Raw genomic sequence first — 57,671 nt, 5'->3', positions numbered from 1 at the left:
CGTGATGGCGGCGATGATCTCTTCGTGGGAGGTGCCCTCGACGTCGAAGACACCGTTGTTGCGGCCCAGCCGCAGCACCGCGACCCGGTCCGCGACGGCCTGCACATCGGCCATGTTGTGGCTGATGAGGATGACGCCCAGCCCGCGCTCGCGCAGCCGCTCGACCAGGTCGAGGACCTGCGCGGTCTGCTCGACGCCGAGCGCGGCGGTGGGCTCGTCGAGGATGACGATCTTCGGGTCGCCGATCAGCGCACGGGCGATGGCGACGACCTGCCGCTGGCCGCCGGAGAGCGCGGCGACCGGGATGCGGACGCTGGGGATGCGGATGGAGAGGGTGTCGAGCAGTTCCTTGGCGCGCTTCTCCATGGCGATCTCGTCGAGGACGCCGGCGGTGCGGCTCTCGTTGCCGAGGAAGAGGTTGGCGACGACGTCGAGGTTGTCGCAGAGCGCGAGGTCCTGGTAGACGGTCGCGACGCCGAGCTCCTGGGCGTCGTGCGGCTTGTTGATGCGGACCGCCTCGCCCTCCCACTCGATGGTGCCGTCGTCGACCGGGTGGACGCCCGAGATGGTCTTGACCAGGGTGGACTTGCCGGCGCCGTTGTCGCCCACGAGGGCGACCACCTCACCGGGGTGGATCTCCAGCGTGACGTCCGTGAGTGCCTGGACGGCGCCGAACCGCTTGGAGATTCCGCGCAACGCCAGCACAGGCGTAGCGGACACGTGAATCATCTCCTTCGCCGCCGTCACAACGGCGGGGGGCATGGTGGTGCGAAGAGGGGTGCGTGATGAGCGGGGAGAGAAGGGGGGCTCTGCGAGCGGTCAGAGGGGTGCTCCGCGAGCCGAGGGTGCTGCGGGGGGACGGCCCCGCCCGCGCCCGGAACGGGTCGGCGCGGGCCGGGGCCTTGAGGCCGGGGGCCTTGCGCGGCACCGAGTACGTGGTGCCGCGTGTGGTGCCCCGTGGGTGAGGTGAGGTAGGTGCTGCCGTCGGCTACTTGATGCCGGCCGCCGCGCAGGCCTTCTTGAGGTCGCCGGTGCAGATCTGGCTCGCCTTGTAGACCTTGTCCTTGATGATCGTGGAGGCGATGTTGTCCTTGGTCACGATCTGCGCGTCGTAGAGCTTGGCGGGGATGCCCTTGACCGCGCCGCTGAGGCTGTCGACCTTGGTGGACGTCAGGGAGTCGATCTTCTCGCCCTTGAGCAGCTTGACCGCGATCTCGGCCGTGGAGTCGGCCTGCGGCTTGATCTGCTTGTAGATGGTGAACGCCTGGTCGCCCTTGAGGATCCGCTGCAGACCCGCGAGCTCGGCGTCCTGGCCGCCGACCGGGACCTTGACGCCCTTCTGCTTCAGCGCGGTGATGATGCCGCCGGCCATGCCGTCGTTGCCGGAGTAGACGCCCTGGATCCCGTCCTTGCCGAGCGAGTCGAGGGCGGCGTTCATCTTCTTGTTGGCCTCGTCCGACGACCAGTCCGGGATGTCCTGCTCGTACGCGACCTTCTTGACCTGCTTGTCGAGGACGCTGTGCGCGCCCTTCTTGAAGAACGGCATGTTCGGGTCGGTCGGCGAGCCGTTGATCATGACGACATTGCTGTCCTTGGCCTTGTCGCCGAGCGCCTTGACCAGCGCCTGCCCCTGGAGGCGGCCGATCTTCTCGTTGTCGTAGGAGACATAGGCCGAAATTTTGCCCTCGGCCAGACGGTCGTAGGCGATGACCTTGACGCCCTTCTTGGCGGCCTGGTTCACCCACGACTGGGTCGCCTTGTAGTCGACCGGGTCCAGGATGATCACCTTCACGCCCTGGGTGATCAGCGCGTCGAACTGCTTCTTCTGGGTCTCGGTCTCCTGCGCCGCGTTGTTGTACTTCACCGTGCAGTCGCTGCACAGCTGCTTGATCTTCGCCTCCATCATCGGACGGTCGAAGGTCTCGTAACGCGTGGTCTTGTTCTCCGGCAGGAGCAGGCCGATGGTCTTGTTGTCGCCACCGCCGCCCTTGGCGCCGTCTCCGGCCTTGCCGCAGGCGGCCACGGAGAGGGCCATCGAGACGGCGGCGGTGCCTATGACGACGCGACGCGTCCAAACGTTCATTGGGGTTGCCTCCCTGACGAGGCCGCGTCGTTGCGGCCGAGGTGGGGGAAGTCAACTCGGCCGCTAGCCGACCGTCAAGGAGTAAATCCTTAACGAGATGACAACGGTGCCATGCGTTAGCTGTGTGAACGCAGAGCGCTCATGCCAGGGCAGGCGCATCCACGTTCTGCGCCCCGTCGAGCAGGGTCGAATCGCCCATCTCGCTCAGCACCAGCGCCAGCGCGCCCAGCACCTCGGCACGACCGCCGAGCGTGCCGGTGACGATGCCCAACTGCCGTGCGGCGCTGGGAATTGCGTAGCGCGAGACGGACTCGCGGATCGGTGCGAGCACCAGCTCACCGGCATCGGCGAGATCGCCGCCGAGCACCACTCGGCTGGGATTGAGCAGATTGCAGAGGTTCGCCACACCACTACCGATATGACGGCCTACGTCCGCGATGACCCGCCGGCAGCCCGGGTCGCCCTCGCGGGCCAGCTGGACCACCCGCGCCATGGTCAGATCGGGTCCGTGGCTCGGCTGCAGCAGCGGCAGGACGTACCGGGCGGCGGTGAAGGTCTCCAGGCAGCCGCGGTTGCCGCACCGGCACACCGGCCCGGACTCGTCCAGCGTGATGTGCCCGATCTCGCCCGCGGTGCCGCCCGGCCCGCGGTAGATCTGCCCGCTGATCACCAGCCCGGCACCGACACCGCTGGCGACCTTGATGTATGCGAGGTCGGCGGCCCCGCGGCCACCGCCCCAGACCAGCTCGCCCAGCGCGCCGAGGTTGGCGTCGTTGTCGACGTACACGGGGACGCCGAGCCGCCCGGACAGCTCCTGGCGGGGGTTCGTACCGGTCCAGCCCGGCAGGATCGCGGTCGAGCCCAGCGTCCCGGATTCCACGTCGATCGGTCCGGGCACGCCCAGGCCGACGCCGATGACCTTGTCCGCGCCGATCCCGGTCGCCGCGATCAGCCGGTTGACCAGGTGTTCCGCGCGGTCGAAGCCCTCCGCGGCGGAGGCATCCACATCGATCGGCTCGGCCTCCTCGGCGAGCACCTGGTGCGCCAGGTTGCCGACCGCCACGCGCAGGTGGGAGTGGCCGAAGTCGACGCCCACGACGATGCCGGCGTCACCCGAGAGCGAGACGCTGCGCGCCCGCCGGCCGCCCGCCGAGGTGGGGGTGACCTCGACGGTGCCGCCGTCCTTCAGTTCCCGGACGATGTTGGAGACGGTGGCCGCGGACAGCCCCGTGCTCCGGGCGATCTCCGCCTGCGTGAGCGAGCCCGCCATGCGTACGGCGCGTACCACCCGCTCCAGATTGGCCCGGTGCAGCGAGGACTGCGACCCCGGAGTCTCCATCGACTCATCCACTCCCGCCTGGGACGGACGGCGCGACGACCGCCCGCCGGGCCGGGCCACAACAGCGGGGCCCGGCTTGTCTCCAACATGTGAATCTAAGCTGAGCTGCCCGGGCCACCTCCCGTCAAGTCCTTCATCGACCCCGAAACCAGCACAGCGCACGTGCCTCCCGCCGGCAATCCGGCGGGAGGCACGGTCTGATCAGGCACTACTTGAGCGCGCCGGCGGTCAGCCCGGCCACCACCTGGCGCTGGAAGATGATGTAGGCGGCGAGCACCGGGAGCATCGCGATCGTCAGACCCGCGAACAGTCCCGACCAGTCGCCCTTGTATCCCTGGCTCACCGCCAGGGCCACCAGCCCCTGGGTGAGCATCTTCTTGTCCGGGTCGCCGACGTTGAGCACCGTCGGCAGCAGGTACTGGTTCCACTGCCCGAGGAAGTTGAAGATCCCGACGCTGATCAGGCCGGGCTTGGCCATCGGCAGCATGACCTGGAAGAAGGTGCGGGTGTGCGAGGCGCCGTCGATCAGCGCGGCCTCGGCCACCGAGGTGGGCAGCGTCCGGAAGAAGCCGCTCAGGAAGAAGACCGTGAACGGCAGCGAGTAGGCGATGTAGACCAGGATCAGGCCGTGGTAGCTGTCCAGCAGCGCCATGTTCTTCATGACGAAGAACAGCGGCACCAGCGCCAGGATGACCGGGAAGCCCATGCCGCCGACGAACAGGAAGTAGAGGAAGCGGTTGCCGGGGAAGTCGAAGCGGGCCAGCACATAGGCCGCCATCGACCCGAGCAGCATCGTGCCGATGAGCGAACCGCCCACCACGATCAGCGAGTTGAGGAAGTACTGGCCCATGTTCGCCTTGTCCCAGGCGCGGGCCCAGTTGTCGAAGTGCAGGACCGAGGGCAGGCTCCAGGGCGAACCGAAGATCTCGGTGTCGTCCTTGAAGGAGCTGACCACCGCCCAGAGCAGCGGCATGGTCACCAACAGGCCCCAGATGACCAGCACTCCGTGCGAGAAGACGTTGAGGACCCGGCCCTCGCCACCGCCGTTCCGGCCGGCCGCACCGTCCGTGCCGCCGCGTCCGGCGCGCGGCCCGGGCACCCGCGAGGCGGCCCCGCCGGGCGGCCCCTGCTCCTTGGTGACGCCCGGGAGGTCCGCGGGGTCGGTCTGCGCGCTCATCAGAACTCCAGTCGCTCGCGGCGTCCCAGCCGCATGACGATGCCCGAGAAGATCAGGGTCACGATCAGCAGGGAAACGCCGATGGCGGTCGCATAGCCGGCCTGACCGTCGCGGAACGTCTTCTGGTACACGTACAGCGGAAGGACCTCGGTCGAATAGTCGGGACCGCCCGGGCCGACGCTCATGATCTGCACGAACGCGAAGGCCGAAACGTCCAGGGCGAGAATGCCCATGTAGATCCAGCCGGTCTGCACGGTGTCCCACAGCAGCGGCAGGGTGATCCGGAAGAAGGTGTTGAAGCGGTTCGCGCCGTCCAGCAGCGCGGCCTCGTAGAAGTCCTTCGGAATGGAACTCATACCGGCCGAGAACAGCACGACGTAGAAACCGACATTGGCCCACACCATGGCGGCCATCACGCACCACAGCGCGAGCTGCGGATCCCCCAGCCAGTCGGGCTGCACACTGTCGAGCCCGATCGCCTGGAAGAACGCGTTCAGGGCGCCGCTCTCCGGGTTGTAGGCGAACTGGAACAGCAGCGCCACGATCGGGACCGACAGCACCTGCGGGAAGAAGTAGAGGATTTTGTAGGCGCCCGAGCCGCGCACCCCGCCGATGACCGCCTTCTTCCGGCGGCGGCCACCGACGTTGAGCATGAACGCGAAGAACAACCCGAGCGAGAGCGTCACCACCGGCAGCAGCAGCAACAGCGTGACGCTGTTGCCCACCGCCGCCCAGAACACCTCGTCCTTGAAGAGGCGGGCGTAATTGTCGAACCCGACCACCTGCAGGTCCGGACTCAGGCCGGTCCAGTCCGTGAAGGAGTAGTAGATGGCCTGGAGGAATGGCGAGATCACGAAGATCGCATAAATCGCCAGCGGGAGCACCAAGAACCCCGCGATGAAACGGTACTTACCGTGTTTCATGACTACCGATCCCGCTCTCTGCCTGCGTTCCCACCGCCGGTGACGCGTCGGACGACGTATCGGTCAGCGCTTGTACTTCTTCACGCTGGAATCGTCGCGGGTTTCGTCCGCGTACTTCTGGATCTTCGTGATGGCCTCGTCGGGCGTCATCCGGCCGGCCATCATCTCGCCCAGCGCACCGACCCCGATGCGTTCCTTCTGCAGCGCCACGTACCAGTCCTGCAGCCGCGGATTGACGATGTTCTGGCCCGCCTTCTGCAGCGCGGCCTGCGCCGATGCCAGGCCCGGCGGCAGCTTCAGTCCTTCCGTGCCGCCGTTGAGCGAGGTCAGCGAGGACACCTGCTTGATGAAGTTCTGCGCGGACTGCTTGCTGAGCATGATGCGCAGCAATTCCATTCCGCCCTCGGCGTTCCGTGCCTTCCTCGGGACGATGTACGGCTCGCCGCCGGACGCCCAGATCGTGCCGTACGGCATCTTGTCGGAGGAGGACAGGCTGGACGGGGCACCGACCGCGAGGTCGAAGTTCGGGTTCTTCGCGATCTGCTTGGCCGACTCGTTCTCCACCCAGGAGCCGTTGGGGATGAACAGCGCCTTGCCCTCGGCCCAGGCCTTCTGCGACTGGAGGTGGTCCAGGCCGGGCGAGCCCTTCAGCACATAGCCCTTGCGGTACAGCTCGTAATAGGCCTCGAAGGCCGCCTTGACCGCCGGGTCCTTCCAGGCGTTGGGCTCCAGATTGTCGATCTTCTTCAGGACCTCTTCGCCACCGATCTTCGCGATGAACGGGTAGAGGCTGAAGGGCAGGTAGTACGGGTACTTACCGGGGTACGTCCAGCCGGCGACGCCCTTCTTCTTGGCCTTCGCGCAGAGCGCGAGCATGTCGTCCCAGGTTTCGGGGTATTCCGCGTCGAGCTTCTGCAGATTGCTCCGGGAGTACCACACGCCGTACACCGTGTAGGCGTAGTACAGGATCCAGGTCTCCTTGCCGCCGAACTGCCCCATTTCGACGACACCGGGGCGCAGGGTGTCGCGCACCTTCTTGTTCGGGTCGTCGGCGGAGGGGGCGTCCAGGAGCGGGGTGAGGTCGGTCAGCTGGTCCTTGGCCACCAGCGTGCCGAAATCCATCTGCTCGGCGCCGGAGTTGTCGACCAGGTCCGGGGGGTTTCCGCCGTTGAAGCGCGGTTGCAGGGTCGACTGGATCTTCTGGGTCGAGGACAGCTTGACCTTGCCGTCGGCCTTCGGGAAGGACTTGACGTACAGGGCCTGGGCGTCCTTGGCGTATTTGTCGCCGAATCCGCCGTCGAAGATGACCACGTCGAGGCCGGCCGAATCGTTGACCGCCAGCGGATTCTTCGCCGACTTCTTGCCCTTTTCGACCTTGTCCTCGTCGCCGCCACCACCGCTGGCACAGGCGGACAGCACGCTCATGGCCGGTACCGCGACGATCCCCAGGGCGGCGGCTCGCTTGACCAGATCGCGACGATTGAATTCTGAGGTGGATCCCATGCTCAAGTCCTCGCCTTCTTCAGGACTCAGGCGGTGTACCGGAGCCACCCCGGCACCGCGGGTCAGATGAAGCTGAGTTGTACGGGATGTGCACCGGGCCTGCTAGGGAAATGCGGGTCAATCATCCGTTCCCCGCTTTCCCCCCGGATCCACGGCCTGGGTCGTACGGCCGGTCGGACGCCGACAGGTATAGTCCACTTCCAGCCGAAGGGGCAAGATCGAATGCAGGGTTGGACGGGCATCTTTCCCTAGTTGAGACCTCGCGGACATGCGGCGCATCTGCCGCCGGCGGCCCGGCGGATCACCCGCGACACGATCGGCACCCCGATCGCAGCGACACCCTTGACACCAAAGTCCCCACGCACGTTACTTATCTCTGTTTATCTTGGCGCCATTCAACTGACAACGATGTCAACCTGGTTGAGAGGGCTCGCGTGCGGATCCGACACCGGCACCGTCATCTGCGGGGCATCACCCGCCCGGCCGCCCTCACGGCGGCCGTTCTGCTCGTCCTCACCCTCCCCGGCCCGGCCCAGGCCGCGCCGCCCCACACGCCCCGCGCGGACGCGGAGTTCAGCTCCTCCTTCGAACCCGGCCAGCCCCGGCCCGACTGGACCGACACCGCCGAGACCGGCCCCGACGGCAGGCCCCGGACCTCCGGCGTGAGCCCGGAGACCACCCCGGCGGCGCCCGGCATGAGCACCCGCCCCGACACCGGCCCCACCGACTCCCCCACCGCCAAGGCCCACGCCGGCTTCACCGGCGGGCACGCTCTGCGGTACGCCGGATCCCACACCGCCGAGGGCCACGGTTACGCGTACAACAAGATCTTCGACGTCAACGTCCCGGTCACCGCGGCCACTTCGCTCTCGTACATGGTCTTCCCGGAGATGGCCAAAACCGATCTGTCCTACCCTGCGACCCATGTCGCGGTCGATCTGGCCTTCACCGACGGCACGTACCTCAGCGACCTGTCCGCACTCGACCAGCACGGCGTCCCGCTGACCCCGCAGGGCCAGGCCGCGTCCAAGACGCTCTACGTCAACCAGTGGAACTACCGCACCTCGCGGATCGGCGCGGTCGCCGCCGGCAAGACCGTCGACCGGATCCTGGTCGCCTACGACGCGCCCAAGGCCCCCTCCGCCACGCCCGCCTTCCGCGGCTGGGTCGACGACATCACCCTCCGGCCCACCCCGCCGGAGAAACCGCTCGCCCATCTGTCGGACTACGCGCTCACCACCCGCGGCACCCTCTCCAGCGGCGGCTTCTCGCGCGGCAACACCTTCCCGGCCACCGCCGTCCCCAACGGCTTCAACTTCTGGACCCCGGTGACCAACGCGGGCTCCGCCGACTGGCTCTACGAGTACGCGCGGAAGAACAACGCCGACAACCTGCCCACCCTCCAGGCGTTCAGCGCCAGCCACGAACCCAGCCCCTGGATGGGCGACCGGCAGACCTTCCAGGTGATGCCGTCCGTCGCGGACGGCACCCCGGACGCCTCCCGCACCGGCCGCGCGCTGCCGTTCCACCACGGCAACGAGACCGCCCGGCCGCACTACTACGGCGTGACCTTCGACAACGGCCTCAAGACGGAGATCACCCCGACCGACCACGCCGCGCTGATGCGCTTCACCTTCCCCGGCGACCGGGCGAGCCTGATCTTCGACAACGTCAACAACAAGGGCGGGCTGAGCCTGGACACCGACCGCGGGGTGGTCACCGGCTTCTCGGACGTCCGCAGCGGGCTGTCCGTCGGCGCCACCCGGCTCTTCGTATACGGCGTCTTCGACGCACCGGTGACCGGCGGCGGAAGGCTGGAAGGCGGCGGCAAGGACGTCACCGGCTACCTCCGCTTCCGTCCGGGCGCCGACCGGACCGTGACCATGCGGATCGCCACCTCGCTGATCAGCGTGGACCAGGCCCGGGCGAACCTGAACCGGGAGATCCCGGCCGGCACCGCCTTCGGCACCGTCGAGCAGCGGGCGCAGGCGCGGTGGGACGCGCTCCTCGGCCGCATCGAGGTCCAGGGCGCCGGCCGCGACCAGCTGACCACCCTCTACTCGAACCTCTACCGGCTCTACCTCTACCCCAACTCCGGTTTCGAGCAGGTCGGTTCGCGCAGCCGCTATGCGAGCCCGTTCTCGCCGCAGACCGGCCCCGACACCCCGACCCGCACCGGATCGAAGATCGTCGACGGGGAGATCTACGTCAACAACGGCTTCTGGGACACCTACCGGACCACCTGGCCGGCCTATTCGCTGCTCACCCCGCGGCGGGCCGGGAAAATGGTCGACGGTTTCGTCCAGCAGTACAAGGACGGCGGCTGGATCTCGCGGTGGTCCTCGCCCGGGTACGCGGACCTGATGACCGGTACGAGTTCCGACGTGGCCTTCGCCGACGCCTATGTCAAGGGCGTGAAATTCGACGCCGAGGCCGCCTACGCCGCGGCCGTCAAGAACGCCACGGTCGCCCCGCCCGGCTCCGGCGTCGGCCGCAAGGGCATGGACACCGCGCCCTTCCTCGGCTACACGAGCACCGCCACCCGTGAGGGCATGTCCTGGGCACTGGAGGGCTATCTCAACGACTTCGGCATCGCCCGTATGGGCCAGGCCCTCTACGAGAAGACCAAGAAGCCCCGCTACAAGGAGGAATCCGACTATTTCCTGGGCCGCGCCCGGAATTACGTCAAACTCTTCGACGACCGGATCGGCTTCTTCCAGGGCAAGGACTCCCAGGGCCACTGGCGGCTGCCCCCGGAGAAGTTCGACCCCCGGGTCTGGGGCAACGACTACACCGAGACCAACGCCTGGACCGCCGCCTTCACCGCACCGCAGGACACCCGGGGCCTGGCCAACCTCTACGGCGGCCGCGCCGCGCTGGCGAAGAAGCTGGACGGCTACTTCGCCACCCCGGAAACCGCCGCCAAGGAATTCGCCGGCTCGTACGGCGACGTGATCCACGAAATGACCGAGGCCCGCGACACCCGGATGGGCATGTACGGCCACAACAACCAGCCGTCGCACCACATCGCCTATCTCTACGACGCGGCCGGGCAGCCCTGGAAGGCCCAGGAGAAGGTCCGGGAGGCGCTCTCCCGGCTCTACCTCGGCAGTGAGATCGGCCAGGGATATCCGGGCGACGAGGACAACGGCGAGATGTCCGCGTGGTACGTCTTCAGCGCGCTCGGCTTCTACCCGCTGGTGATGGGCCAGGGCGAATACGCGGTGGGTTCGCCGCTGTTCACCAAGGCCACGATCCACCTGGAGAACGGCCGCGATCTCGTCATCGAGGCCCCGCGCAACAACGCCCGCAACGTCTACGTACAGGGCCTCCGGGTCAACGGAAAGCCCTGGAATTCCACCGCGCTGCCGCACCGGCTGCTCGCCCGCGGCGGGACCCTCGAATTCACCATGGGCGACCGGCCGTCCTCCTGGGGCACCGGTCCGCACGCCGCGCCCACGTCCCTCACCAAGGACGACGGGGTGCCGGTGCCGCCGGCGGACACCACCGACCCGTCCGCCGGCCCGCTCTTCGACAACACCTCCGACACGGCGGCCCCGCTCACCGCGGCGCCGATCGACCTGCCCCGGCCGTCCCGGGTCACCTCGTACACCCTCACCTCGGCCGACCGCGGCACCGCGCCGACCGGCTGGCGGCTGGAGGGCTCCGCGGACGGCAGTCACTGGACGCCGCTGGACCGCCGCTCCGGTGAGTCGTTCGCCTGGGACCGCCAGACCCGGGTCTTCGCGCTCGCCCACCCCGCGGACTACCGGCACTACCGGCTGGTGCCCGACGGCGCCGCCACGCTCGCCGAGGTCGAGCTGCTGGGAGCGCCGGACACCCGGTGACCCGGGGCGGTGACACCGCCGCACCCACGCGGACGGGCCGCACCCCTCGGTCGAGGAGTGCGGCCCGTCGTGGCGCTGCCGCCGGGTGCGGTTGCCGGGGATTACTTGCGGATCAGCGACCGCAGCACGTACTGCATGATGCCGCCGTTGCGGTAGTAGTCGGCCTCACCGGGGGTGTCGATGCGGACGACCGCGTCGAACTCGACGCCCGTGTCGGTGGTGACCTTGACCGTGCGCGGCGTGGTGCCGTTGTTGAGCTCCTCGACGCCGGTGAAGGAGAAGGTCTCCTCGCCGGTCAGACCGAGGGACTCGGCGTTGGCACCCTCCGGGAACTGCAGCGGCAGGACGCCCATGCCGATGAGGTTCGAGCGGTGGATGCGCTCGTAGGACTCGGCGATGACGGCCTTGACGCCCAGGAGCGCGGTGCCCTTGGCGGCCCAGTCGCGGGACGAACCGGAGCCGTACTCCTTGCCCGCGAGCACGACGAGCGGGGTGCCCTGCTCGATGTAGTTGCGCGAGGCGTCGTAGATGAAGGAGACGGGCGCGTCGGCCTGCGTGAAGTCGCGGGTGTAGCCGCCCTCGGTGCCCGGCGCGATCTGGTTGCGCAGGCGGATGTTGGCGAACGTGCCGCGGATCATGACCTCGTGGTTGCCACGGCGCGAGCCGTAGGAGTTGAAGTCACGACGCTCGACGCCGTGCTCCGTGAGGTACTTGCCGGCCGGGGTGTCGGCCTTGATCGCACCGGCCGGGGAGATGTGGTCGGTGGTGACCGAGTCGCCCAGCTTGGCGAGGACGCGGGCGCCGGTGATGTCGGAGACCGGGGTGGTCTCCATCGTCATGCCCTCGAAGTAAGGAGGCTTGCGGACGTACGTCGACTCGCTGTCCCACTCGAAGGTGTTGCCGGTCGGGATCGGCAGCGCCTGCCACTGGGCGTCGCCCGCGAAGACGTCGGAGTAGGACTTGTTGAACATGTCCTCGCCGATGGCGTTCGCCACGACGTCGTTGACCTCGGCCTCGGTCGGCCAGATGTCCGCGAGGTGGACCGGCTTGCCGTCCTGGTCGACACCGAGCGCGTCACGCGTGATGTCCACCTTCATGGAACCCGCGAGGGCGTAGGCGACGACCAGCGGCGGGGACGCCAGGTAGTTCATCTTGACGTCGGGGTTGATGCGGCCCTCGAAGTTCCGGTTGCCGGAGAGGACCGAGGTGACGGCGAGGTCGTGGTCGTTGACGGCCTTCGAGACCTCCTCGGGCAGCGGGCCCGAGTTGCCGATGCAGGTGGTGCAGCCGTAGCCGACGAGGTTGAAGCCGACCTTGTCCAGGTACGGCGTCAGGCCCGCCTTGTCGAAGTAGTCGGTGACGACCTTCGAGCCCGGGGCGAGGGTGGTCTTGACCCACGGCTTGCGGGTCAGGCCCTTCTCGACGGCCTTCTTCGCGACGAGCGCGGCGGCGACCATCACGTACGGGTTCGACGTGTTGGTGCAGGAGGTGATCGCGGCGACGGTGACGGCGCCGTGGTCGATCTCGTACGTCGAGCCGTCGGGGGCGGTCACGGTGACCGGGTTCGACGGAACGCCGTCGGTGCACGCCGGGGCGTCGGACGCCGGGAAGGACTCCTTGCCGGCCTCGTCGGCGGTGTCGACGTAGTTGCGCACGTCGAGCGCGAACTGCTGCGAGGCGTTCGCGAGGACGATGCGGTCCTGCGGGCGCTTCGGACCGGCGATCGACGGGACGACCGTGGAGAGGTCCAGCTCCAGCTTCTCGGAGAAGTCGGGCTCGGCGGCCGGGTCGAGCCAGAGGCCCTGCTCCTTGGCGTACGCCTCGACGAGCGCGACCTGCTGCTCCGAACGGCCGGTCAGCTTCAGGTAGTTGAGCGTCTCACCGTCGATCGGGAAGATCGCGGCGGTCGAGCCGAACTCCGGCGACATGTTGCCGATGGTGGCGCGGTTCGCGAGCGAGGTGGCGGCGACGCCCTCACCGTAGAACTCGACGAACTTGCCGACGACGCCGTGCTTGCGCAGCATCTCGGTGATCGTGAGCACGAGGTCGGTGGCGGTGGTGCCGGGCTTGAGCTCACCGGTCAGCTTGAAGCCGACGACGCGCGGGATGAGCATGGAGACCGGCTGGCCGAGCATCGCGGCCTCGGCCTCGATGCCGCCGACGCCCCAGCCCAGGACGCCCAGGCCGTTGACCATCGTGGTGTGCGAGTCGGTGCCGACCAGGGTGTCGGGGTAGGCCTGGCCGTTACGGACCATGACCGTACGGGCGAGGTGCTCGATGTTCACCTGGTGGACGATGCCGGTGCCCGGCGGGACGACCTTGAACTCGTCGAACGCGGTCTGGCCCCAGCGCAGGAACTGGTAGCGCTCCTTGTTGCGGCCGTACTCCAGCTCCACGTTCTGGCCGAAGGCGTCCTTCGTGCCGAACTTGTCGGCGATGACGGAGTGGTCGATGACCAGCTCGGCCGGGGCCAGCGGGTTGATCTTCGCCGGGTCGCCGCCCAGCTCCTTCACGGCCTCACGCATGGTGGCGAGGTCCACGACACAGGGCACACCGGTGAAGTCCTGCATGATCACGCGGGCCGGCGTGAACTGGATCTCCTGGCTGGGCTGGGCCTGCGAGTCCCAGTTGCCGAGCGCCCGGATGTGGTCGGCGGTGATGTTCGCGCCGTCCTCGGTGCGGAGCAGGTTCTCCAGCAGCACCTTCAGGCTGTACGGCAGACGGGCGGAGCCCTCGACCTTGTCCAGCCGGAAGATCTCGTACGACTCGTCGCCCACCTGCAGCGTGCTGCGGGCGTCGAAGCTGTTCGCCGACACGACAGTCTCCTTCATGCATGAATTCGCGCGTACCACCGCAATCCTGCCGTCACAGGGTTTTGCCCCATCCGCTAAGGTGAGCCTAAGTTAGGCACGCCTTACTAGTGCGGCCGCGGTACGCCTCTCGGCAGATATCTCGATGTCGAGATAACTCTAGTACATCGCGGCGGCGCGGTCATGCCCTGACTTTCCGGTGCTGCCTTGTCACGCGTCCGGGGCGGGTCACGCGTCCGGGGCGGCGAGGGTGAGCCGGCGCAGGCGGGCCGGATCGGCGATCACCTCGTAGGCGGCGACCCGCTCGTCCTCGACGCGCACGGTCAGGGCCAGGAGCAGGCGGCCGTGCGGAGCCACCACGATGCCCATGGTCCCGTCGATCAGCGCCGGTGCCGCGAACCGCGCGTTGCGGGCGAGCGCCACCGTCTCCCCGGCCACCGCCCGCGCACCCCGGACCAGGGACGCGGCGCCCGGCGGCAGGACGGCGGGGTCGGCCCGGCGTACGACGTCGGGGGCCAGGACGGCCAGCAGCCCGCTCAGATCGCCCTCGCGCGACGCCGTGAGGAACGCCTCGACGACCCGCCGCTGCCGGGTCAGCTCGGCGGCCGGGACCGCGGGGGTCCCGCGCACCTTGTGGCGGGCACGGCTGGCGAGCTTCTTCGTGGTGACCGGGGAGCGCTCCACGATGGGCGCGATCCGGTCGAACGGCACGGCGAACAGATCGTGCAGGACGAACGCGACCCGCTCGGCCGGCCCCAGCGTCTCCAGGACCACGAGCAGGGCCCGGCCGACCGAGTCGACGAGGAGCGCCTCGTGCTCGGGGTCGCTGCCGTCGTCCGCCTCCCGTGCCTGATCGGACGGCTGCGGCTGCCCGACCAGGTCTTCGCGCCGGGCGGCACGGGCGCGCAGCATGTCGAGGCAGACGCGGGAGACGACGGTGGTCAGCCAGGCCCCCAGGTTCTCCACACCGTCGGCGCCGGCGCGGCCGAGCCGCAGCCAGGTCTCCTGCACCGCGTCGTCCGCCTCACCGGGCGAACCGAGCATCCGGTAGGCGACGGCCCGCAACCGGCCGCGCTGCGCCTCGAACCGTTCCGCAAGCTCCGCCAGTGCGTCCTGCCCGGCCATCGGTCACCTTTCCTCGTCGTGCCCCGTCACCTCTATGACGTATCCGATCCGACCGAGGTGACCACTCATGACCACCACGACGACGCACCCGACCACGACGACGCACACCGCGACGGCTCCGGACGGGGCGGTGGCCGCCACGACGGCGGCCGGCACGGCCCAGCCGCTCCTCCGGCCGGCGGACTTCGGGGACTTCCAGCTGCCCAACCGCGTGGTGATGGCGCCCACGACCCGGGCGCGCGCCGCCGGCCCCGGCCTCGTACCGACCGACCTGCACGCCGTGCACTACGGCCAGCGGGCCGGCGCCGGCCTGATCGTCGCCGAGGGCACCTGGGTCAGCGAGCGGGCGATCGGCTTCGTCCACGTCCCGGGCATCTACCACGAGGCGCAGATCGCGGGGTGGCGGCAGGTCACCGACGTCGTGCACGCCCTCGGCGGCCGCATCGTGCTCCAGCTCTGGCACACCGGCGCCGCCTCGCACCCCGCGCACCTCGGTGGCGCGCTGCCCGGCGGACCGTCGGCGGTCAATCCGCACGAGCGGTCGTTCACCGCGACCGGCTTCCAGGACACCGTCACGCCCCGCGAGATGAGCCGGGCGGAGATCGCCACCACCGTCGCGGACTTCCGGACCGCCGCGGAGAACGCCCGCCGCGCCGGCTTCGACGGCGTCGAGATCGGTGCGCTCGGCTCGTTCCTGATCGCGCAGTTCCTCAACCCGCGGCTGAACCTCCGTACCGATGCCTACGGCACGGACCGGGCCGGCCGTCGGCGTCTGCTGCTGGAGATCATCGACGCGGTCGCGGAGCCCTGGGACGGGCGCCGCGTCGGCGTCCGGCTGTCGCCGTACTGGACCTCCGGCGACACGTTCACCGCGGATGCGGAGACCCTGGCCGCGTACGACGAGCTGGTGGCCGAGCTCAACGACCGCCCCGTGGCGTATCTGCACCTGCGCGGGCCGGAGACCGCCGGGGCGGGCGGTACCCCCGACTTCGCCGCGTTCGCCCGCTACCGCCGGCGGTTCGACGGCCCCTTCATCGCCAACCTGGGCTTCGACCGCGACTCCGGGAACGCCCTCGTCGAGGAGGGCGGCGCCGACGCCGTGTCGTACGCCCGCCACTTCATCGCCAACCCCGACCTCGTCACCCGCTTCGCCCTGGACCGGGAGCTGGCGGCCGGCGATCCGTCCACGTACTACACCGGCGACGCCCGCGGCTATGTCGACTATCCGGTCAGTGCGTGAGACCCACGTGATGTCGCGTGGCCGTCACATCGTGCCGGTCCCGTACGTCATCCCCATGACGCACCTCGGCGGGAAGGCAGGAGAGCGATGACCGACGCCCAGTGGCTGGCGGAGCAGTTCGAGCAGAACCGGGGGCATCTGCGGGCGGTGGCCTACCGGATGCTGGGCTCGCTCAGCGAGGCGGACGACGCGGTGCAGGAGGCCTGGCTGCGGCTCGGCCGGTCCGGCGCGGACGGGGTGGAGAACCTGGGCGGATGGCTGACCACGATCGTGGGGCGGGTCTGCCTGGACCAGCTGCGGATGCGCAAGGCGCGCCGCGAGGACCCCCTCGACACGCACGTCCCCGAGCCGATCGTGAGCAGCCCGGACCGCGTCGACCCGGAACAGGAGGCGCTGCTGGCCGACTCGGTGGGGCTCGCCCTGCTGGTCGTCCTGGAGACCCTCGCCCCCGCCGAGCGGCTGGCGTTCGTGCTCCACGACATGTTCGCGATGCCCTTCGACGAGATCGCGCCGGTCGTCGACCGTACGCCGGCCGCCACCCGGCAGCTCGCCAGCCGCGCCCGCCGGCGGGTCCGCGGCACCGCGCCGGCCCCGGACACCGACCTCACCCGTCAGCGGGAGGTGGTCGACGCCTTCCTCGCCGCCTCGCGCGGGGGCGACTTCGACGCGCTGCTGGCGGTGCTCGACCCGGATGTGGTGCTGCGGGCGGACGCCGGTGCCGCGCCCGGCGGCATCTCGAAGCTCGTCCGTGGGGCCCGGCCGGTCGTCGAACAGGCCCTGCTGTTCTCCCGGTTGGCGCTGTCCGCCCGGCCGGCCCTGGTCAACGGCGCGCCGGGGGCGGTCACGGTGCACAACGGCCGGCTCTTCTCCGTCATGGACTTCACCGTCGCGCACGGGAGGATCGTCGAGATCAACATCCTGGCCGACCTCGCACGGCTGCGGCGGCTGGAGCTGACCATCCTCGACGAGGGCGACGACCTGGAGGCCACCGACCGGCCATGAGTGGGGTCAACTGGCGTAATACGGCGGCGACTTGGCCTCTCCCCGTGTCAGCAGTGCGGGACCGTGCCGCCGCGGGCGAGCGCGCGCAGTGCCTGCACCGCGCTGTTGAGCGTAGTGACGGGGACCAGCCGCAGCCCCGCCGGTGCGGGCTGCACCTGCGCGCACTCCTCCTTCGGTACGAGGAAGACACTCGCCCCGTCCCGCCGCGCCGCCTGCGTCTTGAGCGCCGCGCCACCGACCGCACCCACCGTGCCGTCGGCGTCGATCGTCCCCGTACCGGCGATGGTGCGACCGCCGGTGAGGTCGCCGCCGCTGCCGTCGCCGGCCAGCTTGTCGACGATGCCGAGCGAGAACATCAGCCCGGCGCTGGGCCCGCCCACATCGTCGAGGGTCAGCTTCACCTTCACCTGGTCCGGGTCCTTGTGCAGCAGCCCGAGCGCGGCGGCGACGGCGGACCGCTGGGAGGACTTCATGTCCGCCGTGTTGTGCCGGGCGACCTGCGCATCGGACTTTCCGGGGGGAAAGACGGCATCCTTGGGCATCACCGCACGATCCGTACGGAACCAGGCGTCGACCACCTGGCCCAGGTGGGTGTCGACATGCGGACCGGTCGCCTGGATCGCCACCATCCGCAGCTGGCCGCGGGTCTTGCGCACCGGGGCACCGCTGACGGAGACGACCTCCCCGCCGCCATGCGTTCCCAGCACGTTCGTGGTCTGCCCGGGCCGCGCGACGGAGTACGGCAGCGGCGCGAAACCCGCCACGGCGAGCAGCGCCACCAGCGGCACGGCGCCGAGCGCGATCCCCCGCACCCGGGCACGGGACCGGGACCGGCCGGGAGCCGGCGTCGGCGTCGGCGTCTGCGTCTGCGTCTGCGCGGGCGTCGACGTCGACGTGGGGGCTCCGTCACGGGAGGGGCTGGTGGTCACCCGGCCCAATCTAGGTCACGGCAATTGCCCGCTTTCACCGACCCCGGAACGCCGGGCCCGTCCGGCAGTGCAGGGCCCTCAACGTAGCGCGTGCACCGCGTAGTTGACCCCTCAGGCCTGACCCCTTCGGTACGTCGCGAGGGTCCGGTCGATGGCCGGGCCGAGGAAGGCCCGGGTGAGGTCGGCGCGGCGGAGGTGCCAGGGCGAGGGACCGGGACCACCCGGGTCCGTGGGGACGACCGGGGGCCGGGGGCCGTACCGCCGGGTGGTGATGTCGGTGACGACGGCGGCCGGGGCGCCGAGTTCGCCGAGGACGGTCAGCGCCTCGGCCTTGGTGATGAGGCTGCCGTCGCGCAGGGTCACCGTGGCGCGGGCGAGGGTCAGCAGTCCGAGGTCGACCCAGATGTCCTGGAGCCAGCGCGCCGGGTGGTCCAGGGCGGGCCGCCAGTAGCTTTGCAGGTCGTCACGGATGTGGGTGGCGAGCTCGGCATCGGTCACGGGCGGGAGCAGCGCACCGGGGGCGTCACCGGAGAGGACGCGGCCGAACGTGTGGAGTTCGCGTCGGGTGACGGGGGTGACCGGGCGGTGAAACAGTTCCCGGTGGGCCCAGGTGAGGTGGGAGCGCCCGGGGTCGGCGGCGGTGTCGTCGGCGACCAGATAGCTGCAGTGCAGATGCGGGGCGAGCGGGTCGGTGGCGTCGAGCGTGCGGTGCAGCGCACCGATGTGCCGTTCGTCCTCGGGGGTGGGGGGACGGTCCAGGACCGCGATCAGGTCGAGGTCGCTGCGGCCCTCCTGGTAGTCGCCGCCGGCGAGCGACCCGTGCGCCCACAGGGCCCGGAGCGGGAGGCGGGTGTGCAGGCCGGTGCGGAAGCGCTGGAGGAGGGCGTCGGTGCGGCGATCCTGGGTGGGTTCCATGGCGGCAGTGTGGCTCGTACGGCCCAGTACGGGGAGGGGGGCGGAAACGGGCGGACGGCCGGCTCCGCACCCCCTGCCCCCTCACCGCCCGTTCAGCCCCACCCGCACCACCCCCACGATCTCCTCGTCCGAGAGCCCGAGTTGGCGGGCCTCGGCGATCAGGCGGGCGGCGGTCTCCCCCAGGCGGGCGCGGGCCGGCGAGGTGGCGCCGGTGACGACCGCGCCGCGGCCGCGGCGGAGTTCGATCAGCCCCTCTTCCTTGAGGCGCTGGTAGCCGCGCAGGACCGTGTGCACGTTCACGCCGAGCGACCCGGCGAGTTCACGGGCGGCCGGCAGCCGCTCCCCGGCGCTGACGGTGCCGTCGGCGATCGCCCCGCGGACCGATGCCGCGATCTGGTCGCCGAGCGGGACGGACGAGCCGGGATCGACCCGGAAGAGCACCTCAGCCTCCTTGCTGCGACCGCGCGCGGTCCGCGTACGTATTGAGCAGGGCGGCCGCGGTGGCCGCGTCGTCGACGGTCACCGCGAACGTCCGGCCGCCGGTCAGGGTGACCACGATCCCGTCACCCGAGCGCAGTATGAGCCCGCTGCCGCCGGGGCGGATGCGGTAGCCCCAGCCGCCGTACTCCGCCAGCGCGGCGATCGGCCGGCCGGTGGCCTGCTTGATGCGGTCGAGGGGGACCCGGCGGATGCGGAGGCGCGACGGCAGCAGGGCCGGCGCGACGGTCAGGCCGCGGCGGTCGACGGTCACCCGCACGGAGGTGAAGGGAAGGACCAGGGCGGCGGCGAGGGTGAGGATCAGGGTCGCCGGCCAGGCACCGAGGACGCCGGCGGCGAGCCCGGCCCCGAACAGCACGACACCGAGGACGGCCATCAGGGGCGAGCTGACGGTATGTGACCAGCCGGCGGTCGTGCCGGCCGGGAGATCGAGCCGGGGCGCCCCGCCGGACGCCGGGTCCGGCTGCCGCGGCGGGGCACCGGCCAGCAGCCGGCCCAGCGCACCGGCGGCCAGGGCGACCACCAGCGCCACGGGCAGCTGCCACAACGGCAGTCGTACGGTCGAGGCGTCGGCGACGCCGTCATTGAGGAACAGGGTCAAGCAGCTGGGGTAGCCGATGCCCGCCGCCGTGGCGAATCCGCCGGCGATCAGCCAGGGGGTGGCGGGGCGGAACGCACGCACCTGGAGGAGGGCGCCGAAGACGGCACCGCTTATCAGGAGGAGCGCCAGAACCAGCGTCAGAAGGTCCTGGGCGGTGCCATAGCCGTCGGCCCGGCCGCCGGTGGCGAAGTGGGTCGCGAGCGGTTCGGGCAGCCGGTCGGCGACGGCCACGTACACGAGCACGACGGTCGTGAGCACGGCGACGAACGGGAACGCGGCGATCAGGGCCCACCAAGGACCCTTCGACGCCAACCCGGAACGCGCCCGCGCCCCGACCCCGACCCCTGACGCACCCTTCATCCCCTTCACACCTTTCACGCTTTTCACGCCTTTCACGCGCAACGAAGCATTTGTGCGGCATTTAGTACGCCATAGGGGGTACCAGCCGAAAAGAGTCGCTGGGCGCACGCCCACGACACCGCGCACGCACCGACGCTGACCCACCCTCAACCACCACCCCTACTTATTCGCATACTACTAGAACAACTCAACCACCATCAATTGCGTATCCATCTCATATCTGAGATACGGTCGCCCCATGGCAGACGACTACCTCGTACGCATCGGCAGGCTCATCCGTGACGCCCGGCAACACCGTGGCTGGACGCAGACGCAGCTCGCGGAGGCGCTCGGCACCAGCCAGAGTGCGGTGAATCGCATCGAACGCGGGAACCAGAACATCAGCCTTGAGATGATCGCCCGCATCGGCGAGGCACTGGACAGCGAGATCGTCTCGCTCGGCTACGCCGGTCCGATGCATCTGCGGGTGGTCGGCGGCCGCCGGCTGTCCGGCAGCATCGATGTGAAGACGAGCAAGAACGCCTGTGTGGCACTGCTCTGCGCCACTCTGCTGAACGCCGGACGCACAACTCTGCGCCGGGTGGCCCGCATTGAGGAGGTCTACCGCATCCTCGAGGTGCTCGGCAGCATCGGCGTACGCACCCGCTGGATCAACGACGGCAACGACCTGGAGATCATTCCGCCCGCGGAACTCGACCTGGACTCCATGGACTTGGAGGCGGCCCGCCGCACCCGCAGCGTCATCATGTTCCTCGGTCCGCTGCTGCACCGCATGGACCACTTCAAACTGCCCTACGCGGGCGGCTGCGACCTCGGCACCCGGACCGTCACCCCGCACATGACGGCGCTGCGGCACTTCGGGCTGGAGATCACCGCGACCGACGGCACGTACCTCGCCGAGGTCGACCGCAGCGTCGCCCCCAAGCGCGCGATCGTGCTGACCGAGCGCGGGGACACCGTCACCGAGAACGCCCTGCTGGCGGCGGCCCGGCACGACGGCGTCACGGTCATCCGCAACGCCTCCTCCAACTACATGGTCCAGGACCTCTGCTTCTTCCTGGAGGAGTTGGGCGTCCGGGTCGACGGCATCGGCACCACCACCCTCACCGTCCACGGCACCGCACACATCGAGCGCGATGTGGACTTCGCGCCCTCCGAGGACCCGGTCGAGGCGATGAGCCTGCTGGCCGCCGCGGTCGTCACCGAGTCGGAACTGACCATCCGCCGGGTGCCGGTGGAGTTCCTGGAGATCGAGCTCGCGGTCCTGGAGGAGATGGGCCTGGACCACGAGCGCAGCACGGAGTACGCCGCCGACAACGGCCGCACCCGGCTGATCGACCTGACCGTCCGCCCGTCCAAACTCCAGGCCCCGCTGGACAAGATCCACCCGATGCCCTTCCCGGGCCTGAACATCGACAACGTCCCCTTCTTCGCGGCGATCGCGGCCAGCGCCCAGGGCCAGACCCTGATCCACGACTGGGTCTACGACAACCGCGCGATCTACCTGACGGACCTCAACCGCCTCGGCGCCCAGGTCAAACTGCTCGACCCGCACCGCGTCCTGGTGGACGGCCCGACCCGCTGGCGCTCCGCGGAAATGATGTGCCCCCCGGCCCTGCGCCCCGCCGTCGTCGTCCTCCTCGCCATGATGGCCGCCGAGGGCACCTCCGTCCTCCGCAACGTCTATGTCATCAACCGCGGTTACGAGGACCTCGCGGCCCGCCTCAACTCGATCGGCGCCCAGATCGAGATCTTCCGGGACATCTGACGCGCCGCCCCGGCTGCGGCAGTTCCGGTCGGCCCACCACCGCCACCGGCCGCCGGCAGCCGGGGCGTGCCGTCATTGCCGGTGTCACGCAGTCCGCGCGGCGGGTGTCACAACGACCCGCACGGCGGGCGTCACAGCGACCCGTGCGGCGTGAGGATGACGAATTCGGCGCCTGCGGAGTCCGTGCAGACGGCGAGGCGGCCGACGCCCTCGGCGGTTTCGGGGCCCATGGAGAGGGTGCCGCCGTTGCCGGTCACCAGGCCGACGGTGGCGTCGCAGTCCTTGGAGATGAAGACGGGGTGCCAGTAGGGCTTGCCCGTGGGGGCGAGGAGGTCGGTGGGGACGCCCATGAGGCCGCCGTGCGTGCGGTCGTCGCCGCAGTGCGCGGGGGTGAGGAGGGTGTAGGTGCCACCGCCGGCGGGGAGCGGCATGTCCTGGGTGTGCCAGTCGAAGATGGATCGGTAGAAGGTCTGGGCGGCGGCCGGGTCGGTGGTGTACAGCTCCGTCCAGCCCAGGCTGCCCGGGGCGTCGGCGGCTTCGAAGCCCGGGTACCGCGCGGGCTGCCAGATGGCGAAGTCCGCGCCCTGCGGGTCCGTGAGCTGCGCGAAGCGGCCGTCGTCGGTGCCGACCATGACCGGCTGCGAACGGACCGAGCCGCCCGCCTGCTCCACCGCCTTGACCGTGGCGTCCGCGTCGGGGGTGTGGAAGTAGATCGTCCAGGCCGACGCGGCGTCGTCCTCGGTGAGCGGGCCGACCGCGCCCACCGCCTTCCCGTCGAGCCGGAAGAGCGTGTATCCGCCCGCCTGCTGGTCACCGAACGGCTCCGACCGCCAGCCGAACACCGCTCGGTAGAAGGCCGTCGCGACCTCGACGTCAGGCGCACCCAGATCGAGCCAGCACGGGGAGCCGGGGACGAAGTCAGTAGTGATCATGGCGTTTCCCTTCGCGGATCCTCTCTGGATTCAGCCTGACATTCGCCACTGACACTCGCCCGTCGGAACGGTGGGTGACCGCCGGGCGGCGGGCCGTGCCCGGCACCGGGCCCGCCGTCGGCTGTCACGTCCGGTAGAGCTCCTTCGCGATGATCGAGCGCTGCACCTCCGTGGCCCCCTCGTAGATACGGGGAGCCCGGACCTCCCGGTAGAGGTGCTCCAGGAGGTGGCCGCGGCGCAGTGCGCGGGCGCCGTGGATCTGGACGGCGGTGTCGACCACGTACTGCGCGGTCTCGGTGGCCAGCAGCTTGGCCATCGCCGAGCGGCGGGCGATGTCGCGGGCCCCGGTGTCGTAGGCGGTGGCCGCCGCGTAGACCAGGAGGCGGGCGGCCTCGGTGCGGGTGGCCATCTCGGCGAGCTGGTGGCCGACGGACTGCAGGTCCTTGAGCGGGCCGCCGAACGCGGTGCGTGTGCCGGCGTGTGCCACCGCGGCGTCCAATGCGGCCTGTGCCATGCCGACCGCGAAGGCGCCCACGCTCGGCCGGAAGAGGTTCAGCGTGCCCATCGCGACGGCGAATCCGCCGTCCACCTCGCCCAGCACGTCCTCGCCGGTCACCGGTGTGCCGTCGAAGACCAGCGTGCCGATGGGGTGCGGGCTGAGCAGGTCCAGGTGCGCGCCGGTCAGGCCGGGCCGGTCGGCGGGTACCAGGAAGGCGGTGACGCCGCGGGATCCCGGCGCGCCGCCGGTGCGGGCGAAGACGGTGGCGAAGTCCGCCTCGGGCGCGTTGGAGATCCAGCACTTCTCGCCGGTCAGCCGCCAGCGGCCCGGCCCGTCCGGCTCGGCGGCCAGGGACAGCGCGGCGGCGTCCGAGCCGGCGTCCGGCTCGCTCAGCGCGAAGGCGGCGACCGCGCGGCCCGCGGCGACCTCGGGCACCCAGCGGGCGCGCTGCGCCTCGGTCCCCGACTGGACGATCGGGTAGGTCCCCAGCCCCTGGAGGGCGAGGGCGGTCTCCGCCTCCGTGCACTCCTGGGCGAGGGATTCCCGCAGCAGGCACAGGTCCAGGGCGCGCAGCGGCCCGTCGTCGGGGAACAGGCGGCGCAGCAGGCCGAGTTCGCCGAGTGCCGCCACCAGGGGGCGGTTGACCCGGCCCTCGGTGCCCTTCTCGGCGAGCGGGCTCAGCCGTTCGGCCGTCATGGCGCGCAACGCGGCGCACCATTCCTGCTCGTCCGGTCCCAGCGCGAATACAGTCACGAGGCGGCTCCCTGGTAGCGGTCCTCTATCGCGGTCTGTTGACTGCCGTCACGAACACGTTACGCTGACGACGGATCCGAACGGCAGCCCCCGGGGCGAGGGACAGCCCTTGAGCGACGGACAGTCCCTGAACAACAGACAGTTCTGGAGCAGTCTCGACGGCTCGTCGGCCGGTCCCGGCCGGAGGGACGAGCAGCCGACCGAGCCGGCCACCCGGCCGTCCTAGGGGGCGCACCGCCATGGAGCCACGGTCCTCGGCCCACACCGACACCTTCGCGCGCGACCGGCTGCCACCCCGCGAGCAGTGGCCGCACCTGACCGACCTGGGCTATCCCGACCGGCTGAACTGCGGCGCCGAGTTGCTGGACGGCACCCTCGCCCGGCACGGCGCCGACCGCCCCGCACTGCGCGACGCGACCGGCGGGGTCTGGACGTACGGGGAGCTGCGCGCCCGGGTGGACGCGATCGCGCACGCGCTGACCGGCCCGCTGGGCGTCCGCCCCGGCAACCGCGTCCTGCTCCGCGGCCCCACCACCCCCTGGCTGGCCGCCTGCTGGCTCGCCGTGATGAAGGCCGGGGCGGTCGCGGTGACGGTGCTGGCCTCGCAGCGTCCCGACGAACTCGCCACGATCTGCGGGCTGGCCGAGGTGCGGCACGCCCTGTGCGCGGCCGAGGCGGTGGACGACCTCGCCAAGGCCGGGGTTCCCGGGCTGCGCATCACGACGTACGGCGGCGACGGACCGGGCGACCTGCGGCACCTGGCCCGGCCCGGCGGCGCTCCGTACGAGGCGGTGCCGACCGCGGCCGACGACGTCGCACTGATCGCCTTCACCTCCGGCACCACCGGCCGTCCCAAGGGCTGTCTGCACTTCCACCGGGACGTGCTCGCCATCGCGGACACCTTCTCCGCGCAGGTGCTGCGGCCCACCCCGGACGACGTGTTCGCGGGCAGCCCGCCGCTGGGCTTCACCTTCGGCCTCGGCGGCCTGGTCGTCTTCCCGCTGCGGGCCGGCGCCTCGGCCCTGCTCGCCGACTGGGGCGGCCCCGAGCGACTGCTCGGCGACATCGCTCGGCACCGGATCTCGGTGCTGTTCACCGCGCCGACCGCCTACCGCGCGATGCTGCCCCGGCTCGCCGGACACGACGTCTCCTCGCTGCGCCGCTGCGTGTCGGCCGGGGAGAACCTGCCCGCCGCCACCTGGCAGTCCTGGTACGAGGCGACCGGCCTGCGGATCATCAACGGGATCGGCGCCACGGAACTGCTGCACATCTTCATCGCGGCCGCCGACGAGGCGATCCGGCCCGGCACGACGGGCCTGCCGGTGCCGGGCTTCGAGGCGCGGGTGGTGGACGCGGACGGCGCCCCGGTGCCGGACGGCGAGCCCGGGCTGCTGGCGGTCCGCGGCCCGACGGGCTGCCGCTACCTCGCGGACCCGCGGCAGACCGAGTACGTAAGGGACGGCTGGAACCTCACCGGCGACACCTACGTCCGCGAGCCGGACGGCTACTTCCGCTATGTGGCCCGCGCGGACGACATGATCATCTCGGCCGGGTACAACATCGCCGGCCCCGAGGTGGAGGACGCGCTGCTGCACCACCCCGACGTGACCGAGGCGGCGGTGGTCGGACGGCCGGACGAGGAGCGCGGGCAGGTGGTGGTCGCCCACGTCGTCCTGCGGGCCGGCGTGCCCCGGGGGCCGGACACCGTCGCCGCGCTGCGCGCCTTCACCAAGTCCCGCATCGCCCCGTACAAATGCCCGCGCGAGATCGTCTTCCACAGCGCGCTGCCGCGCACCCCGACCGGCAAGCTCCAGCGCTTCCGGCTGCGCGCGCCGCACGGGGCGGACGCCCCGGCCCGCGGGCCGGACCCGGTCGCCGATCTACAGTGATCCGGTGACCGACCAGCAGACACAGCGCACCCCACGGTCCCTGATCGTCACCTTCTACGGTGCGTACGGGCGCGAGGAGCCCGGCCCGGCGGACCAGTCGGCCGGGCCGGTGCCGGTCGCCGCGCTGATCCGGCTGCTCGGCGTGCTGGGCGTCGATCCGCCGTCGGTGCGTTCCGCGGTCTCCCGCCTCAAGCGGCGCGGCCTGCTCGTCCCCGGGCGCACCGTCACCGGGGCGGCCGGTTACGGGCTGTCGGACGCCGGCCGCCAGCTGCTGGACGACGGCGACCGGCGGATCTTCGGCCGGCCCGCCGCGCGGCTGTCCGACGGCTGGGTGCTGGCCGTCTTCTCCGTCCCCGAGGAGGAACGGCACAAACGGCACCTGCTGCGCTCGCGACTGGCCCGGCTGGGCTTCGGTACCGCCGCCCCGGGTGTGTGGATCGCCCCCGCGCACCTCTACGAGGAGACCCGGCACACCCTGGAGCGGCTCGAACTCGCACCGTACGTCGACCTGTTCACCGGTACGCACGCGGGTTTCGCGCCGACGGCCCGGTCGGTGGCGCGCTGGTGGGACCTGGACGCCATCGCCGCGCAGCACCGCGCCTTCCTGGCGGAGCAGGAGCCGGTGCTGCGCCGGTGGTCACGGCGGCGCACGGTGCCGGGCGAGGCTGCCTACCACGACTATCTGCTGGCCCTGGACGCCTGGCGCCGTCTGCCGTACGCGGATCCCGGACTGCCCTCTCCCCTCCTGCCGGAGGACTGGCCGGGCGGTCGCGCCGCGGAGGTCTTCGGCCGGCTGCACGGCACCTTGCAGGCGGCGGGCGCCCGTTACGTGCGTGAGGTGACGGCCGGGCCGTGAAGGACACAGGGCCGGTGAAGGGCCGTCAGCGCGCCGGACCACGCGGCGCACCGTGCGCCGGACCGTGCCTCAGCGGCGGCGCTGCACGGCCCGCGCGGCGCCCGCGGCCCCGGCGGCCATGGCGGGACGCGGCCGGGCGGCGGCGATCACCGACACCACGTCCTTGAACGAACTGCACATCCGGGTGCCGGCGACCGCGGCCAACTCGCCGAACGTGCCGACCCCGTACGTCACCGCGACCGGCTCCATCCGCGCGGTGACCGCCATCCTCATGTCCCCCACGGTGTCCCCCACGTACGCGGTCTGCCAGGCCGCGACCCCCAGCCGGCCGGCCGCCCGCAGCACCATCTCCGGGTGCGGCTTGCCGCGCCGGACCATGTCCTGGCCGATGACCGGCCCGACCAGGTCGCGGATGCCCATGACGTCGAGCAGCGCCTCGGCGCTGCGGGTGGGCTTGGACGTGGCGACCGCCAGCTCGACACCATGGGCGCGCAGTGCGGACAGTCCCGCGCTCACGCCGGGGAAGAGCAGCTGCGGCCCCTGGCAGAGCACCTCGTAGGAGAACAGTTCGCGGTAGCGGTTGATGGCGGCCTGCACCCGGCCGTCGTCCTCGGGGCGGCCCAGCAGCCGGCCGAAGGCCGGGCCGGGCGGCTTGCCGATGGCCGCCGCCGCCTGCCGCGCGGTCACCGAGCAGCCCTGCTCCGCAGCCACCTTGACCAACAGTTTGCTGATGGCGGGCAAGGTGTTGGCGAGGGTGCCGTCCAGGTCGAAGACGGCGGCCCGGAGCGTGTCGACTCCGGTACCCCGTGCGCCTCTCACGGGACGTTCGCGGGCTTCCGTTGCTACGCGCATGGCTGGAGACCTTTCGGGTTCCGGTGGGGGTGCGGGTTCGGGTGACGTTGCCGGCTCTGCTGGTGGGGCGGCCCGCGGTCGACGACTCGTAACGGTTGAGGCGGTCTCGCCATGGCGCACCGCTGTCCAACGGCGGCACGCGACCGACGGGGCGGCTGCAACGGAAGGGAACGTCCCGTTTACCGCCTTCGGAGATTTAAAAACCGCCTGCGCTGTTTGTCAATGCGCCTTGGTCACTCCCTGACGGGTCGACAACGCCCTTCCTGGCGTTCAGACTGGGGACACACGCTTCACAGGGGCCGCCGATGCCCCCGAACGGGCGGCGGACCGTCGACTTCCCGTCAGGAGACGCGAGTTCCGGCCAAACCCCTGAAGCATATCGAACCGCATGGTTGGTTTTCTATGTAGACTGCAATCAGCTCGCAGCCGTACTAGAGACGGGACGGACACCGTGCCCACCCAGCATCGCGCCATTCAGAGCCGCCAGTCACTCATCCGCTCGGCCGCCGAGACCTTCCTGGAGAAGGGGGTCCCGGCCGCGGGCATGGTCGAGATCAGCCGGCGGGCCCGCCTGAGCAAGGGCGCCCTCTACTTCCACTTCACGTCCAAGGACGACCTGACCCTCGCGGTGCGGGACTCCGCGCTCGCCACCCTCCAGGAGATCGAGGACGCCTTCACCCGCTCCCCGGAGCCGCTGCCGCACGCCGTACGGGACTTCGCCGTCGAGCTGTTCGGCCGGGTGCGGACCGACGCCGTACTGCGCGCCGGACTGCGGCTGCGGCCCGAGACCGCGCCGGGCCTCGGCATCTACGCCCTGGAGCAGCGCTGGTACGCGCTCTTCCTCGACAAGGCGGTCACCTGCGGCACCGGCAGCCCGGGCGGACCGGCCGCGGCGGACGCGCCGGACGCCGAACCGCGGCGCACCGCCCAGCTGCTGACCTCGGTCGTGGTGGGGCTGCTGCACCTCGGCGGCGAGGACGGCACCTGGTGGGACGAGGAGGCCGTCGCCGGACTGTGGGCGCTGCTGCCGGAGGCCCCGGACCGGGTGCCGGCCGCCGGCATTCCCGCACCGGCACAACTGCCTGCGGCCGGCTGACCCCGGGCCACCGCGCCGCACCAGACCGCCGCGCCACACCGGGCCGCACCCGCGGCCCGTCTTCATACCTCCGGCGAACGCACGCCACGCCGATGCCACCGGGTGTCCGCGTCACCGGGCGTCCCCGTCACCGGGTGTCCGCGTCACCGGGTGTCCGCGTGAACACTCCACGAACACCGCGCCGATGCCGGCACGTCGATACCGTCCGGCGCCAGCGGCCACCGCCGTCCCCCTCCTCGGCGGTGAACTCCCGTCATCCGCAAGGACGGTGGCCAGGTCCACCGGGCATGCAGCCGCCGCCGTGACCCGCGAGCCGCCGCGCGTGCGGCGGCGGGACCGGCCCTCCTCCGCGAAGTGCCCCACGCCCGGCGGGCCTTGGGCACGGGCGGCGCGCGGGTTCAATACCGCATGGTTGGCTTCTTTATGATGGCGCAAATAGACTGCGCGGCCACCAGCAGCGGTCGAAGGCTCAACAACTCCAAGAGTGCATGCGGAGGATGATCTGTGGTCAAGCAGGAACGCGCACTGCGCACCCGACGCACGGTCCTCGAAGCAGCGGCTCATGTTATAGGACATCGCGGTTACCAGGCGGCCACCATGGCCGAGATCATCCAGCGTGCCGGCGTCACCAAAGGGGCGGTGTACTTCCACTTCACGTCCAAGGACGCGCTGGCCCGTGCCGTCATCACGGAGCAAGCTGAACCGTTCCTCCCGCAGGTCAGCGCGTCCCGCCTGCAGGACGCCATCGACTTCACGCACCAGGTGTCCCTGGCGCTGCGCAGCGACCCGATGCTGCAGGCCGGCACCCGGATCGCGGTGGAGACGACCTTCAGCGAGGAACCGCTGATGCCGTATCAGGTGTGGACGGACATCATCACGACGATGTTCCGCGAGGCCCGGGACAACGGGGAATTACTGCCCGGCGTGACTCCCGAACGGGCGGCCGAGTTCTTCGTCGCCGCCTACATGGGCGTGCAGTTGTTCTCGCGGGCCGCGACCAATCGCGCCGACCTCCCCGAGCGGGTCACGGCGCTGTGGAAGCACACCCTGCCGGGGCTGGCCGCGCCCGGCGCGCTGAGCCAGCTCGATCCGCACGGTCGCCGGACGCAGATCCGCATCTGATCCGTACCGCACTCCGACATGTGGCCCCTGGCAAACAAACCACATGGTCCGTATCTTAGTTCCTCTGGGCCGTCGTCGGTCGTTCGCCCGTGAGGGCGCTGAGCGCCGCACCGCAGAAAGGGACGCCTATGGCCAGCGCCACCCTGATGCCCTCCTCCTCGCCCGATCAACACCACCGGCAGCGCCGGTGGGTGGGAGGAAGCCGACCGTCCTCGTCGCACACCCCGGTTCTCGGCGAGTACGGACACCCCACCGCCGACTCCGAGGTGTTCCTCACCAACTGGCGGCGCGGTTCCGGCGACAGCTGGGTGGTGAGCGCCCAGTGGCCGCGGGCCCACGGCTTCTACGCACCGGCCGGCGGGCTGCACGATCCGCTGCTGTTGGTCGAGACCGTGCGGCAGGCGGGGATATTACTGAGCCATGTCGCGCACCGGGTGCCGCTCGACCACCCCATCGCCTGGCAGCACGTCCGCTACGCCCTCGCCCCGCACGCACTGCGCACCGCCGGCGCACCGGCCGAGGTGGAGCTGCGGATCACCGACCATGACGTGGTGCGCCGCGGGAAGCGTCTGATCAGCGCCCGCCAGGAGTTCCGCATCCGGTGCGACGGCGCCCACTTGGCCCATGCCCGGCTCATCTCCTCCTGTCACAGCCCGGCGGTCTACCGCCGGCTGCGCGGCAGATACAGCGACCTGGCGTTCGCCACCTCCCGTCGGCTGCCGGTGCCGGAGCCGGTCGGCGCGCGGCTGGTCGGCCGGGACCACGACCGCGATGTGGTGCTCTCCCCCACCGACCTCCCGGACCGCTGGCAACTGCGGGTCGACACCTCCCATCCGGTGCTCTTCGACCATCCCGTCGACCACGCCCCCGGCATGCTGATGGTCGAGGCCGCCCGGCAGGCCGCCCAGGCGGTGACGCCCGCCGTGCCGACGCTGCCGGTCGCGCTGGAATGCTCCTTCGAGCGGTACGCCGAGCTGGACGCGCCGAGTTGGGTGCGGGCGCGCACCCCGGAACCGGCCACGGCCGGCGGCGCGCGGCGGGTCGAGGTCGGCGTGGAACAGCACGGAAGACCGGTGGCCGCCGCGCGGATCACCAGCGTGCCGGTGCCCTGAGGGTCCGGCTCCCCAGCGGCCCCGCCCGCGCTGCCCGTGCCTCCCCCGTCACCGCAGCGTGAGGCGGGGCTTCGGTGCGTCGGTGCGCCCGGTGGGCGGGGTGCGGCTGCCTGCCTGGTAGGGCAGCGGCCAGGGGGCGCCCGGGCCGGTGTAGCCCTGCTCGGCGGCGGCGTGCAGGGTCCAGTGCGGGTCGTACAGGTGCGGTCGGGCCAGCGCGCACAGGTCGGTGCGCCCGGCGAGGACGAGGGAGTTCACGTCGTCCCAGGAGGAGATCGCGCCGACCGCGATGACCGGCACGCCGAGGGCGTTGCGGATCCGGTCGGCGAACGGCGTCTGGTACGAGCGTCCGTAGTCGGGGCGCTCGTCGGAGACGACCTGCCCGGTGGAGACGTCGATGGCGTCGGCGCCGTGCTCGGCGAACGCGCCCGCGATGGCCACCGCGTCCTCGGCGGTGGTGCCGCCGTCGGACCAGTCGGTGGCGGAGATCCGGACGGTCATCGGCCGGTCGTCCGGCCACACCTCGCGCACCGCGTCGAAGACGTCGAGCGGGAAGCGGAGCCGGCCGGCGAGGGAACCTCCGTAGGCGTCGGTGCGTTGATTGGTCAGCGGGGAGAGGAATCCGGACAGCAGATAGCCGTGGGCGCAGTGCAGTTCGAGGAGGTCGAAGCCGCAGTCGGCGGCCCGTCGCGCGGCGTCGGTGAACTCCCGCCGGATGTCGGCGAGTTCGCCGGTGGTCAGCTCGTGGGGGCGCTGGCTGCCGGGCTTGTAGGGAAGGGGGGATGCGGCGACGAGTGGCCAGTTGCCGGTGTCGAGCGGTTCGTCGATACCGTCCCACATCAGCTTGGTGGAGCCCTTGCGGCCGGAGTGGCCGAGCTGCACGCCGAGCGCCGTGCCGGGTGCCCGGGTGTGTACGAACTCGGTGACGCGGCGCCAGGCCGCCGCCTGTTCGGGCGTGTAGAGACCGGCGCAGCCCGGGGTGATCCGGCCCTGTTCGCTGACGCACACCATCTCGGTCATCACGAGCCCGGCCCCGCCGAGGGCCCGGGCGCCGAGGTGTACGAGGTGGAAGTCACCGGGGACGCCGTCCTCGGAGGAGTACATGTCCATCGGTGACACCACCACGCGGTTGCGCAGGGTGAGTCCGCGCAGCCGGAAGGGCGTGAACATCGGTGGGGTGCCGGCCGGGACGCCCGCCTCGTCCTCGACGGCGGCGACGAACCCGGGGTCGCGCAGCCGCAGGTTGTCGTGGGTGACGCGGCGGCTGCGGGTGAGCAGGTTGAAGGCGAACTGGCGCGGCGGCTGGTCGACGTACCCGGCGAGCTCCTCGAACCACGCGAGGCTGGCGCGGGCGGCCCGCTGGGTGGAGGCGACGACGGGCCGGCGCTCCGCCTCGTAGGCGGCGAGGGCCCGGGGGATGTCGGGCTGCTCCTGGAGGCAGGCGGCCAGGGCCAGGGCGTCCTCGACGGCGAGTTTGGTGCCGGAGCCGATGGAGAAGTGCGCGGTGTGCGCGGCGTCGCCGAGCAGCACGGTGTTGCCGTGCGACCAGCGCTCGTTGACGACGGTGCGGAAGGCGATCCAGCTGGAGTTGTTGGACCGCAGGGCCCGGCCGCGCAGGGCGTCGGTGAAGACCTTGCCGCACCACTCCACCGACGTGCGCTCATCCGCCCGGTCCAGCCCGGCGGCCCGCCAGACCTCCTCCCGCATCTCGACGATGACGGTGCTGGCACCGGGGGCGGATGCGGGGCCGGCAGACTCCGCCGCAGGGCGGGTGTGGGGCGGGGTGGGGCCGGTGTCGGCGGAAGCGGGAGCGGGAGCGGGAGCGGGAGCGGGAGCGGCGTAGGGATAGGCGTGGAGTTGGACGACGCCGTGCTCGGTCTCGGCGATCTCGAAGCGGAAGGCGTCGAAGGCGAAGTCCGCGGCGAGCCAGATGTAGCGGCAGCGGTGGGTGGTCAGCTGCGGCCGGAAGACGTCGGCGTGCGCGGTGCGGGTCGCGCTGTGCACCCCGTCGGCGGCGATGACCAGGTCGTACTCGCGGGCCAGTTCGGCGGCGGGCGGCGCCTCGGTACGGAAGCGCAGCTCCACGCCGAGGCTGCGGCAGCGCCGGTGCAGTACGGCCAGCAGCCGGCGCCGGCCGAGTGCGGCGAAGCCGTGCCCGCCGGAGGTGAGGGTGCGGCCGCGGTGCACGATGTCGATGTCGTCCCAGCGGACGAACTCCGCCTGGAGCGCGCGGTAGACCTCCGGGTCGGCGTGCTCGATGCCGCCGAGCGTCTCGTCGGAGAGGACGACGCCGAAGCCGAAGGTGTCGTCGGGGGCGTTGCGCTCGAACACGGTGATCTCGCGGGTGGGGTCGAGCCGCTTGAGGAGCGCCGCGGCGTACAGTCCGCCCGGTCCGCCGCCGATGACCGCGACCCGCACGGCTATTTCCCCTGCCACTTGGGCGTCCGCTTCTCGGTGAAGGCGGCGTGGAATTCCGCGTAGTCGGCGCTGTTCATCAGCAGTGCCTGGGTCGCGGCGTCCATCTCGACGGCGGCGGCGAGCGGCATGTCGAGTTCGGCGGTGAGCAGCGCCTTGGTCTGTGCGTGCGCCAGCGCGGGCCCCTCGGCGAGCCGCCGGGCGAGCGCCGCGGCCGCCTCGTCGGCCCGGCCCTCGTCGGCCAACTCGCTGATGAGGCCGAGCCGTTCGGCTTCCGGTGCCCGGACCGCGTCGCCGAGCATCAGCAGCCGGGTGGCGTGTCCGAGGCCGATGACCCGCGGCAGCAGATAGGCCGCGCCCATGTCACCGCCGGACAGCCCGACCCGGGTGAAGAGGAACGCGAAGCGGGCCGAGGGGTCGGCGACCCGGAAGTCCGCGGCCAGTGCGAGCACCGCTCCGGCACCGGCCGCCACGCCGTGCACCGCCGCGATGACCGGGAACGGGGCCTCCCGCACGGCCCGCACGACCTGCCCGGTCATCCGGTTGAAGTCCAGCAGCTGGCCGGTGTCCATGCCCAGGGTGGCGCCGATGATCTCCTCGACGTCACCCCCCGAGCAGAACCCGCGCCCCTCCCCCGCCAGCACGAGGGCGCGTACCGAGCGCTCCCGGGACAGCTCGGCGAGCAGATCACGGAGATCGGCGTACGCCTCGAAGGTGAGCGCATTGAGCTTCTCCGGTCGCGCCAGGGTGACCGTGGCGACCCCGTCCTCCCTGGTCACACGGATGTGCTGCCAGGCCTCGGTACTACGGGCGGATCCTGCGAACGGACTCATCGGACTGCCTGCCCCCTTCGGCGGGTCGGCCGGTGGTGCTCTTCCGGATGCCCTTCGAAGCTATCACTGTTCTGTGACTGTCGTCATGAGGGCGCGATACTGGGAAATGGTGCGGCCGTCGGGAATGCCGCGCCCCTCGGGGACACCACGCCCGTCGCAGATGCCGCGCCCGCCGGAAATGCCGAGCCCCTCGGGAATGCCGCGTCCCGCCCTCGCGTTGTCGGCCCCGAGGGGGCGCGCGCGACCACTAGGGGATCTGTTCCCCTGCCCCCTAAGGCCCGCCCCCGACCACCCCTGATCGGACCAGCGGGACGGCACCACCGGGTCACCCCTCGCCCGCCGCCTGCTGGTCACCGATCGCCCGCCCCGCCCCTGTTGCCCGCACGGGCCCGTACGCCCGCCCCACCTCCGTTACCCGTACGGCCCGTACGCCCGCCCTCCGGTACGAGCCCGAGCCCGGTCCGCCGGGTCGAAGGTCCCGCCCGTTCGGGACTTTCGTCCTGCGTCGCGTATGACCTGCGTCACTTGCCTTGCGGCCGCCCGGCCCTGCCCCGGCCACCCCCGCGCTTCCTACGGTGGAACCGTCCAAGCCGGCCCCTCACTAACGGAACGTCGCGCGCATGCTGAAATCGCCTCCGTCGTCGAACTGGCGCATCGCGCTTCCCCGGGGAGCGACGGCCGTCCCCATCGCCCGTGCGATGGTCCGCTGCGCCCTCCAGGACCTGGGGACCACGGCGGACCGCACCACCGCTCAGCTGCTGACCGCCGAGTTGGTCGCCAACGCGCTCAAGCACACCAGTGGCGATCACCCCATCGAGCTGGTGGTGGAGCGGGGGCCGGACGGGTGCCAGGTGGAGGTGCACGACGGCGACACGGTGCTCGTCGAGGGGCTGGGAGAGCCGCTGCCGATGGCGATGCCGATGCTGATGCCGGCGGTCGGACCGGGCGAGCCGCTGTTGATGACCGGGCCGGGCGCGACCGGATCGGGCACACCAGTCCCGTTGGCCGAACCGGGGGACGTACCGCTCGCAACGCCCCCCGCAGCGGAAACGGAACCGGAAACGGAACCGGACGTGGAAGCGGAAGCAGAAACGACGGGACCCGACGCAGCCCCCGCCACTGCGGCCGTCGCTCCAGCCGCCCCCGCCGCTCCGGTAGCCGCAACCGCACCCCCCGCCCCCGCCATCCGGAACCGCGGGCTGCTCCTGGTGCGTTCCCTCAGCTGCGCCTCCGGCTGTCGGCGTACCCAGGACGGTAAGGCGGTGTGGTTCACCCTTCCCGAAGTGCACCAGCCGCGCCGGAGCTGACCGCCGCCCCGCGCACCTTCTCGTCGTCCCTCGCGTCGGCCTTCGTGTCGGCCTTCGCGTCGGCCTTTTCGTCGTCCTTCGCGCCGCTCTTCGCGCCGTTCTTCTCGTCGCCCCCGTGGCCGTCCCGCTCGCCGTCCGCGGTCGGCGCGGAGACCGCTTCGAGCCCGGCGCCCTGGCCGAGGCGGGAATGGCGACGTCCGTAGAGCGCGTAAACCAGCGCGCCGGCCACCAGGAACGCCACGAACTGCAGCCAGGTCGCCGGTCCGGTCCCGTAGATCAGGTAGCCGCAGAACGCGATGCCGAGGATCGGGCTGAGCGGGAAGAACGGGACGCGGAAGCGGCGCGGCAGGTCGGGCCGGGTTCGGCGGAGCACCAGCACGCTGAGATTGACCGCCGCCATGACCGCCAGCGTCCCGATGGTGGTCAGGTTCATCACCACGTCCAGGGGGACGACCGCGGCGGGCACGGCGAAGACGGCCGCGACGATCCAGGTGTTGGCGACCGGCGTGGACGTACGCGGCGAGATCCGTTCGAAGACGCGCGGGACCAGTCCGTCCCGCGACATCGACATCAGGATGCGGGTCTGCCCGTACATGACCGCGAGGACGACGGACGCGATGGCGACCACCGCGCCGAAGGCGATGACGCCGCCGCCGAGCGCGGAGTGGGTGACCCGGTTGACGATCAGCGACAGCGCGGCCGGCTGGTCGGCCACCTGGTCGGAGGAGAGCGCGCCGATGGCGGAGACCGCGACCAGGCAGTACAGCACGGTGACCACGCCGATGCAGATCATGATCGCGAGCGGGATGTTCCGCCGCGGGTTCCTGACCTCTTCCCCGGCCGTGGTGATCGCGTCGAAGCCGATGTACGAGAAGAAGGCGACCGAGGCGCCGGAGGTGATGCCGGCGATGCTCTGCGGTGCGAACGGCGAGAGATGGCCGGCCCGGAAGGCGGTGAAGCCGATCGCGCAGAACAGCACCAGGATCGCCAGCTTCAGCACCGCCATCGCGGCGGTCGCGCGGGCGCTCTCCCGGATCCCGCGGACCAGCAGCAGCGCGGCGAGCAGGATCACGACGACGGCGGGGACGTTGACGATCCCGCCCTCACCGGGCGGGTTGGAGAGCGCGGCCGGCAGCTGCCAGCCGGTCAGACTGCCCAGCAGTTCGTTCAGGTACTGCCCCCAGCCGACGGCCACGGCCGACACCGAGACGCCGTATTCGAGCAGCAGGCACCAGCCCACGAGGAAGGCGGTGCGCTCGCCGAGGGTGGCGTACGCGTAGGAGTACGAGCTGCCGGACACCGGGATCGCGCCGCCCAGTTCCCCGAAGGAGAAGGCGGTGAAGACGCAGGTGGCGGCGGCCAGCAGGAAGGAGACGATGACCGCGGGGCCGGCCTCGGCGACGGTGTCGGACAGGCCGACGAAGATGCCGGTGCCGACGATGGCGCCGATGCCGAAGCAGACGAGCTGGAAGAGGCCCATGCTGCGCTTGAGGCCGTTGCCTTCACGGTCCGCGCCCGATTCGGCGACGAGGAGGTCGGGGGACTTGATGCGCAGGCCGGAGGGACCAGGGGCACGCATGGGGGTTCTCTCTCTGGTGGTGCGGTGCGCGTGGCACAGGTGGGCCACGCACGAAGCGGGGTCCGGACCGGTGGGTCCGAACCCCGCGAGCGGCTCGATGGTAGCTGCCGGAGCTGCATGATCGCCCTGTCGGACGTATGCCTATGCGCTGTGATATTGCCGACGGCCGATGAGCGGCCGAACCCGCGACGCCCCTGGCCGGAGAGACCGGAGAGAGGTGCAGCCCGCCGCCGCTAGCCGGCGAGCGTCGCGACCAGTACCGCCTTGATGGTGTGCATCCGGTTCTCCGCCTCGTCGAAGACGACCGAGTGCGCGGACTCGAAGACCTCGTCGGTGACCTCCAGCGAATCGAGGCCGTACCGCGCGTGGATGTCCCGGCCGACCGCCGTGCCCAGGTCGTGGTACGCGGGCAGGCAGTGCAGGAACTTCACGTCGGGCTTGCCGGTGGCGCGCAGCACGTCCATCGTGACCGCGTACGGGGCCAGCAGCGCGATCCGCTCGTCCCACACCTCCTTGGGCTCGCCCATGGACACCCAGACGTCGGTGGCGACGAAGTCCGCACCGCGCACGCCCTCGGCGACGTCCTCGGTGAGGGCGATCCGGGCCCCGCTGGCGTCGGCCAGCTCGTACGCCCGGGCGATCACCGTCTCCTCGGGCCACAGCTCCTTGGGCGCGACGATCCGTACGTCCATGCCGAGCAGGGCACCGGTGACGAGGTAGGAGTTGCCCATGTTGTTGCGGGCGTCGCCGAGGTAGGCGAAGGCGGTCTCCTCCAGGGGGCGGCCGTGGCCGTGTTCCACCATGGTCAGGACGTCAGCGAGCATCTGGGTCGGGTGCCAGTCGTCGGTCAGCCCGTTGAAGACGGGTACGCCGGCGTGGGCGGCCAGCTCCTCGACGTCGGACTGGCGGCTGCCGCGGAACTCGATGCCGTCGAACATCCGGCCCAGCACCCGCGCGGTGTCCTTGACCGACTCCTTGTGCCCGATCTGCGAGCCGGACGGGTCGAGGTAGGTGGTCGAGGCCCCCTGGTCCGCGGCCGCGACCTCGAAGGAACAGCGGGTCCTGGTGGAGGTCTTCTCGAAGATCAGGGCGATGTTCTTGCCGCGGAGGCGGGGAACCTCGGTACCGGCACGCTTCGCCGCTTTCAGCTCGGCCGCGAGGTCGATCAGTCGGCGGAACTCCTCGGCGCTGAAGTCCAGCTCCTTGAGGAAGTGGCGGCCCGTGAGGTCTATCGCCATCGGTCGGCTCCTGTTTCGCGGCGGTCGGGGACGGGGTTGGAAGTGTATACGACGTGCCGTATCTATATACGACGACCGGTCTCCGTGCGGCGGCACGCCCTGTGCACCCCGCCCACCGCCGCCGCACGCCTCAGCCTGCCCCGGGCACCGCGTCCCTCGCCACCGGACAGCTCATACAGCGCGGACCGCCCCGCCCGCGCCCCAGCTCGCTCCCCGGAATCGTGATCACCTCAATGCCGCGCTTGCGCAGGAACGTGTTCGTGGTGACGTTCCGCTCGTAGGCCACCACCACGCCGGGCTCCACGGCGAGCACGTTGCAGCCGTCGTCCCACTGCTCGCGCTCCGCGGAGTGCACGTCCTGGGTCGCGGTCAGCACCCGGATGTCGGACAGCCCCAGCGAGGCCGCTATGGCGCGGTGCATGTGCTCCGGCGGGTGGTCGGTGACCTTGAGGTCCGTCTCGCCCGAGCCGGGCTCGATGGTGTACGAGCGGAGCATGCCAAGGCCCTCGTACTGGGTGAAGGTGTCCCCGTCGATCATGGTCATGACGGTGTCCAGGTGCATGAACGCCCGCCGTTTGGGCATGTCCAGCGCCACGATCGTGCGCGCCGAACCGGCCGCGAACAGCCCGCGCGCCAGCAGTTCGACGGCCTGGGGAGTGGTCCGCTCGCTCATCCCGATCAGCACCGCACCGCTGCCCATGACCAGGACGTCGCCGCCCTCGATCGTCGACGGGTAGTCCGCCTGCCCCTCCGACCAGACGTGGAAGTCCTCGCCGCGGAAGAGCGGGTGGTAGCGGTAGATCGCCTCGTAGTGGACGGTCTCGCGCTGCCGGGCCGGCCAGCGCATCGAGTTGATCGACACCCCGTCGTAGATCCAGGCGGAGGTGTCGCGCGTGAAGAGGTGATTGGGCAGCGGACCCAGCAGGAAGTCGTCCAGATCCATCACGTGGAAGCGGACCGAGGTCGGTTCGGGGTGCTGCTCCAGGAACTCGCGCTTGGTCATCCCGCCGACCAGCGCCTCGACGAGTTCCGGCACCGGCAGTTCGTCGAAGGCGGCGCGCAGATGGTCGGTGGCCAGCGGTCCGTACAGCTTCTCGTCGAAGACCCGGTCCAGGACCAGCTCGCGGGCCGCGGGGATCTGCAGGCTCTCGGCCAGCAGATCCCCGAAGAGGTGCACTTCCACGCCACGGTCGCGCAGTACGTCCGCGAAACCGTCGTGTTCGGCCCGCGCCCGGCGCACCCACAGCACGTCGTCGAAGAGCAAGGCGTCCTTGTTGGAGGGGGTGAGCCGCTTCAGCTCCAGATCGGGACGATGCAGGATGACCCGGCGCAGCCGCCCGGCCTCGGAGTCGACTTGGAATCCCATCTCCCCATCTTGGCCGCTCGGTGGGCCGGGGGGAGGGAGTCGGGCGATGTGGGGTGCACGGTTCGGCCGACGGGGGCGGCCGGGCCCGGGGCGGCTGGGGGCCGGTGGTGGCCGATCCCGGTGATGGCCGGGTCGGGCGACTCGCCGGTGTGGGTGGGCGGAAGGTGCGGGGCGGGGCCGGGCGACGCCTGCCTAGGGGGCGGGTGGTCGACGCTGTCCGGCGGCGGCGGTACGGTCCCGACGGCGGTTGGCCGGGCGGGTGGCCTGGCCACGGGTGGCGCCGTCGCCGCCCGGCCGTAGCGTGATCGCCGCCCCCACGGCGACCGCACCCGTCACCGCCGCGACAATCCAGCCGGTCCTCAACGCGCCCATTTCCGGCCCCTGTTGACCGTGCCCTTGCCCCTGGTGCCGGCCTTGGCCCTGCCCTCCCATCACGGCGATCAGTACGGCCACCCCGAGCGCGGTACCCACCTGCCGGGAAACCATCAGCACCCCGGACCCCACGGACAGCCTCCGCGCGGGCAGCAGCCCCGCGGCCGCGAACATCACCGGCTGGTACAGGCCGGTGCCGATTCCCGCGAGGACCAGACCCGGCAGGAAGCGCACCGCGTAGTGCGTGCCCGCGCCGCCGTCGTCCGCGTACCCGAGCCACCACGACGCGGCCGCGACGAAGCAGAGCGACCCGATGACGCCGGCGGCGCGTTCGCCGACCGCCCGGACGATCCGGCCCGAGAGCGCGGAGACCACCAGCACCGTGAGCGGCCAGGGGGCCAGCGCCAGCCCGGCCGTCCGGACCGAGTAGTGCCAGACGTCGGTGAACAGCAGCGTCGCGCCCAGCATCATCACGGAGTACGCGACGAAATAACTGAGCAGCCCCAGGGTGGCCGCCCCGAAACCGGGCGTCCGGAACAGGGCCGGGTCCACGACGGGTTCCGCGGCACGCCGCGCATGCCGTACGCCCAGGGCACCGGCCGCCACGCCGACGCCGAGAACGACCAGGGTGGCCGGCGCGGTGTAGCCCCACTCGGGGGCCTGTACGCACGCGGTCACCAGCGCCCCGATGCACACCAGCACCAGCGCCGCACCCGGCAGGTCCCACCGCTGCCGGACCACACGACCGCCCACGGAGCGCGGCAGCAACCGCACTCCCGCCGCGACCGCGAGGACCACGACCGGCACGTTGATCAGGAAGACCAGCCGCCAGTCGGAGGCCGCCAGCAGTCCGCCGATCACCGGCCCGGAACTCGCCGCGACCGCGCTGACCGCCGTCCACGCGCCGACCGCGGTCGCCCGCTCGTGCGGCGGGAAGACGGGCAGCGCGAGGGAGAGCGAGGTGGGGATCAGCACCGCCGCCGCCACGCCCTGCACCACGCGGGCCGCGACCAGCAGCCCCAGCGTGGGCGCCGCACCGCACGCCGCCGAGGCCAGACCGAACAGCACCATGCCGATCAGGAAGCAGCGCCGCCGCCCCGCCTCGTCGGCGATCCGGCCCGCCGGTACGAGCAGCGCGGCCAGGACGACGGTGTAGCCGTTGAGCACCCACGACAGCGCGGAGGCGGACGCGGGCGCGAAGTCCCGGCCGATCGCCGGGAAGGCGATGGTGACGGCGATCAGATCGAGCACGGCGAGGAACTGGGCCGCGGACGCGATCGCCAGCACCAGCCAGCGGCGGGGGTCGGCGGGCACCTGGGCTCGGCCCGCGACGCCCGCCGGGGCGCCCGCAGCCCCTTCCGCCGGGTCCTCCGCGGGCGTACGCGTCCCACGGCTTTTCGAAACACAACTGGTCATGCCGCTCAGCATCGAACGCCGCGCCCATCGTCACGAGTGGCAGCCCTGACAACACCCGCTACATTCCTGCCACCTCCCTTGTCATACTCGGCCCATGCCTTCCATCGCCGTCGCCGTCACCGACGGCATCCCGTTCTTCGAACTCGCCATCCCCTGCCACATCTTCGGCTTCGACCGCATCCAGACCCCTCCGGGCTGGTACGACCTGCGGGTGTGCGCGATCGGCACGGACGGCGCCGGGCCCCGCACCGGCCCCTGGTTCCACGCCCGGACCCCTTACGGGATCGAGGAGTTGGTGACCGCCGACACCGTCCTCGTACCGGGCTCGGCGGATGTGCACGGCGATCCGCCGGACGAACTCGTCGCGGCACTGCGCGAGGCACACCGCCGCGGCGCGCGGCTGGTCTCCCTCTGCTCCGGCGCCTTCACCCTCGCCGCCACCGGGCTCCTGGACGGCCGCACGGCCGCCACGCACTGGATGTACGCGGCGCTGCTCGCCGAGCGCTATCCGGCCGTGACCGTCGACTCCTCGGTCCTCTACGTCGACCACGGCGATGTGCTGACGGGCGCCGGGTCGACCGCGGCCATCGACGTCTGCCTGCACCTCGTACGGGAGGACTTCGGCACCGAGACGGCCAACTCGCTGGCCCGCCAGCTGGTCGCCCCGGCCCACCGCCCCGGTGGGCAGGCGCAGTACATCGAGACCCCCCTGCCCGAGCGCCGCGACGACTCGCTCGCGCCGCTGCTGCACTGGGCCACCGAACGGCTGCGCCGACCGCTGACCGTCGCCGACCTCGCCCGCCGCGCCAACACCAGCCCGCGCACCCTCGTCCGCCGCTTCCACGCGGCCACCGGCACCACGCCCATGCAGTGGCTCCAGACCCAACGCATTGGCCGGGCCCGCGAGTTGCTCGAACGCACCGACCTGCCCGTCGACCGGGTGGCCGAACTGTCCGGCCTGGGCAGCGCCGCCAACCTCCGCCGCCACTTCACCCGCACGGTAGGCGTACCGCCGAACGACTACCGACGGTCCTACCGCGCGGCGGGCGTGAGGAGGCCGGACTGACGGCGGGCGTGACCAGGCCAGCCTGACGGCAGGCGTAACGAAGCCAGCCCGACGACGAGCGTGACGAGGCCGGCCTGACGGCGGGCGTGACGAAGCCGGCCTGACGGCGGGCGTGACCAGGCCGGCCTGACGACGGGGGCGCCGCCCACGGCCTGGCGAACGCTCCCGCCGACGCCGGCCCGTCGAGCGAGCGCCACCGAGGGCAGGACGGGCGACGCGCCACCCTGGTCAGCGGGCCGCCGCCCCGGTCAGTGGGCCGCCGCCCCGGTCAGTGGACCGCCGCCCCTACAGCCGCGGGTCCACCGGCTCCGACTCCAGCGCGAGCACGCCGAACACCGCCTCGTGCACCCGCCACAGCGGCTCGCCCTCCGCCAGCCGGTCCAACGCCTCCAGCCCCAGCGCGTATTCCCGCAGCGCCAGCGAACGCTTGTGGCCCAGGTGGCGTATGCGCAGCCGCTTGAGGTTCTCCGGGCGGGTGTACTCCGGCCCGTAGATGATGCGCAGGTACTCGCGGCCGCGGCACTTGACGCCCGGCTGGACGAGCCGTCCGTCCGGCTGCCGTATCAGCGCCTGCACCGGTTTGACGACCATCCCCTCACCGCCGTCCGCGGTCAGCTCCAGCCACCACCGGATGCCGGCCGCGACCGACGCCTCGTCCTCGGTGTCGACGATGATCCGCCGGGTCGTGGCCAGCAGCCCGGCCCCGCCGGCGGCACGTCCGCCTCCGGACGCCCCGTCCTCCTGGCCGGACACCGCGCTCTCCGCCGCCACGATCCGGTCGATCAGCGCCAGTTGCTCCGTATGGGCCAGCCCGGCAAGGCTGCGCCCCTGTACGGCGAGGATCTGGAACGGCGCCAGCCGCACTCCCTCCAGCGCCCCGAGCCCGTCCGGCACCGGACCGAGCCCCTCCGGCACCGGACCACTACCCGACTCCGGACCGCTACCCGGCACCGCACGCGCGCCCGCAACCGCGAGGGCGCCCCCGTCCACTGCCTCCACCGCCTTGACCGGAACCACCGGGCCCGACGAGACCGATGGGCCCGACGGGCCCGACGGGACCAATGGGACCGGCCCGTCCGGCGTCGCCCGCTCGCCGACGCGCCAGCAGTAGCGCCGGTACGCCGCCGTGAACGCCGCGGCGTCCGCCGCCCGGTCCCGCTGCCGCTGGAGCAGCGGTCCCACCTCGACGCCGCGGCCGGCCGCGGCCTCCAGCGCGCCGAGCACGCCCGGGAAGGCCGCCCCGGACGCCGCGCCCACCGCCGCGTACTGCTTGCGCAGCAGCCCGGTCGCCTTGAGCGACCACGGCATCAGCTCGGCATCCAGCAGCAGCCAGTCGGTCTCCAGTTCCTCCCAGAGACCGGCCTCCGCGACGCACGCAGCGACCCGCCGCAACAGGGTCCCGGTCGCCTCCGCGTCGTCGAAGAACGGCCGTCCCGTACGGGTGTAGAGCGCACCCGGGACCCCTTCGGGCACCCCGAAGCGCTCCGCGGCCACCGTCTCGTCCCGGCACACCAGCGCCACCGCGCGGGACCCCATGTGCTTCTCCTCGCACACCACTTCCCGTACGCCGTCCGCGCGGTACCCGGCGAAGGCCTCTGCCGGGTGCTCCAGGTAGCCGTCCTCCTGCGACGTCGCGCAGGGCGCCATCGTCGGCGGGAGGTACGGCAGCAGCCGCGGGTCGACCGCGAAGCGGCTCATGACCTCCAGCGCGGCCGCCGCGTTCTCCTCCTTCACGGCGAGCCGGCCCATGGTGCGGGTCTCCACGATCCGGCGGCCGGCCACGTCGTCCAGATCGAGCGGACGGCCGTCCGCACCGCCCGGCGCCTCGGTGGCGAGCGGCTTCGTCGGCTCGTACCAGACGCGTTCGGCCGGTACGTCCACCAGCTCCCGCTCCGGCCAGCGCAGCGCGGTCATCCGGCCGCCGAAGACGCAGCCCGTGTCCAGGCAGATGGTGTTGTTCAGCCAGGTGGCGCGCGGGGTGGGCGTGTGTCCGTAGACGACGGCGGCGCGGCCGCGGTAGTCCTCGGCCCACGGGTAGCGCACCGGCAGGCCGAACTCGTCGGTCTCGCCGGTCGTGTCGCCGTACAGCGCGAAGGACCGCACCCGGCCGGACGTCCGGCCGTGGTACTTCTCCGGCAGCCCGGCGTGGCACACCACCAGTCCGCCTCCGTCGAGTACGTAGTGGCTGACCAGTCCGTGCAGGAACGCCCCCACCTCGTCCCGGAAGGCGGCGTCCTCCTTCTCCAGCTGTTCGATGGTCTCGGCGAGGCCGTGGGTGTGCTGGACCTTGCGGCCCTTGAGGTAGCGGCCGAGCTTGTTCTCGTGGTTGCCCGGTACGCAGAGCGCGTGCCCCGCCGCCACCATGCCCATCACCAGCCGCAGCACCCCGGGGCTGTCCGGTCCACGGTCGACGAGGTCCCCGACGAACACGGCGGTACGGCCCTCGGGGTGCGCCGCGTCCACGGCCCTGCCGAGCCCGTCGCGCACCGGGACGTACCCCAGCCGGCCGAGCAGCGACTCCAGCTCGGAACGGCAGCCGTGGATGTCACCGATGATGTCGAACGGCCCTGTGAGGTGCCGCAGGTCGTTGAACCTGCGCTCCCTGACGACCTCGGCGGCATCAGCCTCCGTCTGGCCTCTGAGGTGGTGCACCTTGCGGAATCCCTCACGCTCCAAGTGGCGCAGGGAACGGCGGAGTTCGCGCTGGTGGCGCTGGATGACGCGGCGCGGCAGCCCGGCCCGGTCGGCACGCGTCGCGTTGCGCTCGGCACACACCTGCTCGGGCACGTCCAGCACGATCGCCACCGGAAGGACGTCATGCTCCCGCGCCAGTTTCACCAGTTGGGTGCGCGCTTCGGACTGCACGTTGGTGGCGTCGACGACCGTCAGCCGCCCGGCCGCCAGCCGCTTCCCGACGATGAAGTGCAGCACGTCGAACGCATCGCCGCTCGCGCTCTGGTCGTTCTCGTCATCGCTGACCAGCCCGCGGCAGAAGTCGGAGGAGATGACCTCCGTCGCCTTGAAGTGCCGGGCCGCGAAGGTCGACTTACCGGACCCCGTCGCTCCGATCAGCACCACCAGTGACAGGTCCGGTACCTCGAGCGCCCGCCGCCCCACGCGCCCCTCGTCTTCCACTTCCACCGCTGCTTCCACACGGTCGACGCCCGTCATACCGCAACCTCCTCCCCACTCACAGAACTGCTTCCGTCTTCACGTCCACCGGCACCGGAGCCGGTACCGGAGCCGACACCATCACCGTCACCGGTACGGCCACTGACGCCGTCACCGATACGGGCACTTGCACCGCGACTGGCACGGGTACTGGCACCGTGACTGGCACGGGTACTGGCACCGTGGCTGGCACTGGCACGGGCACCGCCACCGGTTCCCGTTCCAGCTCCGGTTCCGGTTCCGGTTCCGGCGGCACTCTCGCCCCGGCCCACGGCTCGGCCTGCGCCCTTCCCGCCGCCGGCCTCCTCCGCCCTGCGGAAATGGGCGAGCTGGGTCGGCGGCCCGACCTCGGGGTCGTCCGGCCCCACCGGGCCGAAGTCCACCTCGTAGCCGTGCCGCGCGGCCACCTCCCGCGCCCAGCCCCGGAACTCCTCCCGGGTCCACTCGAAGCGGTGGTCCGCATGCCGTACGTGCCCGGCCGGCAGCGACTCCCAGCGCACGTTGTACTCGACGTTCGGCGTCGTCACCACGACCGTCCTCGGCCGGGCCGCCCCGAACACCGCGTACTCCAGCGCCGGCAACCGCTCCGGGTCGACGTGCTCGACGACCTCGCTCAGCACCGCCGCGTCATACCCCTTCAGCCGCGCGTCGGTGTACGCCAGCGACCCCTGTACGAGCCGTACGCGCGCCGCCTGCCGCTCGGACATCCGGTCCAGCCGCAGCCGGCGCCGCGCCTCATGCAGTGCACGCATCGACACGTCCACACCGACGATCTCGGTGAACTGCGGGTCCTTGAGCAGCGCACCGACCAACTGGCCCTGTCCACAACCGAGATCGAGCACCCGCGCCACCCCGGCCGACCGCAGCACCGCGAGAATCGCCTCCCTCCGCTGTACGGCGAGCGGCACCGGCCGTTCCTCGGTGTCCGCCTCCTCGTCCACCGCGTTGTCGATCTCCTCGGCGGCCACGTCGTCGGACTCGGCCAGCCGCTCCAACTCCAGCCGCGCCATGGCCTCCCGGGTCAGCGCCCAGCGCCGCGCGAGGTAGCGGCCGACGATCACCCGTTGCTCCGGGTGCTCCTCCAGCCAGCCCTCACCGGCCCGCAGGAGCTTGTCGACCTCATCGGGCGCGACCCAGTAGTGCTTGGCGTCGTCCAGCACCGGCAGCAGCACGTACAGATGCCGCAGCGCCTCGGCGAGCGTGCACTCCCCTTCCAGTACGAGCCGTACGTAGCGGGAGTCACCCCACTCCGGGAACGTCTCGTCCAGCGGCACCGCCTCGGCCAGCACCTGCCACCCCAGCGGCTGGAACAGCTTGCGCACCAGCTCCGCACCGCCCCGGGCCTGCAGCACGGGTACCTCGATGCGCAGCGGCATCGCCCGCGCCACCAGCTCCGGCCGCGCCGCACACTGCCCCTTCATCGCGCTGGAGAAGACGCTCCGCAACGCCACCGCCAGCAGCGAGGAGGCCGCATACGGGCGGTCGTTCACGTACTGCCCGAGCGCCGAGTCCGGAGCGCCGCCACGGCCCTTGCCACGGCTCCGGCGAACCAGGGCAATGGGGTCGACCTCCAGCAGCAGCGCCGCGGTGCACCGTTCGGTATCCGCCTCCGGATACAGGACATGCGCGGTGCCGTGCGCCGTCGAGAACTGCTGAGCCTTGTCGGGATGCTTGTGCAGCAGGAATCCGAGGTCGGTCGCAGGACGGTCGGCGCTGCCGGTGGTGGTTATCGTCAGGAACACCCGTCCGAGTATTACGGCACCGCGCCCCGATCCCCACCAGTTTTTCCGGCAGCCCCGCTCCCTCGCACAACCCCAGCCCGGGCTGAAGCAACGCAGTCGGTTCGACTCGGCGCCAACCCTCCTGCCCGACTCAGCCCAGCTGCGACTGCACCTGGTCCGAGATCAGCTGCAGGTGGTCCAGGTCATCGAGGTCCAGGATCTGCAGGTAGACACGGGAGGTGCCGATGGCGGCATAGCGCCCGATCTTGTCGACGACCTCCGCGGGGGAGCCCGCGAGGCCGTTGGCCTTCAGTTCGTCCACATCCCGCCCGATGGCCGCGGCCCGCCGCGCCACCTCCGCATCGTCCTTGCCGACGCAGGCCACCAGGGCGTTGGAGTACACCAGCTCATCGCCCTTCCTCCCGGCGGCTTCGGCGGCCGCCCGCACCCGTCCGAACTGGCGCTCACTGTCTTCGAGCGAGGCGAAGGGAATGTTGAACTCATCGGCGTACTGCGCGGCCAGCCGCGGCGTACGGGTCGCACCGTGCCCACCGATCAGCACCGGCACCTTGGCCTGCGCGGGCTTGGGCAGCGCGGGCGACTTCTCCAGCTGGTAGTAGGTCCCGTCGTAGGTGAACTCCTTTCCTGTCTCGGTGGCCCACAGGCCCGTGATGATCGCCAGCTGCTCCTCCAGCCGCGCGAACTTCTCCTTGGGGAACGGGATGCCGTACGCCTTGTGCTCCTCCTCGAACCACCCAGCGCCGAGGCCGAGTTCCACCCGGCCGCCCGACATCTGGTCGACCTGCGCCACCTGAATGGCCAGCACACCCGGCAACCGGAAGGTGCCCGCCGTCATGAGGGTGCCGAGCCGGATCCGCTTCGTCTCACGAGCCAGGCCCGCCAGGGTGATCCAGGCGTCCGTCGGACCGGGCAGCCCGTCGACGTTGCCCATGCTCAGGTAATGATCGGAACGGAAGAACGCGTCGAAGCCGAGGTCCTCCGTGGCCTTGGCGACCTTCAGGAGCGTGTCGTAGGAAGCCCCCTGCTGGGGCTCGGTGAAGATTCGTAGGTCCATACCTCCATCCTGCACTTCCTGCGGCGGACCAACCGCGGCAGTGCGTCGTTGCATGGCCTTGCTTCAGGTCGGATCGGACCCGCCCGGTCCCGGCCAGACCCTGCTCATTCATCGCTGGAGCACGGTCCACTTGGCGAGCTTGGCGGCCTTGCCCAGGCCGTGGCAGCGCCAGTCGAACCGCAGCGCCGGCTGCCCGACCGCGGCGGGACGGTCGATCGACACACCTCGGGCAAACCTCGGCTACCGCAAGGGCCGGTGATGATCGGCGGATTCAGGCCCGTCGGGGGCGGCCCTGCCCATGAGCGGGCTTCAAGGGGCACGAAAGCGACGGGCGACGGGCGACGGGCGACGGACTATGAACGGCGGGCCAGTCCTGTGCCGGTGGACGACTGGCGGCTGGCGACGGGCGGCCGGCGGAGTCTGGTGAGGGCGGGCGAGGGCGAGAGGTCAGGGGCAGGGGTGCTGGGCACAGCCAGGCGCGCTGGGCAGTGGCGAGTGCGCTGGGCGGTGGCAGGTGCGCCGGCAGCGGTGGCTGAGCCGGTCGGTAGCTGTGCCGGCCGGCGGCAGGCCGGTCTCGGGCCAGCAGGTCGGGTGATCAGCGGCAGGCGAAGTAGCCGGCGCGCAGGGTGCGCAGGACATCCCCTTGGCAGGAGTGGCGGCGCTGCCTGTGACTGCTGCCGCTGTCGTCAGGGCTACTGCCGTCCTCAGAGCTACTGCCGTCCTCGGGCTTCTCCTGCGGTTGTTCTCAGGCAGGGTTCCGGTCACGCACCTCCAGTTTCTCCAGTATTCCGGTCACGCGGTCTCTCGATTCGTCGAGCGTGTCCATCGCCTCCACGCAGGTCCAGTACGTTCCTTCCTCCTCTGCGAGCAGCACCACTCCGACCAGTGCTTCGCATACCTCGCGCAGCAGTCGGCACAGCCCCGTCAAGGCGGCCCTGACATCCCGGACTTCGGAGAGCTGTCCCGCCCGCAGTCCGCCTCCGGTCGGCGTCGAGCACGGCAGTCCCCCGCTGAACCGCCCGCTCGCATCGCCCAGCCCTTGGGCCCGGGACCGCACCTCGTACGGCCCGAATATCGCGAGATGGCTGCCTATCGCTTCCGCCAAGGCCTGCGCCTGCCACGCCTCGACGATCACGTCCTGCACCGTGGTCGACTCCGCCAGGCCGCGCCGGCTGGCCGCGATGATCCGCACCGCGTCCATCCTCTCCCCTCCTTCCTTCTTCCTTCGCATGCACCCCGCACTCTTTTCACTACCCAGAGTGAGGGTCAACAGCCAAAAAAGCCAGGGGAATTCGCAAATCTGTGGACAACCAAGACGCTGTGGATAGATCCATAACTCCGGAGAGTGACGAGAGTCCGATATGTGCGCGCCCCGACCCCCTCGCGCCACAGCGCCCCCACCCGTCACACGATCGACTCGGGGCACCAGAAAAACCGACAATGACCGGAAAATTCGGCATCAGGGCGGCGACCCCGCTCCCGGATCCGCCGCCCCTCCCGCCTGCTACTCCTCGCCCTCCCGCGGCCGGTCCGGCGGGGCCTGCCGGACCGCCGGGAAGCGCGTTTCATTGCGTTCGATCTTCGCGGCCAGCGCCGCCAAGGCATCGATCCCCAGCGCCTCGCAGAACTGCAGCAGATACGCCAGCACATCCGCGACCTCGTCCTCGACCCGGCCGGCCACCCGCGGATCGGACATCACCTTCGCCGATTCCTCCGGGGTCAACCACTGGAAGATCTCGACGAGTTCCGCGGCCTCGACGCTCAGCGCCGCGGCCAGGTTCTTGGGGGTGTGGTACTGCTGCCAGTCCCGCGCGGCCGCGAATTCGGCCAGTCGTCGCTGCAGCGCATGAAGATCCTCGCTCATGCTCCTAGGTGTAGCACCTGTACGCCGGGCAGTCCGTCGGCGACCGAGGGGTCCCGTACCGTGCCCAGGAGCCGGACGTGCCCGCGTTCCGCCATGCGCACGGCCAGCGAGACCAGCTCGCGCGCCTGCCTGCGGTCCATGCAGCGGTCCATTCCGTCGGCCATGACGGTCATCTGCTGTTGTGCCGAGGGGATCTCCCCGGCCGGATCCATGGCCAGTACGCCCGGCCCGGTCAGCAGCACCAGCGCCAGGGCGACAAACCGCAGCTCACCGTCGCCGAGCTGCTCGATCGGCATCTCACCGAGGCTGCCCCGGTCGACCACGGCCTGCAGCCGCCGTTCCTCCGCCGCTGCCTCCTGCACCGCCCGCTGAGCACCGGAAGCGCTGCGTCCGCCGCCGGCCGGTGCCGACGGCGCCGCCGGCGAAGGAACGGCGGCCGCCCCCTCCCCCGTCCGATCCGGCTTTCTCGGGACGGCACGCAGTCCGTCGACCGGGCCGGCGCACGCCTCCCGTACTGCCGCGACCAGCACCGCGTGCCGCCGTGTGCACTCCTTGCTCGTCCGCTCCAATACGGCGGGCAGGTTGTCGCAGGAGGTCCGCAGCCGCCCCTCGTCGTGCGCTTCCTCGGCGTCGCGGCCCCAGCGCCCGGCCTCGCCGCCGTCCCCGCTCCCCTTGCGGGTCCGCGTGCCCCAGCTTCCGGCGGTCGTCGTGGTCGCCGCCCCTTTTCCCGCGGCCTTCCCCGTGCCTGCCTTCTTGGCCCGGGCCCGCGTTCCGCCCGCACCTACGGCGCCGGCCGCGGTGACCCCCCTCGCGCCCCGCATGACCTCCGGCCGGGGATCGCAGACGAATGCCGAGCGCAGCGCGACCACGACCTGCTCGGCGGCGGCCAGGACGAGCCGCTGGCCCTCCGTCTTACCGGCGACGCGCAACGGCAGCAGTGACGTGCCGAGACGGTCGTCGGGCAGCGGGGCGCGGGTGACCGGGACCGCACCCGCGGTGTGCCAGGCCGCCTGGACCGCGGGACGCGCCGGGTCGGTGAGGGCGGTGGTCAGCAGGGTTTCGCCGCCGCCGGTCAACCGCTCGCCGACGATGCGGAGTTCGGGCTCGGCCTGTACGGCGAGATCGAGGTCGACGGGGCCGGCCGGCCCGTCGACCGTGCAGCCGATGCGGAAGCCCCGTCTCCCCTGTTCGTCGGGGCGCGACCCCGCCGGCACGCACGCCGATGCGCTGCCCGCGACGTCCCGTACTGCCCGGGCCAGGGACTCCCCGCTTCCCAGGCGGGCGAGGATCTCGTACGCCTGCAGCGCACTGGATTTGCCGCTTCCGCTCTCGCCGCTCAACAGGGTCAGCGGGCCGAGCGGCAGGTTGATGCCGCGATGGGTCTTGAAGGCGGACAGCCGTAACTCGGTGACGGCCGGTCGCACACTGCCGGTATCCATAGGGGGACGCTATGCAGTGGCGCGACCGGAGAACCGTTCCGCCCGACCGCCCTTCCTACGAACGGGGGATGGCCCCCGTCACCGCCTCTGCGACCTCGGTGCCGACCGGCGCCAGAAGGAAGACGTTGGTGTCCACGCGGTGCATACCGCTGCCGAGTCCGAAGACGACACCACTGGAGAAGTCCAGGATGCGTTTGGCGACATCGGTGTCGGCGCTGCTGAGGTCCAGCAGGACCGGGATCTGCGCCATCAGGTACTCGGCGACCTCACGGGCGTCCGCGAAGGTCTGGACGCGAATGACCATGAACCGCCGCTGCTCCGCGGCCGGTTCGTCCTCGGGGAGGGCGCGGTGGTCGGGCCAGGAGGGCCATTCACTGCTGCCACGGAGCGGGACGACCTCGGCGAGCCCTTCCCACTGTTCGTCGGTGGCATCGGGGCCGTTCACCGAATCACCTCACCCGGAGGAGCAATGACTGTCTGCGGTATCTGCATCGCGCAATTCTAGGGATAAACATACAAAGCTCGCCGGACGCGACACACGCCGCGCCACGTCCCGTTCCATCCTGCACCATGGCCCCTGACCTGTGTTGACATCTGCGGCAGATATCCTGCGTCGAGATTCTGTGTGCCCGTTCATCCCCTCTTGTGACGGAGGTCGGTTCTGTCGTGAGCTCTGAACCTCCCGGCCGTCGGCCGCGTGGCCTGCGTGGCCTGCGCAAAACCGCGAAGAAGCGGACCGCCGGGCCCCCGCCCGCCGAAGACGCAGACGGTTCCAACCCGCAGAAGCCACCCGCCGAGAATGCCAGCAGCGTCATCACCGCCGCCCTGTATCGCGACGGACATCGCGTCAGCACCCACGACACACTTGCCGACGCGTTCCGGCAGCAGCGCGCCACTACGGACACCCTGGCCTGGATCGGGCTGCACCGCCCCACCCCCTCCGAACTGGTCACACTGGCTTCGGAGTTCGACCTCCATCCGCTTGCCGTGGAAGACGCCCTGGAGGCTCACCAGCGGCCCAAACTGGAACGCTACGGCGGCACCCTGTTCGTCGTGCTGCGCGCCGCGCGCTATCTGGACGACGCCGAAGAGGTCGACTTCGGCGAGCTGCACCTCTTCGTCGGGCGGGACTTCGTCATCACCGTGCGGCATGGGGGCGCACCGGACCTCACGGCCGTGCGCCGCCGCATGGAGGACGCCCCGGAGCTGCTCAAGCGCGGCCCGGAGGCGGTGCTCTACGCGATCCTGGACGCGGTCGTCGACGGCTACGAGCCGGTCGTCGCCGGGGTGCAGACCGACATCGACGAAATCGAGACCGAGGTGTTCGGCGGCGATCCGCGGGTCTCCCGCCGCATTTACGAACTCTCCCGGGAGGTCGTGGAGTTCCAGCGCGCGACCCGTCCGCTGAACGGCATCCTGGAGAGCCTGACCGCGGGCTTCGAGAAGTACGCGATCGACGAGGAGCTACGGCGCTATCTGCGTGACGTGGCGGACCACGTGCTGCACACGACGGAGCGGGTGGACGGCTTCCGGCAGGCGCTCCAGGACATCCTCACCGTCAACGCCACCTTGGTGAACCAGCAGCAGAACGCCGAGATGCGGGCCCTGGCCGAGGCCGGTTTCGAACAGAACGAGGAGGTCAAGAAGATCTCGTCGTGGGCGGCGATCCTGTTCGCGCCGACGCTGGTCGGGACGATCTACGGCATGAACTTCCAGAACATGCCGGAGCTGCACTGGTCGTTCGGTTATCCCTTCGCCATCGGGCTGATGGTGGTGGTGTGCGTGAGTCTGTACTTCATTTTCAAGCGGCGGGACTGGCTCTGAGACGTGCCGCGGGCCCGGCCCACCGTCGCGGTGCCGGCCGCGAGTCGGCTGCGCGGCGGGCGTTGTCAGTGGTGCCTCGTACCTTGGGAACATGACTGAGCAGACATGGACGGGGGTCCGCGAGCGGGTGCTGCGGCTGCGCTCGGCACCGGGTGCGGCGCAGGTATTCGGGTACCACGGCCATGGATTCGCCCTGGCCGACCCGCTCACGGCGGACGAACTGGCGGACGTTGAGCGCTGGTTGGGAGTGCCTCTGCCCGATGCGTACCGGGAGTTCCTGCGAGAGGTGGGCGCGGGCGGGGCGGGCCCGGCCTACGGCGTCTTTTCCCTACGCAGGGCGGCGGACGGCGGTTGGGAGTGGGTGGGCGACGGGGGCAATCTGACGACCCCCGCCCGTTTGACCGAGCCGTTTCCCCTGGCCGGTCCCGATGCCGAGCTGCTCGACGCGTTGGAGGCGGAGCGGCCCGACGAGGCCGACTTCCAGAGCGCGGAGGAGTACGAAGAGGCGGAAGAGGCCTGGTGGGACCGGTGGGAGACACTGATGTGGTCCGACGACCGCACCGTCGGGGCGATATGCCTGTGCCACATCGGGTGTGCCGAGCGCCGTTGGTTGGTGGTGAGCGGGCCTGAGCAGGGCCGGATATGGGCGGACGCCCGCTGCGACGGCGTCGACATGCAGCCCCTGCGCCTGGGTTCGGGCGAGGGCACGCCGGCCACGTTCCGGAGTTGGTACCTGGAGTGGCTGGAGCAGGCCGAGCGTACGGCGGCGGACGCCGCGCGTACGGCTGAGAGGGCGGCGACGGACGGGGCTGCGATGGCCGGATGAGCGGCGGCCAGCCGGCGGGGCAGGACCGGCGGGACACGGTGCGCGCACGGATGCCGGGGCCGGCGCCGGACGTCGGCCCACATGACCGGCGGAACACGGTGTACGCCCGGGTGCCCGGAGCGGGACACGGGCCCGCATGACCGGCGGGCCTCATGGCAGCGAGGTGGTCAGCGGGCCAAGCGGCCCAGGAGGGAGGAGGCAGCGGCGATGCCGGCTACGGCGGCCGCGACGAGTACGGCGTAGTCCAGGGCGAGATGGGCGTGGGTGCCGAGGAGGAGGCCGCGCAGGGCATCGACCTGATAGCTCAACGGATTCATCTTGCTGACCGTCTGGAGCCAGCCAGGCATGATCGCCACCGGGTACAGCGCATTGGAGGCGAAGAAGAGCGGCATGGTGATGGCCTGGCCGATACCCATCAGGCGGTCGCGGGTGAGCACGATGCCGGCGATGGTCATCGACAGGCACGAGAAGAAGGCCGAGCCGAGCACCACCGCCACGACCACACCGAGGAGCCGTAGCGGGTTCCAGGTCATGGCCACACCCAGCAGTGCGGCGATGACGATCACCACGACGGCCTGGACCAGCGCTTTCACCCCGGCGGCAAACGCCTTGCCGGCGATCAGGGCGGCGCGTGGGGTCGGGGTGACCAGCAGCTTGGTGAGGATGCCGGCGTCCCGCTCCCAGATGATCATGATGCCGTAGAAGATCGCGATGAACATGGCCGACTGAGCGATGATGCCGGGCGCGAGATAGTCGATGTAGGGGGTGCCGCCGGTGGGGATCGCCTTGATGCGGGTGAAGGTCTCACCGAAGACGAGGAGCCAGAGGGCGGGCTGGACGGCGCGGGTGTACAGCTCGGTCCGGTCGTGCCGCAGCTTCTGCAGTTCGACCACGCACATCGCGAGGACCCGGGCGGGCAGCACCCGCCATCCGGTACGGGCGCGCGGCGGGGCGAGCAGCAGGTCCAGCTGCCCGGGGCCGGGACGGACGTCAGCCGACGCGGTGGGCGGTGCGGCGGGTGCTTCGGACATCGCGGAAGTCTCCTGACTGCTCGTCGAGGCCGCTGCCGGCGACGTCCCGGAAGACGTCCTCCAGCGTCGGCGCGGCATCGGACGAGCGCGACGGGGCCGCTGAGGGGGGCGGGGAGGAGGAGAGCGGTGAAGCGGAGAAGTGGGGGTGTGAGGTCGAGACCGGGTACGGGTGGGCCGATGTGCCCGTCGTGGCCGGGGCGGGGGCTGCCCGGCGGCGGGTGCGGAGGGCGGACTTGAGGTCGTCCGGTGTGCCGAGGGCGCGGATCCGGCCGTGGTGCATCAGAGCGACACGGTCGCAGTACTGGTCGGCCTCGTCCATGTAGTGGGTGGTCACGAGGACGGTCATGCCGGTGGCGTCCCGCACCGCGTTGATGTGGTCCCAGACGCTGGTACGGGCGATCGGGTCGAGGCCGATCGTCGGCTCGTCGAGCATCAGCAGACGGGGCGCGCTGACCAGTGCCTGGGCGAGTTCGAGGCGGCGGATCATGCCGCCCGAGTACGTCTTGGCGAGGCGGCCGGCCGCCTCGGTGAGACCGACCGCCGCCAGTGCCTGGTCGACGCGTGCGGCGCGTTCGCGGCGGGAGACATCGAAGACCCGGGCGAAGAGTGTGACGTTCTCCCGGCCGGTCAGGCCGGCGTCGGCGGACAGCTGCTGGGGAACGTACCCGAGCAGCCGGCGGACCGCCATCCGCTCCTTGGCCGCGTCGTGCCCGAATACCCGCACCATGCCGGCCGGGACGGGCAGGAGGGTGGTGATGCAGCGGATCGCGGTGGTCTTCCCCGCGCCGTTGGGCCCGAGCAGGCCGAAGACCTCGCCGGCACGTACGGAGAGGTCGACCCCGTCGACGGCCCGGGTCTCGCCGAAGGCGTAGCGCAGGCCGCGGCAGAGCACGGCGTCGGACGCGTTCGGGGCGGGTGCGGGGCCCGGCGCACCGGTGCGTGGTGCACCGCCGAGGGTCGCGTCGGTGGTCTCCGCGCAGATCTCCTCGGGGCTCTCGTCGGGAGTCATCAGCCCTCCGCCTCCTCGTGCAGGTTGTGGGCGAGTCTGCGCAGTGCCGGGAGGGCCGCGGCCAGGGCGGCCTGGTCGGCGTCGGACAGCTGGGCCACCTGTTGGCGGACGAGGGCGCTGCGGCGGACTTCCCAGTCATGGAGCCGTGCGCAGGCGGCCGGGGTGGGGAACAGCAGGGCCGAGCGGCGGTCGTTCGGCGCGGTCTCGCGGCGTAGGTATCCGGTCCGGCTGAGCCGGTTGACGAGGGTGGAGACGGAGTTGCCGGCGAGATAGAGCTCCTTCGCGGCGGCCGAGACGCGGATGCCGGGGCGGGCCACGACCAGACGCAGGAGTTCCACCTCGCCGCCGCGCAACGGGGGCGCGGTGAGGCCGGCCCGCAGGCGGCGCCGGATCAGCCGTTGGACACCGGCCAGGACGTCGGCGAGCGAATCGGGGAACTCCCCCATGGCCATGTCCCAATTTTAGCTCTGAGTGCGAGCTAGCGGAGGTGCCGCGTGGCCGGGCTGCGGCGTTTTACCCCCGGCCGGAGGACCCCGCCCCGGGGCTGCCCCGGGGCGGAGCGCCCCGCTGCCGTTCAGCCGGACTCCGGGGACGGGAGCGGGGACGGGGGCGGAGGCGGGGTCGGGGCGCCTGCGGGCGGGGCGATCTTTCCGTAGGTGCGGGACACCGCTGCCGCCGGGTCCGTGCCGGACGGCTCCGGGGAGGTCCGCCCGGATGACGCGTCGGGCGGCAGGGCGGCGTCACGAGCGGCGCCCGGGTCCCAGCCGGTCTCCACGACTCGCTTCTGGAAGAGGATCGCGGCCCCCAGCAGCACACCGCCGATCACCAGCATCAGCACGACGCCCCCGGTGGCGCCCGCTTTGGCCGCATTGCCGATCAAGGTGCCGAAC

General features: G+C 71.3%; 44 protein-coding genes and 2 pseudogenes (2 of these 46 cut by a window edge). 14 read left to right on the top strand and 32 right to left on the bottom strand.

Annotated elements, in window-relative coordinates:
• The 6 genes from V2J85_RS22130 to ngcE form a co-directional block, all read right to left on the bottom strand.
• Nucleotides 1-729: the 5' portion of an ATP-binding cassette domain-containing protein gene (locus V2J85_RS22130; protein WP_265364899.1), read on the bottom strand. The gene continues 72 nt to the left of window position 1, outside the view; the window shows 729 of its 801 coding nt (coding positions 1-729); its start codon is at nucleotides 727-729; the stop codon falls past the left edge of the window.
• 259 nt (nucleotides 730-988) lie between these two features.
• Nucleotides 989-2,083: a substrate-binding domain-containing protein gene (locus tag V2J85_RS22125; RefSeq protein WP_261955160.1), complete on the bottom strand. Its 1,095-nt coding sequence runs from the start codon at nucleotides 2,081-2,083 to the stop codon at nucleotides 989-991.
• Between the two features lie 139 nt (nucleotides 2,084-2,222).
• Nucleotides 2,223-3,422, bottom strand: a complete 1,200-nt coding sequence (locus tag V2J85_RS22120) for an ROK family transcriptional regulator (RefSeq protein ID WP_261955161.1) — start codon at nucleotides 3,420-3,422, stop codon at nucleotides 2,223-2,225.
• A gap of 208 nt (nucleotides 3,423-3,630) precedes the next feature.
• Nucleotides 3,631-4,599, bottom strand: a complete 969-nt coding sequence (locus V2J85_RS22115; protein WP_261955162.1) for a carbohydrate ABC transporter permease — start codon at nucleotides 4,597-4,599, stop codon at nucleotides 3,631-3,633.
• Nucleotides 4,599-5,522, bottom strand: coding sequence for a carbohydrate ABC transporter permease (locus tag V2J85_RS22110; protein WP_261955163.1), 924 nt, complete (start codon nucleotides 5,520-5,522; stop codon nucleotides 4,599-4,601). The genes V2J85_RS22115 and V2J85_RS22110 overlap by 1 nt, the downstream gene beginning before the upstream one ends.
• A gap of 63 nt (nucleotides 5,523-5,585) precedes the next feature.
• Nucleotides 5,586-7,025, bottom strand: coding sequence for an N-acetylglucosamine/diacetylchitobiose ABC transporter substrate-binding protein (gene ngcE / locus V2J85_RS22105; RefSeq protein ID WP_265364903.1), 1,440 nt, complete (start codon nucleotides 7,023-7,025; stop codon nucleotides 5,586-5,588).
• Nucleotides 7,026-7,459: 434 nt separating this feature from the next.
• Between ngcE and V2J85_RS22100 the strand changes: the two genes are divergently transcribed.
• Nucleotides 7,460-10,873: a GH92 family glycosyl hydrolase gene (locus V2J85_RS22100; RefSeq protein ID WP_330822524.1), complete on the top strand. Its 3,414-nt coding sequence runs from the start codon at nucleotides 7,460-7,462 to the stop codon at nucleotides 10,871-10,873.
• 101 nt (nucleotides 10,874-10,974) lie between these two features.
• Here the strand turns inward: V2J85_RS22100 and acnA are convergent, their stop codons facing one another.
• On the bottom strand, nucleotides 10,975-13,689 hold the full coding sequence (acnA, locus tag V2J85_RS22095) for an aconitate hydratase AcnA (protein ID WP_315975441.1): 2,715 nt from the start codon (nucleotides 13,687-13,689) through the stop codon (nucleotides 10,975-10,977).
• Between the two features lie 222 nt (nucleotides 13,690-13,911).
• Nucleotides 13,912-14,808, bottom strand: coding sequence for a sigma-70 family RNA polymerase sigma factor (locus tag V2J85_RS22090; protein WP_261955167.1), 897 nt, complete (start codon nucleotides 14,806-14,808; stop codon nucleotides 13,912-13,914).
• A gap of 67 nt (nucleotides 14,809-14,875) precedes the next feature.
• Here V2J85_RS22090 and V2J85_RS22085 point away from each other — a divergent pair, with 67 nt between their 5' ends.
• Both V2J85_RS22085 and V2J85_RS22080 read left to right on the top strand, forming a co-directional pair.
• Nucleotides 14,876-16,048, top strand: a complete 1,173-nt coding sequence (locus V2J85_RS22085; RefSeq protein ID WP_261955168.1) for an alkene reductase — start codon at nucleotides 14,876-14,878, stop codon at nucleotides 16,046-16,048.
• Between the two features lie 87 nt (nucleotides 16,049-16,135).
• Nucleotides 16,136-17,050 carry a sigma-70 family RNA polymerase sigma factor gene (locus V2J85_RS22080; protein WP_330822523.1) on the top strand — a complete coding sequence of 305 codons (915 nt, stop codon included), beginning with the start codon at nucleotides 16,136-16,138 and terminating at the stop codon, nucleotides 17,048-17,050.
• 47 nt (nucleotides 17,051-17,097) lie between these two features.
• Here the strand turns inward: V2J85_RS22080 and V2J85_RS22075 are convergent, their stop codons facing one another.
• The 4 genes from V2J85_RS22075 to V2J85_RS22060 all read right to left on the bottom strand — a co-directional run bounded on the left by V2J85_RS22075 (nucleotide 17,098) and on the right by V2J85_RS22060 (nucleotide 20,353).
• Nucleotides 17,098-17,862 (bottom strand): S16 family serine protease, encoded by a 765-nt coding sequence (locus V2J85_RS22075; RefSeq protein ID WP_330822546.1) that lies wholly within the window; start codon nucleotides 17,860-17,862, stop codon nucleotides 17,098-17,100.
• 228 nt (nucleotides 17,863-18,090) lie between these two features.
• Nucleotides 18,091-18,894 (bottom strand): nucleotidyltransferase domain-containing protein, encoded by an 804-nt coding sequence (locus V2J85_RS22070; protein ID WP_261955170.1) that lies wholly within the window; start codon nucleotides 18,892-18,894, stop codon nucleotides 18,091-18,093.
• Nucleotides 18,895-18,975: 81 nt separating this feature from the next.
• Entirely contained in the window at nucleotides 18,976-19,335 is a 360-nt protein-coding gene (locus V2J85_RS22065; protein ID WP_261955171.1) for a GntR family transcriptional regulator, read from the bottom strand.
• A 1-nt stretch (nucleotide 19,336) separates the two neighbouring features.
• Nucleotides 19,337-20,353, bottom strand: a complete 1,017-nt coding sequence (locus V2J85_RS22060) for a DUF1648 domain-containing protein (RefSeq protein ID WP_330822522.1) — start codon at nucleotides 20,351-20,353, stop codon at nucleotides 19,337-19,339.
• A 238-nt stretch (nucleotides 20,354-20,591) separates the two neighbouring features.
• Here V2J85_RS22060 and V2J85_RS22055 point away from each other — a divergent pair, with 238 nt between their 5' ends.
• On the top strand, nucleotides 20,592-22,121 hold the full coding sequence (locus tag V2J85_RS22055; protein ID WP_330822521.1) for a helix-turn-helix domain-containing protein: 1,530 nt from the start codon (nucleotides 20,592-20,594) through the stop codon (nucleotides 22,119-22,121).
• A gap of 131 nt (nucleotides 22,122-22,252) precedes the next feature.
• Here the strand turns inward: V2J85_RS22055 and V2J85_RS22050 are convergent, their stop codons facing one another.
• Nucleotides 22,253-23,053: a VOC family protein gene (locus tag V2J85_RS22050; protein WP_330822520.1), complete on the bottom strand. Its 801-nt coding sequence runs from the start codon at nucleotides 23,051-23,053 to the stop codon at nucleotides 22,253-22,255.
• Between the two features lie 124 nt (nucleotides 23,054-23,177).
• A complete protein-coding gene (locus V2J85_RS22045) occupies nucleotides 23,178-24,305 on the bottom strand; it encodes an acyl-CoA dehydrogenase family protein (protein ID WP_261955175.1) in 1,128 nt (375 codons plus the stop codon).
• A gap of 239 nt (nucleotides 24,306-24,544) precedes the next feature.
• Between V2J85_RS22045 and V2J85_RS22040 the strand changes: the two genes are divergently transcribed.
• Together V2J85_RS22040 and V2J85_RS22035 are read left to right on the top strand one after the other, a co-directional pair.
• Nucleotides 24,545-26,194 (top strand): AMP-binding protein, encoded by a 1,650-nt coding sequence (locus V2J85_RS22040; protein ID WP_261955176.1) that lies wholly within the window; start codon nucleotides 24,545-24,547, stop codon nucleotides 26,192-26,194.
• A 4-nt stretch (nucleotides 26,195-26,198) separates the two neighbouring features.
• Nucleotides 26,199-27,050, top strand: coding sequence for a PaaX family transcriptional regulator (locus V2J85_RS22035; protein WP_330822519.1), 852 nt, complete (start codon nucleotides 26,199-26,201; stop codon nucleotides 27,048-27,050).
• A gap of 69 nt (nucleotides 27,051-27,119) precedes the next feature.
• Here V2J85_RS22035 and V2J85_RS22030 read toward each other — a convergent pair whose 3' ends face one another.
• The gene (locus V2J85_RS22030; protein ID WP_261955178.1) at nucleotides 27,120-27,869 is read right to left on the bottom strand and encodes an HAD family hydrolase; all 750 of its coding nucleotides are present in this window, start codon (nucleotides 27,867-27,869) and stop codon (nucleotides 27,120-27,122) included.
• A 484-nt stretch (nucleotides 27,870-28,353) separates the two neighbouring features.
• Here V2J85_RS22030 and V2J85_RS22025 point away from each other — a divergent pair, with 484 nt between their 5' ends.
• From V2J85_RS22025 to V2J85_RS22015, 3 genes are all read left to right on the top strand, one after another.
• Nucleotides 28,354-28,998 carry a TetR/AcrR family transcriptional regulator gene (locus V2J85_RS22025; RefSeq protein WP_261955179.1) on the top strand — a complete coding sequence of 215 codons (645 nt, stop codon included), beginning with the start codon at nucleotides 28,354-28,356 and terminating at the stop codon, nucleotides 28,996-28,998.
• Between the two features lie 504 nt (nucleotides 28,999-29,502).
• On the top strand, nucleotides 29,503-30,120 hold the full coding sequence (locus V2J85_RS22020; protein WP_261955180.1) for a ScbR family autoregulator-binding transcription factor: 618 nt from the start codon (nucleotides 29,503-29,505) through the stop codon (nucleotides 30,118-30,120).
• A gap of 128 nt (nucleotides 30,121-30,248) precedes the next feature.
• The gene (locus V2J85_RS22015; RefSeq protein WP_330822518.1) at nucleotides 30,249-31,232 is read left to right on the top strand and encodes a ScbA/BarX family gamma-butyrolactone biosynthesis protein; all 984 of its coding nucleotides are present in this window, start codon (nucleotides 30,249-30,251) and stop codon (nucleotides 31,230-31,232) included.
• Nucleotides 31,233-31,280: 48 nt separating this feature from the next.
• On the opposite strand, the gene V2J85_RS22010 is transcribed toward V2J85_RS22015, so the two are convergent.
• Complete coding sequence (locus V2J85_RS22010; protein ID WP_330822517.1) at nucleotides 31,281-33,665, bottom strand: oxidoreductase; 2,385 nt, start codon at nucleotides 33,663-33,665, stop codon at nucleotides 31,281-31,283.
• Nucleotides 33,650-34,477 (bottom strand): enoyl-CoA hydratase family protein, encoded by an 828-nt coding sequence (locus V2J85_RS22005; RefSeq protein ID WP_030811271.1) that lies wholly within the window; start codon nucleotides 34,475-34,477, stop codon nucleotides 33,650-33,652. The genes V2J85_RS22010 and V2J85_RS22005 overlap by 16 nt, the downstream gene beginning before the upstream one ends.
• Nucleotides 34,478-35,097: 620 nt before the next feature.
• Between V2J85_RS22005 and V2J85_RS22000 the strand changes: the two are divergent.
• Both V2J85_RS22000 and V2J85_RS21995 read left to right on the top strand, forming a co-directional pair.
• Nucleotides 35,098-35,349, top strand: a pseudogene (locus V2J85_RS22000) (ATP-binding protein); the annotation flags it as partial.
• Nucleotides 35,350-35,664: 315 nt separating this feature from the next.
• Nucleotides 35,665-35,784, top strand: a pseudogene (locus V2J85_RS21995) (ATP-binding protein); the annotation flags it as partial.
• Here the strand turns inward: V2J85_RS21995 and V2J85_RS21990 are convergent.
• The 4 genes from V2J85_RS21990 to V2J85_RS21975 all read right to left on the bottom strand — a co-directional run bounded on the left by V2J85_RS21990 (nucleotide 35,747) and on the right by V2J85_RS21975 (nucleotide 41,755).
• Nucleotides 35,747-37,363 carry an amino acid permease gene (locus V2J85_RS21990; RefSeq protein WP_330822516.1) on the bottom strand — a complete coding sequence of 539 codons (1,617 nt, stop codon included), beginning with the start codon at nucleotides 37,361-37,363 and terminating at the stop codon, nucleotides 35,747-35,749. The pseudogene V2J85_RS21995 and the gene V2J85_RS21990 sit on opposite strands and share 38 nt — an antisense overlap.
• Nucleotides 37,364-37,596: 233 nt before the next feature.
• On the bottom strand, nucleotides 37,597-38,601 hold the full coding sequence (gene argF / locus V2J85_RS21985; protein ID WP_261955183.1) for an ornithine carbamoyltransferase: 1,005 nt from the start codon (nucleotides 38,599-38,601) through the stop codon (nucleotides 37,597-37,599).
• A 130-nt stretch (nucleotides 38,602-38,731) separates the two neighbouring features.
• A complete protein-coding gene (locus V2J85_RS21980; RefSeq protein WP_261955184.1) occupies nucleotides 38,732-39,967 on the bottom strand; it encodes an arginine deiminase in 1,236 nt (411 codons plus the stop codon).
• Between the two features lie 192 nt (nucleotides 39,968-40,159).
• Nucleotides 40,160-41,755, bottom strand: a complete 1,596-nt coding sequence (locus tag V2J85_RS21975; protein ID WP_330822515.1) for an MFS transporter — start codon at nucleotides 41,753-41,755, stop codon at nucleotides 40,160-40,162.
• Between the two features lie 94 nt (nucleotides 41,756-41,849).
• Here V2J85_RS21975 and V2J85_RS21970 point away from each other — a divergent pair, with 94 nt between their 5' ends.
• Nucleotides 41,850-42,821, top strand: coding sequence for a helix-turn-helix domain-containing protein (locus V2J85_RS21970; RefSeq protein ID WP_330822514.1), 972 nt, complete (start codon nucleotides 41,850-41,852; stop codon nucleotides 42,819-42,821).
• Nucleotides 42,822-43,106: 285 nt separating this feature from the next.
• On the opposite strand, the gene V2J85_RS21965 is transcribed toward V2J85_RS21970, so the two are convergent.
• From V2J85_RS21965 to V2J85_RS21935, 7 genes are all read right to left on the bottom strand, one after another.
• Nucleotides 43,107-45,992 (bottom strand): polynucleotide kinase-phosphatase, encoded by a 2,886-nt coding sequence (locus tag V2J85_RS21965; RefSeq protein ID WP_330822513.1) that lies wholly within the window; start codon nucleotides 45,990-45,992, stop codon nucleotides 43,107-43,109.
• Complete coding sequence (locus V2J85_RS21960) at nucleotides 45,989-47,734, bottom strand: 3' terminal RNA ribose 2'-O-methyltransferase Hen1 (RefSeq protein WP_330822512.1); 1,746 nt, start codon at nucleotides 47,732-47,734, stop codon at nucleotides 45,989-45,991. The genes V2J85_RS21965 and V2J85_RS21960 overlap by 4 nt, the downstream gene beginning before the upstream one ends.
• Nucleotides 47,735-47,864: 130 nt before the next feature.
• The gene (locus tag V2J85_RS21955) at nucleotides 47,865-48,788 is read right to left on the bottom strand and encodes an LLM class F420-dependent oxidoreductase (protein WP_261955189.1); all 924 of its coding nucleotides are present in this window, start codon (nucleotides 48,786-48,788) and stop codon (nucleotides 47,865-47,867) included.
• Between the two features lie 745 nt (nucleotides 48,789-49,533).
• On the bottom strand, nucleotides 49,534-49,989 hold the full coding sequence (locus V2J85_RS21950; RefSeq protein WP_261955190.1) for a DUF6099 family protein: 456 nt from the start codon (nucleotides 49,987-49,989) through the stop codon (nucleotides 49,534-49,536).
• 303 nt (nucleotides 49,990-50,292) lie between these two features.
• Entirely contained in the window at nucleotides 50,293-50,652 is a 360-nt protein-coding gene (locus V2J85_RS21945) for a nucleotide pyrophosphohydrolase (RefSeq protein WP_261955191.1), read from the bottom strand.
• Nucleotides 50,649-52,091, bottom strand: a complete 1,443-nt coding sequence (locus V2J85_RS21940; protein WP_261955192.1) for an AAA family ATPase — start codon at nucleotides 52,089-52,091, stop codon at nucleotides 50,649-50,651. The genes V2J85_RS21945 and V2J85_RS21940 overlap by 4 nt, the downstream gene beginning before the upstream one ends.
• Nucleotides 52,092-52,146: 55 nt before the next feature.
• Nucleotides 52,147-52,536: a cell division protein SepF gene (locus V2J85_RS21935; RefSeq protein ID WP_261955193.1), complete on the bottom strand. Its 390-nt coding sequence runs from the start codon at nucleotides 52,534-52,536 to the stop codon at nucleotides 52,147-52,149.
• Between the two features lie 221 nt (nucleotides 52,537-52,757).
• On the opposite strand from V2J85_RS21935, the gene corA reads away from it, so the two are divergent.
• On the top strand, nucleotides 52,758-53,915 hold the full coding sequence (gene corA, locus V2J85_RS21930) for a magnesium/cobalt transporter CorA (RefSeq protein ID WP_261955194.1): 1,158 nt from the start codon (nucleotides 52,758-52,760) through the stop codon (nucleotides 53,913-53,915).
• Between the two features lie 91 nt (nucleotides 53,916-54,006).
• Nucleotides 54,007-54,741: an SMI1/KNR4 family protein gene (locus V2J85_RS21925; RefSeq protein WP_261955195.1), complete on the top strand. Its 735-nt coding sequence runs from the start codon at nucleotides 54,007-54,009 to the stop codon at nucleotides 54,739-54,741.
• A gap of 167 nt (nucleotides 54,742-54,908) precedes the next feature.
• Here the strand turns inward: V2J85_RS21925 and V2J85_RS21920 are convergent, their stop codons facing one another.
• The 4 genes from V2J85_RS21920 to V2J85_RS21905 all read right to left on the bottom strand — a co-directional run.
• Nucleotides 54,909-55,772, bottom strand: coding sequence for an ABC transporter permease (locus tag V2J85_RS21920; RefSeq protein WP_261955196.1), 864 nt, complete (start codon nucleotides 55,770-55,772; stop codon nucleotides 54,909-54,911).
• On the bottom strand, nucleotides 55,732-56,781 hold the full coding sequence (locus tag V2J85_RS21915) for an ATP-binding cassette domain-containing protein (protein WP_261955197.1): 1,050 nt from the start codon (nucleotides 56,779-56,781) through the stop codon (nucleotides 55,732-55,734). The genes V2J85_RS21920 and V2J85_RS21915 overlap by 41 nt, the downstream gene beginning before the upstream one ends.
• On the bottom strand, nucleotides 56,781-57,233 hold the full coding sequence (locus V2J85_RS21910) for a MarR family winged helix-turn-helix transcriptional regulator (protein WP_261955198.1): 453 nt from the start codon (nucleotides 57,231-57,233) through the stop codon (nucleotides 56,781-56,783). Before V2J85_RS21910 ends, V2J85_RS21915 begins: the two co-directional genes overlap by 1 nt.
• A 122-nt stretch (nucleotides 57,234-57,355) precedes the next feature.
• Nucleotides 57,356-57,671 carry the final stretch of a PTS ascorbate transporter subunit IIC gene (locus tag V2J85_RS21905; protein WP_330822511.1) on the bottom strand. It continues 1,289 nt past the right edge of the window, so 316 of the gene's 1,605 nt are visible here — the last part of the coding sequence; its start codon lies off the right edge, out of view — the gene reads right to left on this strand; the stop codon is at nucleotides 57,356-57,358.

This window comes from Streptomyces bugieae (assembly GCF_036352915.1).
GTDB lineage: Bacteria > Actinomycetota > Actinomycetes > Streptomycetales > Streptomycetaceae > Streptomyces > Streptomyces endophytica.
Note: the sequence above shows the minus strand (reverse complement) of the source record. Positions and strands in the feature narration are given on the sequence as shown.

Excerpts from the sequence above, each read along its gene's own strand:
- V2J85_RS21950 (WP_261955190.1), bottom strand. The coding sequence starts at position 49,989 with ATGGACGCGGTGCGGATCATCGCGGCCAGCCGGCGCGGCCTGGCGGAG.
- V2J85_RS22055 (WP_330822521.1), top strand. The coding sequence starts at position 20,592 with ATGGCAGACGACTACCTCGTACGCATCGGCAGGCTCATCCGTGACGCC.
- V2J85_RS22125 (WP_261955160.1), bottom strand. The coding sequence starts at position 2,083 with ATGAACGTTTGGACGCGTCGCGTCGTCATAGGCACCGCCGCCGTCTCG.
- V2J85_RS22090 (WP_261955167.1), bottom strand. The coding sequence starts at position 14,808 with ATGGCCGGGCAGGACGCACTGGCGGAGCTTGCGGAACGGTTCGAGGCG.
- V2J85_RS21940 (WP_261955192.1), bottom strand. The coding sequence starts at position 52,091 with ATGGATACCGGCAGTGTGCGACCGGCCGTCACCGAGTTACGGCTGTCC.
- V2J85_RS21965 (WP_330822513.1), bottom strand. The coding sequence starts at position 45,992 with ATGACGGGCGTCGACCGTGTGGAAGCAGCGGTGGAAGTGGAAGACGAG.
- V2J85_RS21915 (WP_261955197.1), bottom strand. The coding sequence starts at position 56,781 with ATGACTCCCGACGAGAGCCCCGAGGAGATCTGCGCGGAGACCACCGAC.
- V2J85_RS22085 (WP_261955168.1), top strand. The coding sequence starts at position 14,876 with ATGACCACCACGACGACGCACCCGACCACGACGACGCACACCGCGACG.
- argF (WP_261955183.1), bottom strand. The coding sequence starts at position 38,601 with ATGGCGATAGACCTCACGGGCCGCCACTTCCTCAAGGAGCTGGACTTC.
- V2J85_RS22110 (WP_261955163.1), bottom strand. The coding sequence starts at position 5,522 with ATGAAACACGGTAAGTACCGTTTCATCGCGGGGTTCTTGGTGCTCCCG.
- V2J85_RS21980 (WP_261955184.1), bottom strand. The coding sequence starts at position 39,967 with ATGGGATTCCAAGTCGACTCCGAGGCCGGGCGGCTGCGCCGGGTCATC.
- V2J85_RS22120 (WP_261955161.1), bottom strand. The coding sequence starts at position 3,422 with ATGGAGACTCCGGGGTCGCAGTCCTCGCTGCACCGGGCCAATCTGGAG.
- V2J85_RS21945 (WP_261955191.1), bottom strand. The coding sequence starts at position 50,652 with ATGAGCGAGGATCTTCATGCGCTGCAGCGACGACTGGCCGAATTCGCG.
- V2J85_RS22080 (WP_330822523.1), top strand. The coding sequence starts at position 16,136 with ATGACCGACGCCCAGTGGCTGGCGGAGCAGTTCGAGCAGAACCGGGGG.
- V2J85_RS22115 (WP_261955162.1), bottom strand. The coding sequence starts at position 4,599 with ATGAGCGCGCAGACCGACCCCGCGGACCTCCCGGGCGTCACCAAGGAG.
- V2J85_RS22070 (WP_261955170.1), bottom strand. The coding sequence starts at position 18,894 with ATGGAACCCACCCAGGATCGCCGCACCGACGCCCTCCTCCAGCGCTTC.
- V2J85_RS21975 (WP_330822515.1), bottom strand. The coding sequence starts at position 41,755 with ATGACCAGTTGTGTTTCGAAAAGCCGTGGGACGCGTACGCCCGCGGAG.
- V2J85_RS21955 (WP_261955189.1), bottom strand. The coding sequence starts at position 48,788 with ATGGACCTACGAATCTTCACCGAGCCCCAGCAGGGGGCTTCCTACGAC.
- V2J85_RS22040 (WP_261955176.1), top strand. The coding sequence starts at position 24,545 with ATGGAGCCACGGTCCTCGGCCCACACCGACACCTTCGCGCGCGACCGG.
- ngcE (WP_265364903.1), bottom strand. The coding sequence starts at position 7,025 with ATGGGATCCACCTCAGAATTCAATCGTCGCGATCTGGTCAAGCGAGCC.
- V2J85_RS21925 (WP_261955195.1), top strand. The coding sequence starts at position 54,007 with ATGACTGAGCAGACATGGACGGGGGTCCGCGAGCGGGTGCTGCGGCTG.
- V2J85_RS22015 (WP_330822518.1), top strand. The coding sequence starts at position 30,249 with ATGGCCAGCGCCACCCTGATGCCCTCCTCCTCGCCCGATCAACACCAC.
- V2J85_RS21990 (WP_330822516.1), bottom strand. The coding sequence starts at position 37,363 with ATGCGTGCCCCTGGTCCCTCCGGCCTGCGCATCAAGTCCCCCGACCTC.
- V2J85_RS21910 (WP_261955198.1), bottom strand. The coding sequence starts at position 57,233 with ATGGCCATGGGGGAGTTCCCCGATTCGCTCGCCGACGTCCTGGCCGGT.
- V2J85_RS22050 (WP_330822520.1), bottom strand. The coding sequence starts at position 23,053 with ATGATCACTACTGACTTCGTCCCCGGCTCCCCGTGCTGGCTCGATCTG.
- V2J85_RS21970 (WP_330822514.1), top strand. The coding sequence starts at position 41,850 with ATGCCTTCCATCGCCGTCGCCGTCACCGACGGCATCCCGTTCTTCGAA.
- V2J85_RS22005 (WP_030811271.1), bottom strand. The coding sequence starts at position 34,477 with ATGAGTCCGTTCGCAGGATCCGCCCGTAGTACCGAGGCCTGGCAGCAC.
- V2J85_RS21920 (WP_261955196.1), bottom strand. The coding sequence starts at position 55,772 with ATGTCCGAAGCACCCGCCGCACCGCCCACCGCGTCGGCTGACGTCCGT.
- V2J85_RS22060 (WP_330822522.1), bottom strand. The coding sequence starts at position 20,353 with ATGAAGGGTGCGTCAGGGGTCGGGGTCGGGGCGCGGGCGCGTTCCGGG.